This is a genomic window from Nocardia altamirensis NBRC 108246 (assembly GCF_001612685.1).
GTDB lineage: Bacteria > Actinomycetota > Actinomycetes > Mycobacteriales > Mycobacteriaceae > Nocardia > Nocardia altamirensis.
In genome coordinates this window covers 1-57,671 of the sequence record NZ_BDAY01000003.1, presented here as the reverse complement: position 1 = coordinate 57,671, position 57,671 = coordinate 1, and the positions used below count along the sequence as shown (strand labels likewise).

The 57,671-nt window shown below is 66.7% G+C and carries 44 protein-coding genes (1 of these 44 running past the window's edge); 6 read left to right on the top strand and 38 right to left on the bottom strand.

What is annotated here, in order from left to right:
- A protein-coding gene (locus NA11_RS00735) for an SPFH domain-containing protein (RefSeq protein ID WP_069159736.1) crosses the window boundary here: on the top strand, positions 1-11 show its 3' end. Its footprint begins 1,045 nt before the window's first position; the window shows 11 of its 1,056 coding nt (coding positions 1,046-1,056); its start codon lies beyond the left edge, outside the window; its stop codon occupies positions 9-11.
- A gap of 18 nt (positions 12-29) precedes the next feature.
- Here NA11_RS00735 and NA11_RS00730 read toward each other — a convergent pair whose 3' ends face one another.
- The 16 genes from NA11_RS00730 to eccA all read right to left on the bottom strand — a co-directional run bounded on the left by NA11_RS00730 (position 30) and on the right by eccA (position 23,842).
- Positions 30-4,904 carry an NAD-glutamate dehydrogenase gene (locus NA11_RS00730; RefSeq protein WP_069159735.1) on the bottom strand — a complete coding sequence of 1,625 codons (4,875 nt, stop codon included), beginning with the start codon at positions 4,902-4,904 and terminating at the stop codon, positions 30-32.
- Positions 4,905-4,987: 83 nt separating this feature from the next.
- Positions 4,988-5,671 carry a hypothetical protein gene (locus NA11_RS00725; RefSeq protein ID WP_069159734.1) on the bottom strand — a complete coding sequence of 228 codons (684 nt, stop codon included), beginning with the start codon at positions 5,669-5,671 and terminating at the stop codon, positions 4,988-4,990.
- A gap of 10 nt (positions 5,672-5,681) precedes the next feature.
- Entirely contained in the window at positions 5,682-6,707 is a 1,026-nt protein-coding gene (locus NA11_RS00720) for a hypothetical protein (protein WP_069159733.1), read from the bottom strand.
- A 66-nt stretch (positions 6,708-6,773) separates the two neighbouring features.
- Positions 6,774-7,148: a helix-turn-helix domain-containing protein gene (locus tag NA11_RS00715; RefSeq protein ID WP_084653852.1), complete on the bottom strand. Its 375-nt coding sequence runs from the start codon at positions 7,146-7,148 to the stop codon at positions 6,774-6,776.
- An 11-nt stretch (positions 7,149-7,159) separates the two neighbouring features.
- Positions 7,160-8,863: a type VII secretion protein EccE gene (gene eccE / locus NA11_RS00710; protein WP_069159731.1), complete on the bottom strand. Its 1,704-nt coding sequence runs from the start codon at positions 8,861-8,863 to the stop codon at positions 7,160-7,162.
- Positions 8,860-10,215 carry a type VII secretion-associated serine protease mycosin gene (mycP, locus tag NA11_RS00705; RefSeq protein ID WP_069159730.1) on the bottom strand — a complete coding sequence of 452 codons (1,356 nt, stop codon included), beginning with the start codon at positions 10,213-10,215 and terminating at the stop codon, positions 8,860-8,862. The genes eccE and mycP overlap by 4 nt, the downstream gene beginning before the upstream one ends.
- Entirely contained in the window at positions 10,215-11,726 is a 1,512-nt protein-coding gene (gene eccD / locus NA11_RS00700; protein WP_069159729.1) for a type VII secretion integral membrane protein EccD, read from the bottom strand. Before eccD ends, mycP begins: the two co-directional genes overlap by 1 nt.
- Positions 11,723-13,069 carry a MinD/ParA family ATP-binding protein gene (locus tag NA11_RS00695; RefSeq protein WP_084653850.1) on the bottom strand — a complete coding sequence of 449 codons (1,347 nt, stop codon included), beginning with the start codon at positions 13,067-13,069 and terminating at the stop codon, positions 11,723-11,725. The genes eccD and NA11_RS00695 overlap by 4 nt, the downstream gene beginning before the upstream one ends.
- Positions 13,070-13,116: 47 nt before the next feature.
- Positions 13,117-13,947 carry an ESX secretion-associated protein EspG gene (locus tag NA11_RS00690; RefSeq protein WP_069159728.1) on the bottom strand — a complete coding sequence of 277 codons (831 nt, stop codon included), beginning with the start codon at positions 13,945-13,947 and terminating at the stop codon, positions 13,117-13,119.
- 55 nt (positions 13,948-14,002) lie between these two features.
- Positions 14,003-14,296: a WXG100 family type VII secretion target gene (locus NA11_RS00685; protein ID WP_084653847.1), complete on the bottom strand. Its 294-nt coding sequence runs from the start codon at positions 14,294-14,296 to the stop codon at positions 14,003-14,005.
- A gap of 43 nt (positions 14,297-14,339) precedes the next feature.
- Complete coding sequence (locus NA11_RS00680; RefSeq protein ID WP_141717303.1) at positions 14,340-14,669, bottom strand: hypothetical protein; 330 nt, start codon at positions 14,667-14,669, stop codon at positions 14,340-14,342.
- A gap of 61 nt (positions 14,670-14,730) precedes the next feature.
- Positions 14,731-16,023, bottom strand: coding sequence for a PPE domain-containing protein (locus NA11_RS00675; protein WP_069159725.1), 1,293 nt, complete (start codon positions 16,021-16,023; stop codon positions 14,731-14,733).
- A gap of 27 nt (positions 16,024-16,050) precedes the next feature.
- Entirely contained in the window at positions 16,051-16,371 is a 321-nt protein-coding gene (locus tag NA11_RS00670; RefSeq protein ID WP_069159724.1) for a hypothetical protein, read from the bottom strand.
- A 122-nt stretch (positions 16,372-16,493) separates the two neighbouring features.
- Entirely contained in the window at positions 16,494-20,510 is a 4,017-nt protein-coding gene (gene eccCa / locus NA11_RS00665; RefSeq protein ID WP_084653845.1) for a type VII secretion protein EccCa, read from the bottom strand.
- Positions 20,507-22,063 (bottom strand): type VII secretion protein EccB, encoded by a 1,557-nt coding sequence (gene eccB, locus NA11_RS00660; RefSeq protein WP_069159722.1) that lies wholly within the window; start codon positions 22,061-22,063, stop codon positions 20,507-20,509. Before eccB ends, eccCa begins: the two co-directional genes overlap by 4 nt.
- A gap of 24 nt (positions 22,064-22,087) precedes the next feature.
- Positions 22,088-23,842 carry a type VII secretion AAA-ATPase EccA gene (gene eccA / locus NA11_RS00655; RefSeq protein WP_069159721.1) on the bottom strand — a complete coding sequence of 585 codons (1,755 nt, stop codon included), beginning with the start codon at positions 23,840-23,842 and terminating at the stop codon, positions 22,088-22,090.
- Between the two features lie 639 nt (positions 23,843-24,481).
- Between eccA and NA11_RS00650 the strand changes: the two genes are divergently transcribed.
- A complete protein-coding gene (locus NA11_RS00650; protein WP_141717302.1) occupies positions 24,482-25,720 on the top strand; it encodes a phthiocerol/phthiodiolone dimycocerosyl transferase family protein in 1,239 nt (412 codons plus the stop codon).
- A 43-nt stretch (positions 25,721-25,763) separates the two neighbouring features.
- Here NA11_RS00650 and NA11_RS00645 read toward each other — a convergent pair whose 3' ends face one another.
- Together NA11_RS00645 and NA11_RS00640 are read right to left on the bottom strand one after the other, a co-directional pair.
- On the bottom strand, positions 25,764-27,794 hold the full coding sequence (locus NA11_RS00645; protein WP_141717301.1) for a WXG100-like domain-containing protein: 2,031 nt from the start codon (positions 27,792-27,794) through the stop codon (positions 25,764-25,766).
- Between the two features lie 6 nt (positions 27,795-27,800).
- On the bottom strand, positions 27,801-28,742 hold the full coding sequence (locus NA11_RS00640) for a C40 family peptidase (protein ID WP_245745639.1): 942 nt from the start codon (positions 28,740-28,742) through the stop codon (positions 27,801-27,803).
- A gap of 250 nt (positions 28,743-28,992) precedes the next feature.
- Here NA11_RS00640 and NA11_RS00635 point away from each other — a divergent pair, with 250 nt between their 5' ends.
- A complete protein-coding gene (locus tag NA11_RS00635) occupies positions 28,993-29,943 on the top strand; it encodes a hypothetical protein (protein ID WP_069159717.1) in 951 nt (316 codons plus the stop codon).
- A gap of 322 nt (positions 29,944-30,265) precedes the next feature.
- Here the strand turns inward: NA11_RS00635 and NA11_RS00630 are convergent, their stop codons facing one another.
- From NA11_RS00630 to NA11_RS44535, 10 genes are all read right to left on the bottom strand, one after another.
- The gene (locus NA11_RS00630; protein ID WP_069159716.1) at positions 30,266-32,080 is read right to left on the bottom strand and encodes a hypothetical protein; all 1,815 of its coding nucleotides are present in this window, start codon (positions 32,078-32,080) and stop codon (positions 30,266-30,268) included.
- 359 nt (positions 32,081-32,439) lie between these two features.
- Positions 32,440-34,305 (bottom strand): type VII secretion target, encoded by a 1,866-nt coding sequence (locus NA11_RS44540; protein ID WP_069159715.1) that lies wholly within the window; start codon positions 34,303-34,305, stop codon positions 32,440-32,442.
- Positions 34,306-34,368: 63 nt separating this feature from the next.
- Positions 34,369-36,696, bottom strand: coding sequence for a hypothetical protein (locus NA11_RS00620; protein ID WP_141717300.1), 2,328 nt, complete (start codon positions 36,694-36,696; stop codon positions 34,369-34,371).
- 62 nt (positions 36,697-36,758) lie between these two features.
- On the bottom strand, positions 36,759-37,067 hold the full coding sequence (locus NA11_RS00615; RefSeq protein ID WP_069159713.1) for a hypothetical protein: 309 nt from the start codon (positions 37,065-37,067) through the stop codon (positions 36,759-36,761).
- Positions 37,068-37,098: 31 nt separating this feature from the next.
- On the bottom strand, positions 37,099-37,452 hold the full coding sequence (locus NA11_RS00610) for a hypothetical protein (protein WP_069159712.1): 354 nt from the start codon (positions 37,450-37,452) through the stop codon (positions 37,099-37,101).
- A complete protein-coding gene (locus tag NA11_RS00605; protein WP_069159711.1) occupies positions 37,449-38,183 on the bottom strand; it encodes a hypothetical protein in 735 nt (244 codons plus the stop codon). Before NA11_RS00605 ends, NA11_RS00610 begins: the two co-directional genes overlap by 4 nt.
- On the bottom strand, positions 38,180-38,521 hold the full coding sequence (locus tag NA11_RS00600; protein WP_069159710.1) for a YbaB/EbfC family nucleoid-associated protein: 342 nt from the start codon (positions 38,519-38,521) through the stop codon (positions 38,180-38,182). Before NA11_RS00600 ends, NA11_RS00605 begins: the two co-directional genes overlap by 4 nt.
- On the bottom strand, positions 38,518-40,011 hold the full coding sequence (locus NA11_RS00595; RefSeq protein WP_069159709.1) for a PPE domain-containing protein: 1,494 nt from the start codon (positions 40,009-40,011) through the stop codon (positions 38,518-38,520). Before NA11_RS00595 ends, NA11_RS00600 begins: the two co-directional genes overlap by 4 nt.
- Before the next feature lie 23 nt (positions 40,012-40,034).
- Positions 40,035-41,588: a hypothetical protein gene (locus NA11_RS00590; RefSeq protein ID WP_141717299.1), complete on the bottom strand. Its 1,554-nt coding sequence runs from the start codon at positions 41,586-41,588 to the stop codon at positions 40,035-40,037.
- A gap of 39 nt (positions 41,589-41,627) precedes the next feature.
- Positions 41,628-42,113 (bottom strand): hypothetical protein, encoded by a 486-nt coding sequence (locus NA11_RS44535; RefSeq protein WP_141717298.1) that lies wholly within the window; start codon positions 42,111-42,113, stop codon positions 41,628-41,630.
- 313 nt (positions 42,114-42,426) lie between these two features.
- Here NA11_RS44535 and NA11_RS00580 point away from each other — a divergent pair, with 313 nt between their 5' ends.
- Positions 42,427-43,860 carry a C40 family peptidase gene (locus tag NA11_RS00580; protein WP_084653843.1) on the top strand — a complete coding sequence of 478 codons (1,434 nt, stop codon included), beginning with the start codon at positions 42,427-42,429 and terminating at the stop codon, positions 43,858-43,860.
- A gap of 222 nt (positions 43,861-44,082) precedes the next feature.
- Here NA11_RS00580 and NA11_RS00575 read toward each other — a convergent pair whose 3' ends face one another.
- From NA11_RS00575 to NA11_RS00535, 9 genes are all read right to left on the bottom strand, one after another.
- On the bottom strand, positions 44,083-45,015 hold the full coding sequence (locus NA11_RS00575; RefSeq protein WP_069159705.1) for a hypothetical protein: 933 nt from the start codon (positions 45,013-45,015) through the stop codon (positions 44,083-44,085).
- Between the two features lie 35 nt (positions 45,016-45,050).
- Complete coding sequence (locus NA11_RS00570) at positions 45,051-47,438, bottom strand: hypothetical protein (RefSeq protein WP_141717297.1); 2,388 nt, start codon at positions 47,436-47,438, stop codon at positions 45,051-45,053.
- Between the two features lie 146 nt (positions 47,439-47,584).
- On the bottom strand, positions 47,585-50,116 hold the full coding sequence (locus tag NA11_RS00565) for an ATP-binding protein (RefSeq protein WP_069159703.1): 2,532 nt from the start codon (positions 50,114-50,116) through the stop codon (positions 47,585-47,587).
- Complete coding sequence (locus NA11_RS00560; protein WP_069159702.1) at positions 50,113-50,640, bottom strand: hypothetical protein; 528 nt, start codon at positions 50,638-50,640, stop codon at positions 50,113-50,115. Before NA11_RS00560 ends, NA11_RS00565 begins: the two co-directional genes overlap by 4 nt.
- On the bottom strand, positions 50,637-50,900 hold the full coding sequence (locus NA11_RS00555) for a hypothetical protein (RefSeq protein WP_069159701.1): 264 nt from the start codon (positions 50,898-50,900) through the stop codon (positions 50,637-50,639). The genes NA11_RS00560 and NA11_RS00555 overlap by 4 nt, the downstream gene beginning before the upstream one ends.
- Before the next feature lie 22 nt (positions 50,901-50,922).
- Complete coding sequence (locus NA11_RS00550; protein ID WP_245745637.1) at positions 50,923-51,930, bottom strand: conjugal transfer protein; 1,008 nt, start codon at positions 51,928-51,930, stop codon at positions 50,923-50,925.
- 66 nt (positions 51,931-51,996) lie between these two features.
- A complete protein-coding gene (locus NA11_RS00545; RefSeq protein ID WP_167837517.1) occupies positions 51,997-53,124 on the bottom strand; it encodes a GAF domain-containing protein in 1,128 nt (375 codons plus the stop codon).
- 114 nt (positions 53,125-53,238) lie between these two features.
- Positions 53,239-54,129 carry an ROK family protein gene (locus NA11_RS00540; RefSeq protein ID WP_069159699.1) on the bottom strand — a complete coding sequence of 297 codons (891 nt, stop codon included), beginning with the start codon at positions 54,127-54,129 and terminating at the stop codon, positions 53,239-53,241.
- A 57-nt stretch (positions 54,130-54,186) separates the two neighbouring features.
- Positions 54,187-54,666, bottom strand: coding sequence for a hypothetical protein (locus NA11_RS00535; RefSeq protein WP_069159698.1), 480 nt, complete (start codon positions 54,664-54,666; stop codon positions 54,187-54,189).
- Positions 54,667-54,933: 267 nt separating this feature from the next.
- On the opposite strand from NA11_RS00535, the gene NA11_RS00530 reads away from it, so the two are divergent.
- On the top strand, positions 54,934-55,641 hold the full coding sequence (locus NA11_RS00530; RefSeq protein WP_069159697.1) for a MerR family transcriptional regulator: 708 nt from the start codon (positions 54,934-54,936) through the stop codon (positions 55,639-55,641).
- A 60-nt stretch (positions 55,642-55,701) separates the two neighbouring features.
- On the opposite strand, the gene NA11_RS00525 is transcribed toward NA11_RS00530, so the two are convergent.
- Complete coding sequence (locus NA11_RS00525) at positions 55,702-56,679, bottom strand: bacteriocin fulvocin C-related protein (protein ID WP_069159696.1); 978 nt, start codon at positions 56,677-56,679, stop codon at positions 55,702-55,704.
- 338 nt (positions 56,680-57,017) lie between these two features.
- On the opposite strand from NA11_RS00525, the gene NA11_RS00520 reads away from it, so the two are divergent.
- The coding region (locus NA11_RS00520; RefSeq protein WP_141717296.1) for a Rieske 2Fe-2S domain-containing protein at positions 57,018-57,671 on the top strand (654 nt) is incomplete at its 3' end.

The following is a 57,671-nucleotide window of genomic DNA, read 5'->3' as shown; positions in this document are numbered from 1 at the left end:
CGGCAGGCTGACCCGCCGCCGTATCGGTCCTAGTCCACCATCGCGGCGGCCACCGTGGCTTCGCCACCGCTCGCCATGCCGCGCACCTGCCGTGCCGCGACCGAGAGCGTCGCGAGATCGTGCGTGCCCACCGAGACGATCTGCTCCAGTGACGCGCGGGCGCGCGCGAGCCTGGCCCGATTGGTCGACTCCCAGTACGCGATCTTCTCCGCCGCGCTCTCCTTCGCGTCCGACACCGCCAGCACGTCGAGCGTCAGCGCGCGCAACGAGCTGTACAGATCGTCCCGCAGGGCGAGCCTGGCCAGCGTCTGCCAGCGATCGACCCGCTCGAGATCGCTGACCGCGGTGAGCAACGGCTCGATCGCCAGATGCTCGTCGAGTGCGTAATAGAGGACCATCACCTCGCCTTGGTCGCGGTCGGCCAGGTCGGCGAGATCGAGCACGTCGAGCAGCGGGTACCGATAGATCAGCAGGAAGACCTCTTCGGCCAGCTCACGCGGCGCACCGCCCTCGACGACGCTGTGCGAGCGCCGGACCATGTCGAGCGCGATGGGCGCCGACCACGACGGCACCTTGCCCGACAGCTCGCGGACACCGGCCCGATAGCGCGCGATGTCCGCGCCGATCGCGATGGGCTGCGGCCGATTCGCCAGCAGCCAGCGCGAAGCGCGGTCGAGCGTGCGCTTGGCCTCCAGCTCGAGTTCGTCACGCACCGAGGTCGGCATGGGGCCCGTGCGAATGCGATGCCACAGCGAGTGCAGGTCGAAGATCTCGGACGCGGTCACGAAGGCGCGCACCGCGTCATCGGTGCTCGCCCCCACCTCTTCGGCGAGGCGGAAGGCGTAGGTGATGCCGCCGTTGTCGACCATGTCGTTGATCACCATGGTCGCGATGATCTCGCGGCGCAGCGGATGCTTGCCGATCGTGGCGCGGAAGCGTTGCCGCAGCGGCGTCGGGAAATACGAGAGCAGCCTGCCGGCGAAGGCCGGGCTGTCGAGCAGCTCGCCGGCCAGCAGGTCGGCCTTGAGGGTGAGTTTGACGTGCGCGAGCAGCGTCGACAGTTCCGGCGAGGTGAGCCCGTGACCGCGCGTCGCGCGCTGCGCCAATTCCACGTCCGAGGGCAGCGCCTCCAGCTCCCGGTCCAGGCCGCGGCGGGTCTCCAGCTCGGCGATCAGCCTGCCGTACACGCCGACCATGGGCGCGGCGTTGGCCCGCGCCACCCCGAGCACGATGTTCTGCGAGATGTTGTCGCGCAGCACGAGTTCGGCGACCTCCTCGGTCATCTCGCCGAGCAGCGCGTCCCGCTCTTCGGCGGCGAGCTCGCCGCACGAGACCGCGGCGTCGAGCACGACCTTGATGTTGACCTCGTGATCAGAGCAGTCGACGCCCGCCGAGTTGTCCACCGCGTCGGTGTTGCATTTCCCGCCCGACGCGCAGAACTCGATCCGGCCGAGCTCGGTGATCCCCAGGTTGCCGCCCTCGCCGATCGCCTTGACCCGCACCCGGTTCGCGTCGACCCGCACCGCGTCGTTGGACTTGTCTCCGACGTCGGCATGCGTTTCTGCGCCCGACTTGATGTAGGTGCCGATCCCGCCGTTCCAGAGCAGGTCGGCCGGTGCGAGGAGGATCGCCTTGATCATCTCGGGCGGGGCGAGCGAGGTCACCGCCGCACCGAGGCCGAGCGCGGCACGGACTTCAGGGGTGACCGGAATCGCCTTGGCGGACCGGTCGTACACGCCACCGCCCGCGCTGATCAGCGCGGTGTCGTAGTCGGCCCACGACGAACGGGGCAGCGCGAACATCCGGGTGCGTTCCAGGAATGACTGCGCCGCATCAGGATTCGGATCCAAGAAGATGTGCCGATGGTCGAAGGCGGCGAGCAGGCGAATGTGTTCGGACAACAGCATCCCGTTGCCGAAGACATCGCCGGACATGTCGCCGACACCGACGACGGTGAAATCCTGGGTCGCGACGTCGAGATCCTGTTCGGCGAAATGCCGCCGCACGCTCTCCCATGCTCCCTTGGCGGTGATGCCCATCGCCTTGTGGTCGTAGCCCACCGAACCGCCGGAGGCAAAGGCGTCGCCGAGCCAGAAACCATACTCCCCGGCGACTTCGTTGGCGATATCGGAGAAGCTGGCCGTGCCCTTGTCGGCGGCGACGACGAGATAGGTGTCGTCGCCGTCGTGGCGCACCACCCGGTCCGGCGCGAGCACCGCGCCCGTGCCGTACTCGATGTTGTCGGTGAGGTCGAGCAGACCGCGAATGAAGGTGCGGTAGCAGGCAATTCCCTCGGCCTGTGCGGCCTCCCGGTCCGCGGCCGGATCACCGGTCGGCGCCGGCGGCTGCTTGACCACGAAGCCGCCCTTCGCGCCGACCGGCACGATCACCGCGTTCTTGACCGCCTGCGCCTTGACCAGACCCAAGACCTCGGTGCGGAAGTCCTCCAACCGGTCCGACCAGCGCAGCCCGCCGCGCGCCACCGAACCGAAGCGCAGGTGCACGCCTGCCACCCGGGGCGAGCACACGAAGATCTCGAATCGTGGCCTCGGCTTGGGCAATTCGGCGATCGCGGCGGGGTCGAGCTTGAACGACAGGTACTCCAGCGGATTTCCGGCCGCGTCGCGGCGGTAGTAGTTGGTGCGCAAGGTTGCGGTGATCAGTCCGAGCAGCGCCCGCAGGATCCGGTCGGCGTCCAACCCGACCACCGCATCGATCTCGGCGCGCAGCCTGGCCGCGATCATCGCAGCCCGGTCGGCGGCGGCAGCCGTGTCACCGTCGGGATCGAAACGGGCATCGAACAATTCGGTGAACATCCGCGCCAGCCTCGGGTAGGCGAGCAGCACCCTGGTGATGTTGCCGAACGAGTAGGCGAAACCGGCTTGCTGCAAGTATTGCGCGTAGGCACGCAGCACCGCGATCGGCCGCCAGGCCAGGCCGGCCCGCAGCACCAGCTCGTTGAGACCGTCGATCTCGACCCAGTCCTGCCACATAGCGCCGACGGCCGCCGAAATGCGCTGGTGCACAATGCTGTCGGCGAGCTCGTCGGCACCGGCCTGATCGGCGGACGATGGTCTGTCCAGCGTGGTGCGCGCGGGTCCTTGCGGCACCCGCAGGCCGAAATCGTAGATCCACCGCGGTGTTCCGCCCCGCAGTGCGACGGCATAGGGTCGCTCATCGATCACCTCGACGCCGAGACTCTGCAGCATCGGCATCACCCGGCTCAGCGAGATCCCCGTGCCCGCGACATACAGGGCGAATCGCCACTCCCCTGCCGGTGCGTCGGGTTGCCGGTACAGATAGGTGTCGATGTCGTCGTCACCGAGCCGGTCGAGTCGGCGCAGATCGGCGAGTGCCCGCGCCGGATCGTGATCCTGTTGATAGGCAGCGGGATACGCGGCGGCGTAGTCCTGCAACACGGCGGGCTCGACGGTCGCGGCGGCCACCGCGACGAAGCGATCCACCCACGTTCTGGTCGCGGCGAAGATCAGCTCCTGGACCCGCTGCCGGTTCGCGTCGGAGATGTCGGCCCTCGGCCCCGCGACCATCCGATGTACCGTGAAATACGCGATCGCCAAATCGGATTCGGTGACCCGCGCCGAATAGACGACGCGCTGACCATCGAACTCCGCCTGCAGGATGTCCTGGATCCGCCGCCGCACCTCGCTCGAATAGCGGTCGCGCGGCAAGTAGACCAGGCAGTAGAGGGTAGTGCCACGCGCACCGGGCCGCAGAAACAGGCGAACCTGCCGACGGGCGCCGAGATTCGTTACCGCGGAGACGGTGTCGAAAAGGCGACGCGCATCGGCGGTGAACAATTCGGCGCGCGGGTAGGACTGCAGGATTTCCAACAGTGCCTGACCGGAAAAGGAATTCAGCTCATAACCCGCCCAGTCGATCACCTGGCGCACTCGCCGGGAAATGACCGGAATATCGAGCACGTTCTCGTGCAGCCCGGTCACCGTGAAGGTGCCGAGAAACACGTGCTCCCCCACGATCGGTCGCTCCGGCTCACCATCGGGGCCCGCCGCGGCGGGGCCGTAGTCGGCGACACCGATCAGATAGACCTCGCGCGATCCGGGAAGCGTGGAATCGACCGAACCGTTGGCGATCCGCACCGGTGGTCCGTCGAGCCGGAACATCGAGAGCTCGGCATCGTCGCCGCCGGGCTCGCGCAGGACACCAAGACCGGTGCCGTCCGCCGGCCGCACCTCGGGGATTACCACCGAAGCGCCTGCACGGAAACGGTATCCGTGATAGCCGAGAACAGTGAAGTTGCCGTCGGCCAACCAGGCGAGCAGGGCCGCGTACTCCGGGTCGAGCGGATCGGCCAGCGACCGCAGGGTGGCCATCATCGCCGGGGTGTCGTCGGTCACCTGCCGCAGCTCGGCGAGCACCCTGGGCAGTTCCCGTTCGATCCGTTCGACCAGCTGCTCGTCGTCGGCCGCGCCGAGCTGGACATGAATCCAGGACTCCGCGAACCACGGCTCAGCGCCCGCATCGTTGGTCGCCGCGCCGTCGGCACGCCGAGCAGCTATCGCCCGCAGCCGACCGCCGCCGTCGCGGGTGACATCGAAGATCGGATGCGCCACCTCGGTCACGGTCGCGCCGAGTTGCCGCAGCGCCTCGGTGACCGAATCGACCAGCAGTGGCATGTCGTCGTTCACGATCTGAACCGTCGGCCCGAGCCCGTCCTCGCCGTTCGCGCGATACACCCGGCTCAGCGCCGTGCCGCTGCGCCGGACCGAGCCGAGTTCCAGGTGGGTGCGGACGATGTGCTCGACCCGCTCGGTGATCGCCGACGCGGGCGGGTCGGAGGTGGTCCAGCGAAAGTACGCGGCTTCCAGATCGGTCGGATCGTCGTGGAATCGCCGGAACGGGCGCGTAGGCCGAGTGGTTGTCACTGTGTTTCCCTACCTTCGAGATTCGCCGCCCGGACCACACGCCGCTTGGACACTTACTTAATGTAACACTATTTAGCGGTACGTTATGGGCGTCCTGTGGTACCTAGTCCGGTGCGGGCGAGAAAAGTCTGTGCGGCCGCGCGGCCGGTAAATGCCTCGGTTTCCAAGCGGAACCCCGTGCGCTGATCGGCGAACCACACGGTCGAGGTCGGCCCGATCGCGGCGAAGACCGGGCCGTCCGCCACGGTGACGCCGCCTGCCGTCCGCCACTGACCGAGCGTCTGCATCAGCCGATCCGGTGGCAGCACAGCCATGGTGAAGGCCAACGGCCGCCCGCCCGCGATACCCCCGAGCAGCAACGGATCGTTAGCCCCGATGACGCACTTGGTTGTTCTGGTCGCCCCGTCCGGCTGCTCGCACTGCGCTGCGGTCCGCAGCGCGACGGGCAACGACCTGGACGGGTCGGCCGGGGCAAGCGACAACGTCGGCAGTGAGCACGCGCGAATACCGAAGAACCCCAGCACCGCGAGCACGGCGAAGCCGACGATCCCGAGCCGCCACGGAATATGTTTGGCGACAGTCTTTTCCACGCCCTTGACGACATTCGCCGCGCCTGCCACGGCGGCCTCGGCCGTGCCGGTCACCAGCGGTCCCGTCGCGGCGGCCAGCAGCTTCTCGGCCGCCTTCAGCGGTCCGCCGCAGTGCGTGCACCTGGACTCGGCACCGGTGTTGCGGTGCGAGCAGTACTGACAGACCAGGTGCGACATGGGCGGCCTGCTAACGTCCGGTGATCATGATCGAGGAGATGGCGACGGTGTTGACGGTCGGATCACCCTTCGAGGCGAGGACCGTCAGCACGATCTGCGACGCGCGCACCGGCGGGTCCAGCTTCGTGACGACCAGCGTGCGCTGATCGAGGGTCTGCTGGGTGTAGGTGGTGGTCTTCGGATCGGCGAACTGATACGAAACCCGGCTCACCGTACGGTATTTGGACCATTTGTCGACGCCGTCCGCGCTGACGCTGTCCCAGCCGGGCACGATGCCGATCGAATCGATCAGGTATTCCTTGTCCAGCTCGATCGTCAGCACCTGACCATCGATCTTGAACGCGCGCTCGCACGACCAGGCCTTCCCCTGCTGCCCGCCGAACGCGTCCATGCCCGGCGTGCTGCCTGCCGGACAGCGCGACACCGCGGACTTGACCTGGATGAGCGAACTCGCGGCGCCCGACGTCGGCGGCGCTGAGGTCACCGGCGCCGCCGACGGCGTGACGACCGGCAACTGCGCGGCGTCCTGTTTCTCCTTGCCGCCACTGGTCGCGAGCACGATGACGAGCAGCAGCGCGAGCACGCCGGCTACCGCCAGCATGACCTTCGGCTTCCGCAGCTGGGTGAGTAGCCGCTGCGCCGACGCCTGAGTCGAGCCGAGGCGGCTCGCCTCCTGCTGCTGCGGTTGCTGGGGCGGCTGCGGCTGCGGCGTGGTGGTCCGGCTCGCCGCGACGGGATCAGGATCCGAGGCGAAGTCCGGCTCGAACGGCGCGCCGGGAGGAGCACCGTTGAGCAGCGCGATGATCCGATCGCTTGCCCTCGGCTCGCCACCAGGCCGTTGCCGCATCGGCGGCGGTGGCGCCATCGGCTCGGTGCTCGGCCCCTCGGTCGGCACGGGATCCGGGGTACTCGCGGCCTCCGGTTCGGTGGGCGCGGACTCCGTCGGCGCCGGTGCCTCCGCGGGCTCGGTCAACAGAGCTTCGAGGACCGCGCCGCGATGACGGAGAAAGATGTCCCCCTGGTCCTGCTCTGACATACCCCGGATCGTACGAGGATCCGAACGCGCGGCGTTGCCGCCGATTCCCACCGACGGGAACAGCGGTCAGCGCGCCCAGCTGTCCGTGTTCCGCTCCGAGACTGTCACGAAATACTCTGGCGGAACATCGAATACGCGCGCCAACGCGATGATCAGATCGAGCCGGGGAATCGCCTCACCGTTGATGAGCCGATATAAGCCGGACTGCGACACCGGGACATCGGGATAGGCGAGCTCGAGGTGCTGCGCGAGCGAATACAGCGTCAGCGAGCGCGCGGAACCGTCCTCGGTCGACACGACCGACTCGGCGATCAGCTCGGCGAGGCGCTGGGAAAAGATCGCCGCGGCGGCTTGCCTCGGCGTCTGTTCTTCGTCGCCGCCCTGGTGTTCGGCGACGTCGCCTGCACCCGACTGGGGGTCCAATGACACAGTGGTAGACATTACCTATCCCTTCAGCTCGCGCGATGCCCGCCGGACGGCAATCCGGTCCGCGGTGGCCCTGCGCCGTTGGAGCCTTGCTGCTCTGCCGCGCCGTAATAGCGCGTCTCGCCCCAAGGCTCGATCAGATTCACCCGTACCGTCCGCATCGGGATACTGACATCGACGGTCGTCGCGTTGACCTGGTCGATCGCCAGATCCACCGAGCGCTGGCGCGGACCGCCCGGATCACTGATGGTGACGGTGGTCTGGGCGCCGGAGGCGTGCGGCGGCAGATTGTCGAACACCGTGATCGTCGCCGGCGTCGGTTCCTGCTCCGCGGCGCCGGTGCTCGGGTCGACGGCCATCCGCAGCGAATTCGGATCCCCGACCGCGGCGACCAGCTGCGACCAGCGTTGCGGCCGCGTCGAGTGCACCTCGACGTCCGCGCCGACGACCATGGCGCGCAAGACGAGTTGCTGCGCCACCGGCAGCATGGCGTGCACGTCGATGGTGCGCCGCCGCGGGTTGTAGCGCGCGGGATCGAACAGCGGCAAGGCCAGGGTGTGTCGTGGCTGTCCGCTGATGGCGCCGAGGATCTGGCCGTTGGGTCCGATCGCGACCGTGAGGTCGGCGCAGAGTTCGTCCCACGGCAGTTCCTTGCGTGGGCGGCGGAAGGGCAGCGCGTGTGCCGTTGCGCCCGAGGGCAGGGTGGCCAGCAGCGCGGTGGATTGCCGCCCGGTCAGCAGCCGTAGATAGTCGGGTGGTTCGGTGGTCACTTGCGGGCCGACGTAGCGGGCGATGGCGCGTGGCTCGGCGGTCGCACCGGTCAGGCTCACCACCAACGTGGTCCGGCCGCGATGCCAGGACCAGCACTCGTCGAGTCCGGCGCCGTCGAGCCGGGACCAATCGATCTGGAAGCTCGTCACGAAACGGCCCGGCGCCGAGGATTCCAGGCAGCTCCACTTCTCCCGCAGATCGGACAGTTCCACGCCGACGTGCAGCATCCGGCTCGCCTCGAGCAACGCGGCCGCGGGCAGTGCGTGTGCGGCGATGCCGCGCTCGCGCAGCCTGCCCGCGATGCGGTGCGCCGCAGTGGCCAGCGCCTTGGGCGCCATCTGCTCGACCGGTCCTCGGCGGCTCAACGCGGTGAGGTTGCGCTCCTGATCGAGCCGGACCACCAGCCAGGTCAGGCGGTGCCCGACCACCGGATGCGCACCGATCAGCTGGTCGTAGAGCATGCTGTAGCTGCCGGTCGGCCGGACCCGCTGGCCGGTCGTCACGACATCGATGTCGACGGCGAGGCCGTAGTGGTCGAGCATCGGCAGCAACGCCGCGATCGGGATCGTGTCCTCGGTGTACACGCTGGTCTCGGCGATCACCGTCGGCAGGTCGAGGTTGGGCGCGAGCTGGATCATCGCGACCAACGTGGTGCCAGCGGTCTTGATACCGCATGTCCCCGCCGCGACGTCGACGTCGCCGACCTGCGCCGCGTCCGTGCGCGCGGCGGCCCGTGCGGTGCGGCCGAATCGGTACTCGATCCAGTCGAGCAGCCAGCGGGCGCCGGTGCGGCTGTTGACCTGGACGATGACCACCGTCAACAACCCTCCGACCAGCACCGCGGCGACCCACCACGGCGTACGCGCCCACACTCCGGACAGCACGAGGCTGCCGCCCACCACGATCGCGGCGACGGGTCCCCGTTCGATCGCAGCGCTCTCGATCTTCGGCAGCTTCACCGGCGCCTCCGGAGGACCGCGCTGCCGTAGCTCGCGCCGAGACCGAGCAGCACGGCACTGCAGATGACCACCGTCGCGGTCAGCGGTGGCCGAATGTCTTTGGCGCGCGGCGGTTCCGGCATCGTCAGCACGCCGGCGCCGGCCAAGCCCGCCGGCGGCTGCGGCGGCGTGCGATAGCCGAGGGCGGCGACGGGATCGATCACCCCGGCGCCGACGACGTTGTCGATGCCGCGTGCAGGCGCGTGCGCGCTGCTCGTCAGGCGGGCACTGATCTCAGCCGCGGTTTCGCTGGGAAAACGCGAACGCAGCAGTGCCGCAACGCCGCTGACGTAGGCCGCGGCGAAGGACGCGCCGCCGACCGGCACCAGTTTGCCCGGCTCGCCGACGCCGTTGATCAGGCCGCCGCCACCGGGGCCGAGCGATTCGATGCCGGTACCGGGCGCGGCCACCGAAACCCATGGCCCAGTCAACGATTCCGGCATCGGGGTGCCGTTCGCGGTGGTGAAGCCGACGGTCAGCACCGCGGGGGCGAACCATCCAGGCGTGACAACGGTTTTGACGTCGCGCCAGTTGCGTGGGTCATCCGGCCGGGTCGGGTCGATCCCCGGATTCTGTTCGCACCCTTGGCCGCCGGTGTTCCCCGCGCCCGCGACGATCAGGGCGCCGCGCACATGCACGGCATAGCCGATCGCCGCGGACAGCATCGACTGATCGATGCCTGCGCCCGCGGGCACGCAGATCGGCAGCGAGGCCGTGATCACCCCGGCGCCGAGGTTGGCGGCGTGCGTGATGGCACGGGCCAGCGCCCGGATATCGAAGGCGAGCCGCTGGTTTTCGTCCGAGATCGGCTGTTCGAGAGAGAACGCACCCGAGCGGAAGCGGATCGACAGAATTCTGGCGTCCGGCGCGACGCCGGTGAAGCCGTCCGCGGGATCGGCACTCGCGCCGATGATGCCTGCGACGAGCGTCCCGTGCGCATCGCAATCGGACAGTCCATCGCCACCCGCAGTGACGTAGTCACCGCCGCCGACGAGATCGCGCAGTCGCGGATTCGCGCTCACCCCGGTATCGATCACTGCGACGGTGACCCCGCCGCCGCGGCTCAACGATCTGGCTTGGGCCAGATCGAGCGCCAGTTCGGGAGGTGGCGTGCGGGACAGGTCGCTGTCGGGCAGCACACCGGTCGCCACGCAGGCCTTGTCTTGTTTCGTCGGGGCCTCCGGTCCTGGCGCAGCGTCGGGCGGCGGCGCGCCGACCACTACCTCTGGCGGCACGACCGCCGCCGCGGGCGCGGCTCCTACCGCGAGCACCGTGCCCGCCAGTGCCGTCGCGACCGCGCGGCCAATGCTCATCAGATCGCCCGCATCGCGGTGTACACGCCCATGATCCACAGGGAGATGATCGGAACAACAAGGATGAAAAGGTATTCGATCAAATCGGTCACCCGCCGGGTGACCGGCGAGAGCCGCTTGCCGGGCAACGTCACCGCCGCGACGCAGCCCAGGCCTGCCACCAGCGCGACAACGAAGACGACGACCAGTCGGGCGAGCGGGCTCGTGTACACACCGACCAGCACAGCGGCCGTGCCGACCACGGTGAGCGCAGCGGCCGAGACCAACGCGATCGCCTGCACGCGATCCGGATGCCAGCGCGCCCGCATCGCGAGTAGACCGGTGACCGCGCTCGACAGCACGATCTCCCGGATACCGCCTGGCCCAGCGGCCGCGGCAGCGACGGTGGCGACCGAAAGCACGGTGGCGATCGCGGCGATCAGACCGCGCAGGCTCGTTACCGCAAGCCTGGCGCGGCTCTCGATGCTGCCGCCGACGCGCTCCTGCTCGCCGTCGTCGGGCCGCTCGGCGCCGGATTCGGCGTCGAAGATATCGGTGAGCGTGGTCGGTGCGACCTCGGTGCCTGGGTCGGGCAGATCCGGCGGGCGGATCCGCGCGATCACCACCGCGAGCCTGGCCGCGCTCGTCAGCAGCACCAGCGCGACGAGCACGGCGGCACCGGCCACCTGACGCACCGAAACATTCAGATAGGTCAAGGGAATCGCGGCGGCGGCCGCCAGCGCGCCGAGCACGGTGATCGCCATCAACGTGGCGATGCCGAGCCCGGTCACCCGCATCATGACGGCGGCGGCGATCGCGGCGACCACCGCGCCTGCCGCCAGGTTCGCCGCGGCGAACGGGCCTGGCACATCGTAGGCGGGCGGCACCAGCATCGCGCCGCCCGCGAAAAGCAGCGGAATCGAGGCCACCGTCAGGCCGAGACAGATCCGGCCCTCGGCCGCGCGGCGCCGCGCAACGACGGCCGCGACCAGGCAGACCATGCCGAAGGACAGCGCGGGCAGCGCACACCACAGCACCGAGCCGGTCATGGTCCACGACCAGGACAGCAGCACCGCGATCGCGACCGCGCCGACGGCCAACGCGGTCAACCCGGTGATCGCCGCGGTGGTGTCGTCGTACTCGGCGAATTCGCGTTCGTTGATCAGCGCGAGCGCATCGGTGATGTCCTCGACGACCGGCGTGAAAACCTCTGCGGAGGCCACGGTGGACAACATCAGCACAGTGCCGTCGGTGACGTCGTGATCGGCCAGGCTTCGCCACCGCGGCATCGGCGATTCGCCGGGTCGCGCCAGGCTCCACTGCCCGCTCGGCGGGGTGAAGTCGACGTCCTCGTCCTCGATGACCCGGGAAAGCACGGCCAGCAGATCATCGATGAAGGTCTCGATGGTGAATCGCGTCGGCACCACGACATCGACCTGATAGGTGGACACCATGACGGCGATCCGCGCCCGCGCCACCTCCGCCGATGCCTGGGGTGCCGGGGTCGGGGTCGGCGCGATGGCGGTGCTCATGCCCACCCTCCGCGGTCATTGCCCCCCGCAAGATAGGCGGGAAACCCGTCGGCCAAGCCCGCGGCGAGTTCTTCGAAGGCAAGCATGGTTTCCTTGTCCAGTAGCCGGAGGTCGACCTCGCCGCCCTCGGCCAGATGGGGGTCGTAGGGCAGCAGGAAGGTCGGGCGCTGCGCGGAGGCGAAAAGCTTCTCGATCGCCTCGACCTCGACGATCGGTTTGCTCCGCTGCGGCTGCACGATCGCGACCGCCGAATTGGCGACCAGATGGTGCATACCGTGCGAGTTCAGCCAATTGAGGGTGGCCACAGCACCTTTCACGCCGCCGACGGTGGCAGGCGTGACGACCACCATCGCCGAACTCGACAGCAGCGCGGCGCCGGTCGCGGAATCCATCAGGCCGGTGCCGCAGTCGACGAGCATCAAGTTGTAGTGCTTGCGCAGAATGTCGACGGCGCTGCGGTACTCCTGCCCGGTCAGCGTCTCGTTGGCCTCGGTGGTCCACGGCGACGCGAGGGTGGCGAGGTCGGCCGAATTGACCGAGGCGAAGAATTGGACCGCGGAAAAGGCGTCCAGGTTCGACGACTGCACGAGATCGCGCAAGGTCAGGCCGTACTGGTGCGGTGCGGTGCGGGTCGGCAGATCGCCGAAGTCCGGATTGGCGTCGATCGCGATCACGCGATCCGGGCGCAGCGCGGCAAAGGTCGAGGCGAGTGCTGCCGTGGTGGTGGTCCGGCCGACGCCGCCCTTCACGCTCACCACCGCGATCTGATACGACGCGGTGAGCTGGCGGCGGATACGGGCGCGCCGGTCTTCGGTGCGTTGTTCGGCCGGGGAAAGGCCGAGATTGAAGCCGACCTTGTTGAGCGCTCCGCGCACTCCGGCGCTGGACTTCAGCTTGGCTCGGTTCGCGGCCGTGATCTCGGCGAGCAGATCCATCGAAGTCAGCGTGGCGGGCAAGACTTCGACGCCCGATGCGAGTTCGATCTCCTGGCCTTGGGTCCATACCTGAGGGCCGGACCTGGCGACCTGCTGTCCGGTCGTCGAATCGGGGGTGCTCGCGGCCCGCCACTGCTCGAAGGCCTGGTGCGGCTGCGGGGCCGCTTGTCGCGCAGCCGCGTTCGTACTCGGCGGGGTCGGGTCTGCCGACTGCGCGGGCTGCACCTCTGGCGCAATGGCCGGATCGCCCTGTGGTGGTTGCCCGATCACGGGAGCGCCCGCGTCACGGGCGAATCCCGGCGTCGGCGCTTGGTTCTGGGAACTCTCGTCCGAGGAGAAGTAGGCGTCATAACCACTGCGCGACGGCGCGGATTCGACCGCATGCCCATTCGTGCCCTGTCGGCTCATTTGGTCGTCCTTTCCTGCTCCACGGACGTTTCCTGCTCCACGGACGTTCATCGAATTCTGCTGGCGCCGAACCAGCTTCGGCTCGGCAGCAGGTCGATCAACGCCGCGATACCCGACGCGAGCGCGGCGTCGTCGCCGGGCGCGTAGGTCGACCTGACCTCACCGTCCATGGCGACGCTCGGCGTCACCACGATCCGCCCGAAGGCGGTGTCCAACACGCTGAGGCACACCTCCGGTTCCACCGAGCCGCCGTCTTGATGTTCGACGAGTACTACTTCCGCGCGCCGATGTATCTCATCGAGCGCCCTGGTGAGCGCCGCCGCGGTCTGCGGCCGTGCGCCCAATTCGGCAAGAGCCGAGCGCCGTTCGTCCGGATCGGCGGGCACCTCGGTGAACTGTGCCAGCGTCGCGGTCATCGGCGTGAAACGCAGTGGCGGACAAGGCCCCAACGCCGTCGCCAAGGCGGCAGGCACCGGATCCGAGCCACCGTGCTCGTGGAACACGGATTGGATGACGATCTCGTCGTCGTGCCGCACCGCCAGCACGTGCTGGTCGCCACCACGCACCAGCGACAGCCGCAGCATGGTCTGCGCCTCGCCGCCGCGGCCGGTAGCTATGACCCGAGCAGACAGCTCTATGTCGGGCCGGTACAGACACCACAGCCAGCGCTCTACCTCCCTGTGCACGCGGCCGTCCGTGATGACGCCGATCTCGACGAGTTCGGCCGTAACGGCCGCGCGCACCCGGTCCCGGTCCTCGAACCGAAAGATGTTCGGCAACAAGGCAAGCACCGGAGGGTAAGAGTCGATGCCGACGATGTCTTTCAACAACAGAGCGGCATCGACGTTCAGGTCGATCGCGACGGGGTCGGACTTCACACCTGCACCAAAGTTGGAAACCGATTTCAGACGGCCATGTTCCGTTCCAGCACCCTTACCGGTGGAAAAGCTGGCCGACGCCGACATCGGTCCTGTGGAACTCGTCGGACGCAGCCTGGACCGCATTACGCAGTCTGACCAGCGACGCCTTGAACTCCGTCATATTCGCCGTCCAATCGCGCATCACGCCTTCGTATCCAGAGGCGCCGACACCGACGAAACCGGCCATGAGCTCGTTTTTATTCGTGTTTATATCCTCGTTCTTGGCTTCGATAAGGTTCGCCACGTTACCAAATTCTTCGAGCGCCGCGGCGATTCGAACATGATCAATTACAATTGGACCAGTCATTACATTTCCTTTCAGCTACATCGGGAACAATATCCGCGACGATCTAGAATTTGGTGTCCACTACGGAGCCCCCGGTGACAGCGTTGACCTGTTGGCCCGAATTGGCATCCTGATCATCCACCTTGGCCGCGCCGACACCGAGATTGGTGCCGATTTCGGACATGTTCCCCGTCATCTTGCGACCGATGCCATCGTTGTTCGTGAACGCATTCTGCGTCGCCACGCCGGTAATCGGAGATTTCAGTATCGGACGCAGCTGGTCCGCAATGCCGAGCATCCGGCCGAGCAATCCGTTCATCTCTTGGGTAAGCGCCTCGGTCTTCACACCGGTCGCCCTTACCTGAGCCGGGTCACCTTCGAATGAGTATGCCATTTTGATCTTCCTTCCAGATCGGTCTCAACTTCGGCCTCGGTGCACAATCACCGGGGACGTTCTATGGCCGAAACTCGGCATCATCGTCGGGCCCGAGGACACCGAGCAGCACTGACTCCGCTGCCACCGCTTCGATGGCGTCCTCGTCGTGGTATTCGAGGACGCCGAAGGCAGGCGCCTGTTCGAGCGTGGGCACCTCGTACTGCATGCCGGGCACGAACACTCGGCCTGGACCGCGCTCGGTGTCCTCGTGACGCCGGAGCAGTTGTCCGACAGGCGCCGTGGCGCCGGTCGGCGCCATCGGCGGCGCGAAGGGCGCGCCGGCCGGTGGGGGCGTTGCGGCGCCAAAAGCAGTGCCTGGGCCCGATGGCCAACTCGACGGCATCCGGAACCCGGTCGAGGCACCCGACATCGAGCCGAGCCCGCCACGGATCATGCCGAGGGCGGACATGCTGCCCACGCCGCCGTTCAAGCCGGCGAGGGTTGCGGAGTAGGGCGAGGTGCCGAGGAAGCCTTGCTGTGCCAATCCCCCGTCGACCCCGCTCGCGCCGGGATCGGCGAGTGTGTCGGCTGGCGACATAGTGGCCTGGTTCCCGTCCGGAATTGCCTGCTGGGCAAGTGACTCCGGTGATGTTGCCGGATCCGTGAGTGACTCGGCCGCCTTGGACACCGGGTCCGCGGCACCGTTGACCGCCTGATTGGCGACTTGCTCAGCCGCGGAGTTCGCGGCATTCGTCGCGTCGGTCAGGGTTTTGCCGAGTCCAGCCGGATCGCCGAGCCCATCCATGCCGAGGTGCGGCGCGCCCATACCGCCTGGCATGACAATATGCGGTGGCGGCGCAGGCGGCGGAATGGTCGCCATCGCGCCCATCACTTGGCTCGCATAGCCATTCATGACCGCAGTCGTTTGCAGCCACAACAGGTAATACACGGTCTCGTTCACCGCGATGGCCGGGGAATTCTGCCCCATCGTATTGGTCATCGTGAGGCTGGCGAAGGCTACCCGGTTCGTCATGATGATCGGAAGCGTCGCCGCGGCGTAGGTCCGTGCCGCCGAATAGGCTGCGGCTACTGTGGCGGCCGCAGCAGCCACCTGACCTGCGACCGAGGACTGCTGCCGTAACCAGTTCGCGTGTCGGTGAAACGCGGCCTGCGCCTTGTCCGACGTCTCGCTGCGCCACGAATCCCCCAGGCTTCTGGTGGAGCCGTCGGAACCGCCTGCGGCCGCGACGAGGGCGTCGGCCATGTTGGCGTAGGCGGCGGCGGTGGCGTTCATCGGCAGCTCGCCTGGACCGGACAGCAATCTGATACAGGCGATTTCCGGCAGCGTGGCACCGAGTTCGAACGGAAGCATGGCGGCTTGACCCTTAGCTCTCGTGCCCTAGGCCGGTAGCGTCGAGGCCGCGGCGGCGATGGCTGGGCCGCCGTTCAGGTCGGAGGCGGTGTACGAGGCGGCGACCGGAGTCAGCACCTGAGAACCGGTAGCCAAATGGGCGATGCCAGGGGTGGTCGTCATGCCGAAGAAGCCCGGCTGATAGCCCTGGAGAAATCCTGCGGCCCAGGCGCTCACGACGTCGGCAGCTGCGGGCACGGGCACAGCCGCGACCTGCATGGCACCCGTTGTTGCCGATAAGCTCGCCGCGTTCGCGGATTGCTGCGCACCGATGAGGGGGAGCTGCTCTGGATAGATTTCGAAAGACATGAGGATCGTCCTATCGACTCGCGCCAGCTCGTAATGAGCGATACAAAAGGAACGTTAAGCTATTCCCAGCAGTGGAGAGACTTTCCGATGGCCAGCGCATGGCAGCCCGTCCCGCCTGCTCGTCAACCGGTGACTGGTGACCACGCCGCCTGGACGAGATCGCGCCGGGAAAGCAGCGGCTCGACGAAGATGCCCCGGCCGACCGGCTGCTTGGTCGGCTTCACGTCGCCGATCAGCATGCCGTCGAACTTCGAGCCGTCCATGATCAGACCCGACGAATTGAGGTTCTTGACCTGACCGAGCACATTGTCGTACAGCGCCGAATCAGCCTGTGCGATGTTGCGCGCCGCGATGATGTGCAGACCCGTGTCCCTGCCGTCCACGATGATGTCCTTGATCGCGTCGAGCGGGTTGCCCATGCCACGCTGCACCACCATGTGGTAGTCATCGATGACCACGAAGATCTCCGGACCGCTCCACCAGGAGCGCTCTTTGAGCTGCTGCGAGGTCACCCCGTCGGGGGGGCGCCTGCTGCGCATCTTCGCCGCGAATGCGGGCAGGCCGTCCACCACATCACGCTCGCTGGTCAAGTAACCGATCAACAGTTCATCCGGGACCACGTCCAGATGGGTACGGCGGTAGTCGATGAGCAGGACCCTCGCCTGCGCAGGGGTGAACTGAGTTCGGATCGTTTCCAACAGCGCCGCGAGCACCGTCGATTTTCCGCAGCCGGACGAACCGAATACGACAAAGTGCGGCGAGACACCGAAATCGATGGCAGCGGCGCCGAGGTCGGACTCGCGCATACCGAACGGGACCACCAGTCGATCGGCCGCAGTCACCGGTTCGGGCAGTTGTGCACGAATCTCTGCCAAGCCGACTTGCGCGGGCAGCAATCGCACCTCAGGCGCGTGACGGCCACGGTAGGTCTGCCCGATCTGCTCGATCGCGGCCGACAAACCCGCAGCGGCAGAATCGGATTCACCGCTGCCGTCGATCCGCGGCAATGCGGTGAGCATGTGTAGCGCCTCGGTGGAGATACACCGTCCCGGACGATCCGCGGGAATCGCCGCGACGATGGTGCGGTGCTGCATGAAGACAGTGTCGGTGAGATCGCCGAGACGCATCTCCAGGCGCGTCTGCACCAGGTCCTTGATACCGGGTCGCACCGCCGCCCAGCGTGAACTGCTGAGCACGAGGTGGATACCGTAGTTGAGGCCCTGCACCGCAATGGATTCCAGGACCGGCATGTATTCGTCGTAGAACGGCCCGCTCACCGCGAAGCCGAGATCCCAGCCGTCGATGACGAGGAAGACATCGCCGAACAGATCGCCACGAGCGGAGAGTTCCGCGGATTCGCGAGCTGAGCTACGCCGACGCCGGAATTCGCGCATGGTGTCGACGCCGAGTTCGGCGAACAGCGACTGTCGGTGCGCCAGGAGATTCGTGATAAGGGCGAAGGTGCGCCGAATCCGGTCGACATCGCGTGACGAAGCGACCGATCCCACATGGGGGAGCTTGCGCAGACTCGAGAGACCACCGGAAAAATCGAGGCAGTAGAACTGCACCTGTTCGGGAGTGTGTGTCGAGGCAGCCGACACGACCAAAGTCTGCAGGGCCGTTGATTTCCCGGATTGCGGTCCACCGACGACCGCGACATGTCCACCCGCCCCGGACATGTCGACCGTCCACACATCCTGACGTTGCTGGCGCGGCTTGTCCACGATGGCCAGCGGCAGCTGCAGCATGCCCGCCGTCACCGTGGGCACCAGCGCGTCCAGCGTCGGCGGCACGACCAGCGGCGGCAGCCACATCTTGTGCGCGGGTCGGCCGTGTCCGGCAAATTGCTGCAGCGCCGTCTCCATCACGGTCAACGGATCGGCCCCCGGCACATCCGGCGTCACCTCCGGCTCCGGCTCCAGCTGTGGCGCGGGCCGCACGTCGATGACCTGCCCGGCAGTGAATGCCTGCGGCGGCTTGTACCCGCCGCCGACCCGGCGCGCGCGCTGCGCGCTGACCGCCGAGACCTGCACCGGCGGCGCATACGGTGCGCCGACATAGGCAGCCTGGAACCGCTGCAGCTCACCGGAGCCGACCCGCAGGTAACCCGCGCCGGGCTTCTTCGGCAGATGGTAGGCGTCTGCGGTGCCGATGGCATCGCGGGAATCGCTGGTTTGATTGGTGCGCAACGCAATTCGATAGGACAGGTGAGCTTCCAGCTCACCCATCCGATTGGCGGGCACCTTCTGCGAGGACAGCAGCAGATGGATCCGCAGCGAACGACCGAGCCTGCCGATGGCCACGAACAGCTTCGCGAAATTCGGGTACTGCTCCAGCAATTCGGCGAACTCGTCGAGGATGATCAACAGCGTCGGCAGCGGCGGCAGCTGAGCCCCTTGCTCGCGGGCCCGCTCGTAGTCGGCGACGCTGGCGAAGTTGCCCGCATCGCGCAGAATCCGTTGCCGTCGTGCCATTTCGCCGTTGATCACGTCCTCCATGCGGGTGACGAGATCAGCCTCCTCCTCCATGTTCGTCACCACGGCGGTCACGTGCGACAGCCGGTCGAAGCCGAGGAAGGTCGCGCCGCCCTTGAAGTCGACGAGCAGCAGGTTCAACACGTCCGGCGAATGCGTGGCGATGGCCGAAAGCACAAGCGTCCGCAGGAATTCCGACTTACCGGAACCGGTGGCGCCGATGCACATCCCGTGCGGGCCCATGCCCTCCTCGGCCGATTCCTTGATGTCGAGATAGACGACGCTGCCTGCCGGATCGTGCCCGAACGGGATGTTCAACCGCGACCGATCGGCGTCGCGCAGCCGCGGCCAGCGGCGCTCGACCAGGATGTGGCCGGGATCAGCTATGCCGACCATCTCCTCCCACGAGGTGCCACCTTTGGCCTGTTCCGCGGCAACGGCTTCCACCACGGTGGACAGCCGGTACGGCGACACGCTGCGGGCCACCGCGGTCACCGCGGGGATGGCCATGGTGTCGGCGACGCCGACCCGCCGCTTGCCCCGCGAGGTCACCTCGTGCAACGAACTGTCCTCGTCCACCACGAATTTCAGCGCACGCGGCAAGGTCTGCTCCGCGGGCCCGAGGCGCAACCAGGTGCAGCCGTCGATACCCGAGATATCGCGGTCGGTCCCGGCGCCGCCGACCTCGACGATCAGCAGAAAATGCTTGCGGTCGAGCGAGGGTTCGGAATTCGCCGAGAACGGACCACGATTGAGCCCGGCAAGCACCTTGGCCCGCAACTCCGCGACGGTGCGGTACACCATCCTGCTCGGTCCGATCGCATCGGTGTCGCTGGCGTGCTGGGTGTGCGGCAACCATTTCAGCCAGGACCATTGCGGCGCATCGGGATCCGTGAGCACCGCGGCCACCGCCACCTGGTCCGGCCCGTGCAACACCACCACCTCGGCAATCATCGCCCGCACCAGACCCGCCACCGCCTCGGCATCACCGTCGATCCCGACCTGCGGCGCCGACAGCAGATTGATGGCGACCGGCATCCCGCCGACGGTGGAGTACGCCTTCGCGAACTTCGTCAGCTCGACCACGCCGACCGGGTCGAGGTCCGAGGTCGGCGCCGCCTCCGGCACGATCACCCTGACTTGATTCGGGATCCGGCCGCGGCCGACCCGCACCCGCAGGAACTGCGGGCTGGCGACCTGCACCTCCCACATCCGCTTGCCGCCGATCAGCCTGGCCAGGCCTGCCGGGCCGGGATGGGTGTGCCGCAGGTACTCGTGCAGCTCGATCTCGGCTTCCCGCACCGTCTTCCGGTTGTCGGCGACACTGCGCAGGTAGTCTTTGCGTTCCTCGTTGAGGTCGGCGGCGCTACCGCCGGCACCGGCGCCGCCGAACATCGAGCCGCCCATCATGCCCGCCATCGAGACCATCATCATGATCGGGAAGAACAGCATCATCGGCGACATCGCCCCGCCGCCGCGGAACATCATCACCACCATGCCGACCATGGCCGCGACCATGACCACCGGCATGATCATCTTGATCCGCGACGCGGGCACCGGCTTCTGCAGTTCGGTCGGTGGCTCCAGCCGCAGCTCGGTGACGGCGGGCGCTTTCGGGCCGCGCTCCATGCGGGCGGGCCGGACGAATCGGCGCGTGCTCGTCACCGGGCCTCACCGCCGAGCCCAGCGACAAGCTTGTTGGACGGGATGCCGTCGTGCACCACTTTGGCATCACGCTGGGACAGCGTCGGCCCGACCGCGAACAGCGAGACGATGCTCCACGGCGCCGTAACGGGTGTGCGCAGCCCGAGTGCCGCGAGCGTCGGATCGGTGCCCGTCTGGCTCTGCCCGATATCGATCCCGTAGCGGACCCCGCTGTCGGAAATCCAGTACAGCGATTCGCGCCGCGACGAGGCCGGGTCGGCACCGGTCACCTGGACGAAGCGGCCCGTGTTCCGCGGCAGATATGCGGAATCGGCGGTGCCGCCCCGTGATATCGGCGCGGTCACCGAATCGACGACGCGACTCTGTTCCTCCGCCCGCAACGGCAGCTGCCGACCGACGAGCAGTTCGGTCACGGCGTTCTGTTCGGTCCCCGTGCGCGACCAGTGATAGCAGGTCACCCCGAAGCGGGCCGGATCGACGAGCTTGACCGGGTCGGCCGGAAAGGCCTCGGTCCCCGGCCAGGAACCGGGCCGAAGATTCGCCGCGATCACATCGGGGCCGACGATGCGGCTCGACGCCGAACCGTGCGAATCCGCGCTACGCAGCATCGCGGCCACCACCGAATTCACCTGCACCACACCGGATTGCGAGACAACATAATGAGAGGAACCCCGATCGGGGGTGGACACGGTCAGCACCGAACCGACGGGCACACTCGGCCCGGAACGCAGCGATGCCGTCTCGCCCGCACCCGGTATCACCGGCACACGGATCGGTGGCACCTCGGGGATCGCGCCGATCAGGCCCTTGGAGACCGCGACAATGGCCGCCGTCGGGTCGATGCCGAGGGCGAGCACGGCGGGCGAATCACGCAGATCGATCGACGCGCGCACCACTCCCTTTGCTGCGTCGGCGTACACCAGCCACGTCGTCGAGCTGTCCCGGAACAATCTGGCTTCACCGGGAGCAAGCCCACGGATGGCGTCGCCGTCCACGGTGAGCGGGCCGCCTATCGCGGTGGTGCGCACCGGCGACAGCGTGACGGTCGGGAGCCCGGTCGTCGGGCTCACCGGGGCGGCCGCACCGAGTTTCGCGGTGTCGCACACCGTCCACGACGATTTCCGGTCGCCCGAATCGACGATGCTGCCCGGCGCACCAGGAATGCCGACCCATGGCCCGCGCGGAAACTTCGCGAGTTCGGCGCGCGAGACCCGCACCGGATTCTCCGCCGATCCGACCACCAGTCGCGCCGAGGTCAGGTTCAGCGCCGGGAACATCCGGTCACCGACGCGAACGAACAAAGCGCCGGTATCGGATTCGGCAACGATCTTGGAGTTCGCGATCTTCTTGTCCGGCTTGAAGAATCCGAGCACCGCCGCGCCTGCGATGCCGACACAGGCGAGCGCAATCCCGATGGACAACGCGGTGGACCGGCCCCGCGCCGGGTCGTCCATCATGGAGGCGTCGCGGCGCACCAGCGCGTGCTCGATCCGACGCAGCAGGAACCGCCAACCAGAGACCTGGTATTTGGTCACTACTCGAAAGCGCGCCACCGGTTTTCGTTCCTTCCGCCAGACCTACGTGGTCCGCGCCAGCCCTTCTAGCGCGGTGGTGATGTCGAAGGCGTCGATGGTCATCAGCTCCTGATCCGACATCGACCCGATATCCAGGTTGTCCCTGGTGAAGCGGTAGTCGCGCTCGGCCTCGGCGGCCTCGACGACGTTGCGCACGAAACGACCGTTGCCTGCGAGGTCGATCAAGCGGCGACCGTTCTTGCGCCGCTCAGCCAAGTCGGCGCACCTGGCCCGCAGCACCTCGCGCGCATCCTCGGAGAGAATCGAATCCTTCTTCTGCGCAATGTGATCGGCGATCTGGACGAGCTCGTCGGGGTCGTAGCTGGCGAACCGGATCCGCTTGGTGAATCGAGACGCGAGTCCCTCGTTGGAGCCGAGGAACCGATCGATCTCGTCGTCGTACCCGGCGATGACCACCACCAGCTTGTCGCGGTCGTTCTCCATGCGCGCCAGCAAGGTGTCGACCGCCTCCTTACCGAAGGCGTCACCGCCGGAAAGACCCTCTTGGATCAGGGTGTAGGCCTCGTCGACGAACAGCACCCCGCCCAGCGCCGAATCGATCAGCGCGTTGGTCTTGGGCGCGGTATGGCCGAGATGGGTGCCGACCATGTCGTTGCGCGACACCTCGACCACGTCCGCATTGTCGACGACACCGAGACCGGCGAAGATCTTGGCGATCACCCGCGCGATGGTGGTCTTACCGGTGCCGGGCGGGCCCGAGAAGATCAGGTGCTGCGACTTGGAGTCGACGGCGAGTCCGCGCTTGACCCGCACCTGATCCATCAGCACGCCGGACTTCAGCCGATCGACCTGCTCCTTGACCGAATCCATGCCGATCTGCGCGCGCAGCAGGTCGGACGCCTCGGCCAGCAGGGTTTCCCGCTCGGCGCGCGCGGCCGTGGCCGCCACCTCGGCCGGATCGTCCCCGGACTTGGGGTCCCACTTGTCGGTGCGCGAGGAGATGACCTCGGCCGGAGTGACCTCGAGCTGATAGGTCTTGTCCCGGACCGCGCGCTGCCATTGCGGGCGTTCCTGCCACAGTCCCGACCCTTGCAGGCCCTTGAGGACCTTCTCGGCGACCTCGTGATCCCCGTTGTGCCGCAACAACATTCCCAGCAAGAAATGCGCGTCCGCCCAGATATAGGACAGGTTGCCCGACGAGGCCTCCTCCACGATCCGTTGCGCGCGCGGCAGCGCTTCGCCGGATCGACCGAGATGGGCCAGTGACTGGGCCGACATCAGCTCGGCCGCGATATCGAGCAGCCCGTCCTCCAGCACCGGCTTGGCAGTGCGCGCGGCAAGCACTTCGGTCCACTGGCCGGTGCGGAAGAACAGTGACATGCGCACGAATTCGGCGACGTCGTCGCGCGGCACATCCTCGATGATCGCGGCGGCCTCGCGCCACTCGCCCGCCGACGCATAGGAGCAGGCCTGGGCGATGGCGATCTGATCGCGATCCGCCATCGCGGCGCGCAGGCCGTACATGCCGATCTCGACCTGGCACCACAGTGCGCGATCGACGAGTCCCGCACGCTGTTGATCGCGGTACAGATTGTGCACTGATCGGTAGGCGCCGTAGATCACCTCGGCGGTGACTTCGCCGGACATCGCGCGCCCGAGCCAGGCATCGCACATGTCGGGATCAAGGTTGGTGGCCGCCAGGAAAGCGGCGGCCGCGTGCTCATCGTTGCGCACCCCACCGGCGACCAATCCCAGACTTTGCACACCCGTGTAGAACGCGTCCTCAGCCGCTGTCAACTCGGACTTCCCTTCAGACGATCTCGAGCTTGACCATAGCTGTCCGGCAAGGGCGAACAGACCAGGCCATTCCCAGCAGAGGGAAGGATTACGGAGCGGTCCGCGCGGGCAAATCCGACAGCTAATGTGACGTTATTTACCGGGCCGTTATTTATATTGCCGCCATCTAGGGGTATAGTGGATCTTGTCGGCGGTTCCCTGAAGGCTCTGGCCGCCGACCTTCCCTAGTGCGGCGACTGACCATATGCCTCGGTCAGTCGCCGCACTTTCGTGGTTGGATCGACCCCGCCGAGCGACCCAAGTTCCCATTGTGCGACCAGGTTGCGCGCAGCTTCTCCCCAACAGTGGGGACACGGGTCCGGCCATCGGCAGTCGAATTCCCGCGCGGACGTGACGATCCCACCCTTCCTGGGCGTCCGATCTATTCACCGTTATTTACCAGGACGCTATTGATCGTGCCGTTGTTTATGGTTAAAGTTGGCCTCGGGAGGCGGTATCCTCATCCCGCCTCCCCCTCAGTGACGACCAACGTGGAGCGGACTGGTCGTCACGTGCCCGGGCAGAGGATCGTCGTCAACCCACCCCCTCGACGGTCCTCTGCCTGTGGCGATCGACCATCTTGTCGCGACAGAGGAACGTATGCCCGAGCCACGTGCTGTCCGCCCGCTCACCTCCAGCGAACGGATGTTCGTCCGCCTCGGCACGGTGGTCGGCTACTCGGCGCTGGTGCGCGGCGACCTCGATCCATGGCTGCTCGCTCAGGCGTACGAGGTCCTCACCCACACTTACCCGGCGCTCACCGCCCGCCTGCAGTCGGTCGGCCACGACGTGATGCTCGTCGAAACCCCAGGCCCGCACCACGGTGTCACCGTCCGCGCCGGCGACACCGACGACCCACTGGCCGGTGCTCGCATTGATCCGCAGTACGCGTTGTCCGGGCTGCACATCGTGAAGAACGCCGAACGCACCGCGGTGACACTGCTCGTCCATCACGCCATCGCGGACGGAAGACACGCACTGGCCATAGTGGCCGACTTCTGGTCCTGCTACACCGATCTCGTCGCGGGCAGCGCGGTCACCAACGGGCCGTACGCGTTTCCGACATCATTCGAGGCGCTTTCGGAGGCACGCGGCATCGCACCGATTCCTACCGAATCACCTAACGCGACAAGGCTTGCCGTCGTGCGTCCGGTGCAGGCCGTTCCGAAACCGCGTGCCGTGTGCTCAGCGCGAATTCGACTCGACCGCGAGGACACCTCGGCACTGATCGCGTTCGGCCACCGCAACGGGCTCACCGTCAACGCCTTGCTCTCGGCCGCGATCCTGCGCACCGAGGCGGCCATCCAGCGAGTGCCGATAACCGCGCTGACCTATTTCTATCCCGTGGACATGCGCACTCGCCTGCTACCCATCGTCGAAAAGACCACGGCGACCAACGTACTCGGCTACGCGATCTACGAGCCGGCGCGTGCGCGCCAGGCCATCGTCGGCCTGGCGCGGACGGTGCACCATCGATTGCGCGCCGGGCTGCTCGACGGCAGCGTGCATCGGGCAGGCCTGCGTTTTCCGGCCGCCCTCGAAGCCGGGATCGTCGGGACGGGACCGAGCCGGGTGCTCTCCTCGACCAACTGGGGCGTGATGTCCGCGCCGCGCCACCCGCCGGGGCTCGAGATCGTCGACTTCCGTGGGATATTCGGGAAAGCGGCGTCGCAACACCCGCCGGTGGCCGCAGCGGAGCGTGAAGTCCCGAACTACGTCATCCTCACCTTCTGCGGCCGGCTCAGCGTCGAGGTGACCGTGGTCGGGGCCGTTGACGACAAGTCGGCGGCACAGCGCGTGGCGACCATGGAAGACGAGCTCGCGTACCTCACCGGATAATCGGCGGGCACGCGAGCCGCGGATTACCCGGGGTCGACGCGGATCATCGGCGCAGACCCTCCGGAGCCATCACCGTAGGACGGGCGGCCGCAGCAGTCGATTCATTTCCGCCGGTGCGGTTTTCGGGCCCCTCCGACCTCGCCAGTCCATCAGACGTCGCGGGTCCCTCAGACCTCGCCGATCCCCCAGACCTCGCCGTGCCGTCGGACTTCGCCGTGCCGTCGGACTTCGCCGTGGTGTCGGACTGGGAGGGCCCCTCAGACCTCGTGGGTCCCTCGGCCTTCTCCGGTTCCCCAGACTTCGTCGCAGCCTCAGACTTCGCGGGCCCCTCAGATCTCGCCTGCCCCTCGGACGTCGCCTGCCCCTCGGACGTCGCCGGCCCCTCGGACGTCGCGACGCCCTCGGGCGTCGCCGGCTCCCTGGACCTCATCGGGGCGTCGGAATTCGCCGGCTCCCGAGACCTCGCCGGTGCATCTGACTTTGCCGGAGCGCTGATCTTTGTTGGTCCATCGATGTTTTCAGGTGCGTCGGACTCAGCAGGCTTACGACCGCCTGGCGCGAATACCTTCGCCGCGTCGGGGGCGCGATCGGGCTTCGACCACGGGGTGCGGCCCGATCCGGCATCGGCAGGCGCGGTGACCGGTGGCGGGGTCGGTGCCTTCGCGGCCTTGTCCTTCACCGATTTCAGCCCGGCCGCGCGGGCCCACGGCGTAGCAGGGCCGGACGTACCGCGACCACCCGGCGATCCCTGTTGCGGCGAGCCCTGTTGTGGTGCACCTTGTTGCGGCGCGGCATGGGCACTGCCGTCACCGACGCCCGGCAGTCGACCAGCCGCATCAACGGGCGGAATGAGCGGTCCGCCAAAGGTATTCGATGACATCGGCGGCGTGGGACCGGTGGGGGGTAGCAGTGGTCCGATGGCACGCTCGTCCGGCGGAAGGGGCCCTGGAGCATCCGGTCCGGACGACGCACCGAGCGGCACGCCGTCGCCCGGTACGCGATCCGGTCCAGGCGTATGCTCGTCGGCGCCCTGTGCGAATGCCGCGGGCAATCCGCCGGCTGGCGGCTCTGGCGGGAACGACGAACCACCCAGCACAGCAGCCGATTCCACATCCGATCCCGGCCCGGCTTTCGCAGCGGATGGCGCGAGAAGCGCGGACAGTCCGTCCGATTTTGCGTCAAGGCCCGACACCGTGGCGCCGGGCATCCACCCGCCGGTCGGCGGCAAGTCCGGGTCGGCGTCGGCCGAGGCGAGCAGCGACTTGGGGCCGTCGGGAACGCTGAGCAACGGCAGATCGAGCGGCAAGCGTAGCGGGGGACCGGACCCAGCGTCGGTCGCGACGACTGGGGCGTCGGGACCGCCGTACATCGAGAAGTCCAGAGTCGCCACCGAATCGGCGAAGGTGGCGGCATGCTGCAGGATGTCGTCGGCATGGGAGTCGAGGATGCCTGCGTAGCGAAGGACCTCATTGGGATCGATATACAAGGTCTGCTTGGACGAGCTGTCCGGCACGTCCAAGACGTCGCTGGCCGCGTTGTACGCCAGTCCCTTGATCATGTCGTCGATCGCCTTCTCGAACGGCTCCAGTGCCTTGGCGACGACCTCGGCGAGGACGTACGCCACGATGGACTGTTCCACCTGAGTAGCGATTTTGCGCGCCGCCATCGAGAGCAAAGGAGCTAGCGGGCCTCCCCCTGGAGTGGCGAGCACAACCAGGAAAGTGCCGACCAGTGCGGTGATTTCGGCGATCGCCACCACTTTGATCAGGCTGATGGCATTGGCCGCCATGTCCAGCGCCGTGGCGACCGTTCGACACGCCTGATCGAGGTCGGCCATATGGGTGCTGCTCATCCGGCCCCAACTGGCCAGCAACGCCGAATAGGAGTGTCCGGAATAGACGGTGCCCATGTCGGTGATGGTGCTTGTCGCCGAATCGTGGGTGTTCGCGACGTTCTGGGCGAAGGTGCGGACGTCCTGCGCGAGATTGTGGACGTCGTCTTCGTCCACGTCCGGCCACGGCACGCCCATGAAGTTGAGGACGACCGCCACTTCGTGGGGAAGTTCGATGGACACCCCCGGCTACACCTGTCTTCCGTTGCGGGACCCCAACACTCGAATGACCACGGCATCGTCGGGCATCTGCGACCATTTGACCGGAACACCGAAAGTCGGCGCCTCGATGACCATGCCGCCGCCCGCGGCAAGTTGGACGTGCTCGGGCCCCTTCCAGCTCCACGAGCTGGCCGGAAACACGAGATCACCGGGTTGCACATCCTGCGGATGCACCCGAACTCCGCTGTGTACCTGGTCGTAGGTGGTGCGCGGCAGGATCAACTCGCCGTTGGTGGCTTGGGCGATCGCGTACTGGGTCAAACCGGAACAATCGAAACCGCCGCCGGTGGGGCCGCCCGCGCCGCCACCACCCCAGACATATTTCGCGCCGAGGAAACCACTCGCGGCGCTGACGGCCGCTCCCCCCGCAGTGCCGTCCGAAGGGATCGGAGGACGGCGACGAGGCCGCTGCGGCGATCCGAGCCGCGGTCGATGCCTGCTCCTTGCCTTGCTCCTGGTGACGGCCTGGCGAGGCGCAGGTATCACTGTCTTCGGCACGGTCGGCGGCATGATCTGCGCCGCTTGCCGCTGCGCCGCAGCCATATCGGCGCTCACCTGCTTGGTGGCGTTGCCGATCGTGCTCTGCGCCGCGGCGAGCAATGCGGGCCCGGTGAAACGGGAGTCACCGATCGAGGCGATGGCCTGAACCCTGGAGTCGAAATCGGCGATCTGATGGGCCAGCTTGCCGCGGCCGGTGACGGTGCCGTCGCTGGTCGAACCGACCGCGGTGTGGACGACACCGTCCCGGTCCGCTTGCGACGCGGCGACGGCATTCTGCATGTCCAGCCGACCGGCATAGTCTTTGACGTTGAGACCCGCCAGCGACGTAAGGTCGGCGGTGCGTGACTCGGACTGGCTTGCCGACACGTCGGCAAGGGCCGGCTGCCCGGACCCGTAGAGCCCGAGCATCGTTCGCAGAAGAGCCTGCAGATCGCCAGTCACGTCCGGCGACATTCGGCCGTCTCGCTCGTGCGCATCACGATCGCCTCCAGATTCCGGTCTACACATTGTGAGACCAGTGAAAACTCTCCGCTTCCCAATTCTGGGGACCAAACAGAAACCGAACGGCATCCATGCGCCGCACACCCGGATTCCGCTTCCCATTATCGGGAAGCGGAGACAATCGAATGAGGAAAATTCTGGGAGGTGGATATCGGCAATGGTGACTAATACGACCACCGCTGCCGATCCTGCCGGTGCGCAGACGGTGTTCGCTGGGAATGCCGCGTCGCGCGCTGTCGCTGTGTACACACCGAAAGGCGCATCACCAAGGCTGGTGCAGTTCATAGAAAGTTGCTCGGCCGCCATTCAACGTGCGGTCGCACTGTGGGGCCGTGCTGAACCGAGCCCACCGCCGCGCGCCGCGCAACTGCCTCCGGCGAGGCCGCACCAGAATCCCGGCGACGGCGAGGCGACCATCGAATATCTCGACGCGCTCGCGAATACGGGCGCCCGCCGCTCCGAGCTGCTGACCATGGACCAGCAGGTCGCCACCACCTCGATCGTCGTCGCCGGAGGCGGAAACCAGGCTCTGCGCGACATTCAGAAATATGTGGACGACCTCAATGCCGTACTACTGGCCGCCGAACCCGGGCTGGTTGCGGCCGGCACCGCTCAGGCCCGCGCCACACTCGAGGCGCCGCTCATGACGGAGATCGCCGCAACGGTGAAGAAGGTGTTCCAACGGGTTTCGTCGACCTACGGAATGAACACCCAGATCGCGGGGGAATCGAACGCGAAGAATAGCAGTCCGAGCTTGCTCGACACCGCGGCGGGAACCGGCGGCGCTGGCGGCGGTCCCGACATCCTGTCGTCGCTACTGCCGTTGCTCGCGATGATCCCGATGGCCGCGACGCCGCTGCTGTCGTTGGTGCCCGAATTGCTGAAGCAACACGAGAACGCCCAAGCCGAGGCCGACAAGAAGGGTGCGCAACCCAAACCCGGAGATCCGGCCGCACCGAACACCCCGAAGTCGGCCGATCCCGCTGCGCCGCATGCGAATTCCGCACCACCGCCCGCGCCTGGCACCGACAGGCCCGGCGCTCCGGCAGTACCTGGCGATCAGCCACGCCGAGCGGATCAACCCGCCACACCTGACGTGCGCGCCTGAAGCATCCGGCTTCGGAACCCACGAGCAGGCTCGACCGGTCTGCCGATACGGCATGCGTGATTCACCGTCGGATCGTGCGCGCCGATCCAGAGTTGGCGTGCCGATATGTGGAATCTGGCTTACTGGTGTGGGATTCGCGTGCAGCGCATGAGATCGCGCCTACTGATCCGCGATTCGTACTCCGATACGTGAAATGGTATCCGCCGATCCGGGATTCGTACCCGGCACGTGAGGCAGAGCCTGCCGATCCGGGATTCGCATGCCGATGTGTGGATCGAGTCTGCCGATGCGCTGGGATCTGGTGCACTCCTGCGCGATTCGGTCACTTGCGCGGCGGCGGGGTCGGCGTAGCAGGTGCCGACGGTGGGGCCGGCGTCAGCGGTGCGACTGCGTTGATGTTCGGCGGAGTGGTCGGCTTCTTCGCCGGTTCCTCATCGCCGTCGACACCCGACGGGTGGAGGAAATGGACGAATTCGTAAGGCCCACTGCCTGCCGCAGGCGGGTTCTGCAAGTCGAGCGGGACGAGTTTGTCGTGCGTGACCAACTGAATGGTGTCACCGTTCACCACCACGATGCCCGAAAGCTTTTCCCCGGTAGTGACATTCCTCCACTCCACAATGTCGCCGGTTGCGGGAGTCCCGTCGACCTTCTTCCACGGCTTGTCTTCGGTCTCCTGCCCCGAGGTGTTCGAGTACGCGTCGCGCGCGTCAATCCCGTTCGGGTCGTTGAATTCTTTGTTCACCGCGCGTGCCACCGCTTCGGGAACCTTCTGTTGCACGTTCTCCACCTTCATATCCACCCAGGGCTTCCGTCCTGCGGGCGGTGGCGGCGGTGGCGTGGCAGGCGCAGCGGTGACCGGTGCGCCCGGAGCGGTGTCGCTCACGGGCGCGCCGGGCGGCACCTCGCCCGGATTTCCGGGGTTCGGTTGGTTCGGATCGTTCGGGTTGGGATTGCGCTCTTGCTCGGGATTCCGCGGACGCATTTGGCTCAACACCTGCTGCGCAATCACCGGCAGCATCGGCAGCATTCCCATCAACGCGGTGAGCGGATTAGGCCCGCCACCGGTAGGCGCGCCACCGCTCCCGTTCGTCGAAGGGGCCGAGGAAGCGCCGAGCTCTTTGAGCAGTGCATCGAGGCCCGAGCCGCCCGTAGTCGGCTTCTTCGTCGGGTCCCCACCGGGGAGCAGGTCCTCGAACAGGGGCTTCATGTCCTGAAGTGGCGCAGTGGAACTGAGGAAATCGGTCACGGGAGGCAGGCTGTTTCTTGGCCCCGGGTCGGTGCCCGTGCTGCCGGGCGGCACATTGTCGGATACTTCCCGCTGCTTCTCGGCGATGAAAGCGTTGGCTGCGTCCAGCTCCTTCTTGACACGGCCGACCGCCTGATAGAGCAAGTCGACCGCCGTGGCAGCCGCGGCGGGCTTCATCTCCTTGCCGGTGATCACCGCCTCGGGATCGAGATGACTCAGCTTGTCGTTCAGCTCGTCGACGATCCCGTCGAGCTTGCCCCGAGTCTGACCGATCTTCTGCGGTATCTGGTCCAAGGAAAGCACCTGAATCTGTGCATTACCCTGTTGCAGCTGATTCTTCACACCGACGATGTAATCGCCCTTCTTCGAATACTGTTCGACCAGTTTTCCGGTATTTTTCTCCTTGCGTGGATCAAGCAAGCCTTGACCGGTCATCATCTTGAACAACTCGTCGGTGTCGCCCTGCTTGAGTGCGCCGATCGTGTCGTAGCACTTCCGGAGCCAGGTGTTGATCGCATCGATCAAGGACCTCAACCACTGCGGCGAGCCGGTCGGGACGTGGACGCTGGGGGCGCCGTAGTGCCTCTTGCCATCCGCTGCCGCGATGACGTGAATCTCTTTGCCCGCTTTGTCGAGAATGACAAGCTTGCCTTTGTCGGTCAGCTGCAAGCTGCCGACGTTCTGCAGCTTCAGACCGTTCTGCCAGATCGAGTAGCCACCGTACGGACCACTGACACTGATATCGAAGGATCCGTCCGACCGGAAGAACAGCGAGCCACCCTTGCCGTTGGTGGCCGAGTCCCAGATGCGGCCATCGGGACCCGCTAGCACCAGGTTCCCGTCCACCATCTTCAGGCTGTAATCGCCGTTCTTCAGCCCGTCGGCGGGCAAGGCGTTGCCTGCGGTTAGTTTTGACGAGTCACTCGGACCTGGCGGCGGGGGCGGGGGCGGCGTTGCCGGGGGCGGCGGGGGCGGTTGCGGTGTCGGTCCCGGCGTTGTCGTAGGTGTCTGTGTCGTTGTCGTCGCGGGCGGTGGCGGTGCTGTCCCGGTCGTCGTCACGGACGGAGGCGTTGAAGTAGTCGTCGCAGGCGGGGGTGAAGCCGAAGTGGTCGTCACCGGCGGGGGTGGAGCCGAAGTGGTCGTCACCGGCGGGGGTGGAGCCGAAGTGGTCGTCACCGGCGGGGGTGGAGCCGAAGTAGTCGTCACCGGCGGGGGTGGCGGATTGGTGGTTCCCGTCTCCGTCATTCAGCTCAGCTTCCGTTCGGCGGCGTCACCACAGGTGCTGTGATCACGCCCGCTGGCGGCCCGGTGGTGACGCCGGGCGCGGTGACCGCGCCTGCGTCGACCGCAACGCCGGTCTCCCGCGTGGTCTCGGCCGCGGCCACTGCGGCGGGCAGCTCGACGAACTTCGAGTGTCCGACGATCTGCTCATGCGCATACACGGCATCACGCAGGGTTTGCCGGGTCGCCTCGGCGCCGAGCATGAGCACCAACTCATTGCAGCGACGCTCGAATACCAACGCGCGCAACGCCGAAACCTCGTCGTCGATCCGCAAGGCGCCGACATCGACCCGGCCGACATCCACCCGCAACGACAGCATCGAGGCCATCAACAAACCGTCCGCGTCGCGCAGGTCCTCCCACAACTGGTGCGGCACCGGCTGTTCGGCTTGCGCCAACGCCAGGATCTGCTCACGAAGCCGCCGCGCCTCGACCGCCTCGACCGCGGGCGCACCGTTACGCCCGACTCTGGTGTGCGCGTCGAGGGCGAGTTCGGTGCGCCGCGCCCGCAGCGCCGAATCTGCCACGGAGGCTGCGCTTTTCAGCGAGTCCATGGTTCCGGCAATGCCGAGCCGGTCGGACATGTCCACACCCGGTTGGCGCAGGTCCGCGATGTCGGCGGGGCCGACCATGCCCGCGACGGCGACCTCGGGGAGTTGAGCGCGCAAACCCGGATCGATCGGGCCGGACGAGACCAGCGCCGACAGTGTGGCATTGGCCTTTGGTCCCCACACCATGCCGAATTCCACCAGTACTCGCGCCGGATCGGCAATGCCTTCCCACGGCGATCCGCTTGTCTCGCCAAGCATCTCGTCCCACAACCACGGGGTGGACACCTCGCGGGGCAGATACAAGCCCGCGGGCAGCCACCCTCGGCCTTCGTTGGAGGTGATGAAGACGCCGATGCCTTCCGACCCGCGCATCACCGAGACCGCGAACCCCATGCCGACCTCGGCATCCACGGCGGCCAGCACACTCTGCAGCAGTGTTCGGGCAACGATCAGATCGTCGTTGGTCCCGTTGCCGAGCACGTAGTCCGGCTCGGCGTCCTTGTCCCTGGCCCGCGCCACCGCGGCGGCGAACGGTGTCGGCACCGGCATCGGCGGCACCATTGGCGGCTGCCCGTTTGCCGTTGCGGCCGTTGATGATCGGTCGTCCCCAAGCATGCCACCGAAACCACCGACGCCGGGCCCGGAGGTGACCGGCGGGGGCAGCACGGTGCCTGACGCGGCACTGACCGGCGTCGTGGGTGCGGCGGGTGCGGCGGAGGACACGGGCGCCGAGGTGCCGTTGGTCGAGCTCGCGGCGACGCGGGAATCCGGTGTTCCGGAATCCGGCAGCCCACTCGGCCGACCGTTCGCCGGCCCCGTACCCGTCGGTGCACCGTTCGAGCTGCCAGGTGCACCCGTTGTCGCCGGTGCGTCGCCCGGTCGGCTACCGGGGGCAGGCGCCGCGTTCGGCGCTACGGGCCCACCGCCGTTGAGCGGAAGCGGGCCGACGTGCGGGGACCCATTGCTGTCTGGCCCGTCTCCCGCGCGCTTGATGTTCGAGCCGAGATCTCGGTCGGCATTCTCGAAGGTGTCGGCGGAGTAGCGCAACGTCTCCGCGATGCGCGTGTGCTCCGCCGCAAGCTGGAGACCGGCACGCTCACGTGCGCCGTAGTAGTTGAGCAGCGCCTTGTGGACCGGATCGGCGATCGTGCCGTAGTTTTGCGGAAAGGCCTTGAGCCACTCCTCGGGTTGTTTCGCCCATTCTTTGGTGTCGGCCGCGACCTGGTCGTGCTGGCTAGCCAGCTGACGCAGCACTGCGGGGTCGATGTCGATGTTTTCCGGCATGTCCCATCAGATCCTTTCCCACCGCCGACGCACTCATTGTCTGCTCTTCCCACTGGTGGGCGGTCAGCGTTCCCGCCGGGTGCTGATCACCCGGCGCGGCCGTCGGCCATTCGCCTCGGACGCCGATTCCGCGGTGTCCACAAACAATGGGTGCCCGAGAATTTGGGCGTGCGCGTATACGGCGTCACGCATGTGCTGCCGATTCGCCGCATTCGCCGAAAGCAGCACCAGTTCATTGCAGCGCCGTTCGAATATCAGGTCGCGCGGGGCCGATGTCCCTGATTCGGAAAGACCGGCCCGCTCGGACCGCAACTCCCCCAACAACACTCCGGTCACATCGACCTGGCCTGCGAGCACGGATGCGGCGAGCAGATCGTCGACATCGCGGAGCTCGGCCCACCATTCTTCCGGTACCGAAACACCTTTCTGGATGGTGCGCAGAATGCGTGCGCGCAGTGCCGGGGCCCCCAGCGATTCCGTCTGATCGGCCGCGGCCCTGCCGACCCGGATGTGCGCATCCTTGGCCAAGGTGAACACGCGCGCGCCGATCAGCTCCGGCGGTACCGCGGCAGCGCGATCCTGCAACTGCCGCGAGCCGACCACACCGAGCCGGTCGCGCAGGTCCGATCCCGGCTCGGCCAGCGTGCTCACGGTCGCCGCAGGCACCGGACTCACCACGGATACACCGGGCAGCTGTTCGAGCAGGCGCTCCTCGACCGGCGCGGAGGATGCCAATGCCGTGAGCCGACCGCCGAACTTGCGGCGCCACGCCAGGCCGAACTCGGCCAGTATTCGCGCGGGATCCGCCACCGCCTCCCAGGCGGAATCGTCGGCCAGCGCCCACACCCAGGGGGTCGACACCGCATTCGGCAGGAAGATGCCCGCCGGGATCCAGCCTCTGCCCTCGTTCGATGTCACGCAGGCGCTGACGCCGCCGGAGTGCCGCAGCACCGCGACCGCCCAGCGCAACCACGGCGCGATGGGCTCGCTCACCGCGAGCACGTCCGCGAGCAAAGTCCTAGCCAATTGCAGGTCCCCGTCGACACGTTCGCCGACCATGAACGTGGGAGCCGCCGCAGCGGCCATCGCGGCGGCCACCGCGTCGCGCATCGTATCGCTGCCATCGGCTGCCCCCGGCGGCAGTGGATCCCGTTGTGTTGGTGGAACTTTGGACTGTGGCCCGCGGGCACCCGAACCGGGGGTGTTCGCGTCCGCCGTCACGTTCGCGCCTAGCGCCCTCGGATCCACCGAGGGTGCTCGCTGATCGGCGAGCGGGGCGGGCAGGCGACCGGGTCGGTCGGCTGGACCGACGGACACCGAAGCCGCAGTAGCGCTTCCAGGGGAAGCGGGCGAACCTGACTGCGGCAGCAACGGGAGGACCGCCGCTATCGGGACCGCACCGGCGGCGATTCCGGCCGCGGGAGCTGGACCAACAGTGGGCTGAACCGAGGTGGTGTCGTCCTGATCGCCCGGTCCCGGTGTCTCCGTATTGCGCTCGGCAGCACGAGATTCCGGGACGCCGCCGGTCGAACGCGACGTTGCCGCCGCCTCGGGGTCGCCTGCGACAGGATGATCGACCGGCGCGGCGCCGCGGTCGACGCTCGCTTCGGCCCGAGCCGCACCGACCTCCGGAACACCGGCGGGTCCGGTCGACTGCACCGGTACCGCGGGGGGCGCGCCGACCGGCGTGCGCTCGGACGGTTGACCATCGACCATCCATGGCCCGAACACCGCGGGCGCGGTAATCCGATCGCGCGCTTCGCCGTTCGACGACGTGAGCGACGGGCCGGACTCGATCGATCCGCGCGGGTCACTCTGTTGCGACACTTCATCGTTCGGGCTGACTGCGCTGGGCGGCCGGTCAGCAGCCTGAGTCCCCGGACCGAACAACGACTTTCGATCGTCCCATGGCCCCGGCTGCCCCAGCGTGTCGGAGACGAGGTCGAGGGTGGGCAGCCCCACCGGACCGATCGCGCTCAGCGCACCGCGCACCACATCGCGGACCTCGGCCCGCGCGGCGGCCACGATGCCCGCGGTCGCCGCGGCAGGCTCGGCGGCGTCGCCTGCCCCTCGCTCGTCGTCGGCGGCCGCGCTCGCCTCGGCAATCCGGCCGGTGGCGGCGGCGGCGATGTCGAGGATCCGATTACGGGTTCGCGCAACGAGATCCGCGAAGTCCTCGAACGCGACCGCGGTCGCGACCAGCGCATCGGCGAATGACTGCGGATCGGGCTGCAACAACCGCATCTGATCCTTGACCGACTGCAACCCCGCACTCGCACGAACGTGCTGATCGAAGGCATTCCTGGCTTGTTCGGCGGCGCCGACGTCCAGCGTCGCGGCGGCCGACCGCGCGGCAGCGGCCATGCCGCGCCATTCGGCGGGAGCGATCATTGGCCAGTTGTCACCCACGATCTCGGTCCAGTAGGGACTCTGGCGCTCGGGTTCCATAAGCCTCAGTTCGATTCGGATCCAGCGATGCGCACGCCACCCACCGCGTCCGCATCCTCGAGGGCGCGCACGGTGACCAGCGCGCGACGGTAAACGGCCGCCGCGCGGGCGCCGCTCACGGCGAGCGCCCTTTCGAAGGTGGCCCTGACCCACGCGGCGCGGTCGACGAGGGCGTCGTCGATGGCAGAACCGGGATGCTCACGCGGCGTCAACGCCTGCGCGACTCGGGCGACCTGCCCGTTGGCCGCGCCGATCGCGCCGGTGAAGCGGCTCGCCGCCGCGAGCACCTCGGACGGGTCATCCATATCCAGCATGGTTGGTCCTGCCTGCCTGGGATTGCCTCGCTCAAGGTGAATTCGCGCCGAACTCGGCCTGTTCCATCGCCCGGTACGACGCTTCGGTCGGCAGATCGAACGCGTCGATGGTGGACGGCAGCGTGCCCTTGTACGCCATCTCGGCGCGCAACCCGACGCGCGATTTCGCGTGGGCGAGCCGAGCCAGCCGCAGCAGTTCGGCGGCCAGCCAGGCATCGCCGTTGTCCCTGCCCTCGTCGGTGATGTGCAGCCCGACTATTTCGCCGTCACGATTGCAGGCAACACCGGCGGTGTGGTCGGGATTGAATACCTCGTAGACCATGGCGCGCCAGTCCGGCTCGTCGGCGCCGGGGGTATCCGGATCGAGGGGATCGATATCACTCATGTCGTACTCTCCGAAAGCTTTTCGTCGGGCGCGGATACGCGGTCGGGCTTTGGCGGACTGCTCGACGCCTCCTCCTGCGGCGCCTGCAGCCTGGCGGCCAATGCCGTCCACGCGTCGTCGGTGATGCGCATGATCTGGCGCAACTGCCAGAACCGCGCGCCGAGGTACAGCTCGCCGCCGTTCTCGGTGAGGTCGAGATGGTCGATTTCGTCCGTGGCCGGGTTCAAGCACACGGTGGTGACCGGCGGGTGCTTGTCGTCGACGTTGAGGACGGTCGAGCCGCTGCCTGGGATGAATGTTTGCTTGCAGCGCGGACTTCCGGCGATCACCAGGTCGGCGCTGTTGGTGGTCAGCGAGATGTCGGGGTTGAGCAGCAGTTGCATGGCCCAAGCGCGCGCTGCCATCTCGGGGCGATCGCCGTGAATGGCGATGCGGCGCAACTCGCTGAGATCGACGACCAGAACCGATTCGGTCGTGGTCACGCCGACGATAGTCAGGCGTTTGGGGGTTCCGACCGGGAAGGGCAGGTCGTCGGCGGCCAGCGTCGCCACGTCCGCGCCGACCTCGCCGCCGGTATCCGGATGCGCGGACACGGTGCCGGTTGCCACGTCGATGGTGTAGGCGACCAGGGGATTCAACGCCCGCGCGCCGATCCCCGCCAACCGGACCAGGCCTTCCTCGTGCAGCCACCGCACCGTATCGGCGACGGTGACGCCGCCGGATTCGGTCATGGCTGCTGCCCGGATGTGGCAGTGGAGAATTCGGCCGGATCGGTCGGGACGGTGTCCATGATCACCTGGTATTGGCGGGCGGCGTCGGCGGTGCTCTCCCTGATCGCCGCCATGATCTCGGTGACCAGCTCGTCGCTGGTGTGGCGATCGACCGTGCCCGGCGCCAGATACAGATTGAGCAGCCTGCCCATGGCATCCACCTCGGGAATGATCGAGCCGTCCAGCGCAGGCCTGCGGGCCCGGATACCGTCGATCCGCTCCCGTAGCTCGGCGATTCGGTGCCGCAGGTCCCTGGCGGCGTCGAGGGCCGCTTGCACGTCGGGGTGAATATCACTCATGCCTGACCTCCGGATTGCGAGGGATTCTGTGCGGGTGCCGGGGTCGCCGGGGTGACGGTCGGCGCGATCTTCGGCCGCTCCCCGATCACCGGCTCGGTATGTGGTGTGTCGTCGACGTACATCAGTCGGTCGGGATGCCAGGCCACCACCCGGTTGCGTTCGTTGCCGCCACCGGCTTGCCCCATCCCAGGAGCCATCGGCATGTACGGCATCATCGGCGAGGACATCGCGGGATTCGCGCCGCGGACCGGGGATCCGGCCAGCGGCTCGATCGCCGGCGCGCGCGGCATCGGGTTCGAGTTCGCGCTCTGGGTGCCGGTGGAGGCGACCGTCGGCATCGACGCGACGTTGAACTGATCGCTGGTCGAGCTCGGGTCGGGGAAGCCTGCACTGGTGTCCATCGGTACGCCCGAATCGGAAATGCCGGGCATGCCCGCGTTCGAATAGTCCGGCAGACCATAGTCGGAGTAGTCGGAGGGGTAGTCGGACGCGTATTCGGATTGCGGATTCGCCAGCTGACTCAACGGGGCAGCCCCCGACAGCGCGCTCATCACTGTCGGCAGCAGCGAATTGAGCATGCTCATGTCGCCAGCGCCACCATTGCCGTTGGCCGCCGCCACGTTCGACGCGGCGGCGGTTCTGGCCGTCGACTCGGGTGCATCGGCCTCGACCGTGGCCGAATAGCCGGTAACGGTCTCGGCCGAGCGCAGTTTCTGTTCCTGGAATTCGGCGAGCGCCTTCTGGATGCGCACCTCGTCCTTGGACCGCATTGCGGCGACAAGTTCCTTGCGCGTGGCTTTGATCTCTTGCGGCGTAGGGTGTTTGGCTTTCGCGGTACCGAATGCCCTGCCGTAGTTGTCGACGTCGTCGGCGAGCGACCCGAGCCCGGCCGTCAGCTGAGCCAGCTGGCTGCGATACTTTTCCAGCACCGCGGCCGCCTTGGTGCCGGTCGGAGTCCAATTGTGCATCGCGCCCGCGGCGCCGCTGACTTGAGTGCCGATGCCGAGTTCCAGCGCGGCTGCGAAAGTCCGTAGCGCATCGGCGTATCCGGCCGCAGGGCCGGGACCGGGACCCGCGCGCAATTGCTCGGCGAAGATCAGCGGGTCGACTGAGACGCTCCCGGTCGGCGGTGTCGCGCCGGGCGGGCGCCGCGGTGCGAGCGGCGTGATCGCGCCGACCGGATTGGTGACCAGCGACCCGCCACGACCACCGATGGCCCTGCCTTGATCGTCGTCGACCCGCGTGTATTCCTGGGCCGAAACGCCGATATCGCTGGCAGTGCGCTGGATTCGGTCGAGCAATGTGAGCACACCGTTGTACAGCGCGGCGGCCTGGGCATTGAGCCGCGGCACCGTCGCCTGGGAGATCGGGTCGGCGCCCGCGGGCGGCACCCAACCGTTCGGCAGCACCCCGCCCGCCGCCCGCGCCGCCTCTGCCAATTGCGAAGCGGCCGTGACAAGTTCACCGGGATCGACGTTCAGACCTGCCATGGCAGCCTCCTCTCACACTTCGCTCACGCGGTGGTCACCGCAGGCATCGCGTTGGCGGGGTCGACCATCGCCGCATTCGAGTCCTTGCCGCCCGCTGCGGCCAGCTCGATGCCCGCCGGATGCGCGTACCCGAGAAACTCGCCGAACTCGGTGGTGTCCTTGGCCAACAGGTCGGCGAGCGGCTTCTTCTCGCCGTTGACGATGGCCTCCACCGTGCCACCCTGGTCAGGCGGGAACACCACGAGCAGCGCGGTGCGCTTGTCCCACCTGACGACATCGCCGGTCATCAACTCGTTGGGATCGACACGCTTCCCGATCTGCTTGTCGTCGGTCCACTTGGCCTTCGTCTTCTCGTAGGCGTGCATCGCGCCACCACCGCTCTTGTCGACGAACGCCACCCCGAGCGCCTCATAGACCATCTGCGACACCTCCTGCGAGCGTCCGTCGGGCGCGGGATAGGTGAACACCCATTTGCCGTCGGCGTTGGGACCCTTCGCTGGCGTCGTGCCGGGTTGCCCATTGGACGTGTTCGGCGTCGAGGACGCGTTCGAGATCTGTTGAGCAGTCGGCGTTCCGGGTTTGGCCGTTTGCTGCGGGGCCGGTGGTGCGGCAGCCTGCTGTTGCTTGGGGGGCGCGGGCGGGGGCTGGTCGTAGCGTCGCGGATCGGGTGGCCGCTGGTTCATGAAGGGATCAGCCATCTGCCGCTGGTTCATGGCGTTCATCAGCGGCCCGAGCATGCCCATCCCGCCCATGCCCATGTCGGAGCCGAACGGTGACTGCGGGGGGCTGACTTGGGACGACGGCGCATTGCGGGCCTGATTCTGAAGGCTGTCGAGCGCTCGGTTGACTTTGTCCAACGCCTCAGAATTGCTGGGCGGCTTGGTGGTCGGGTCGTTCAGCCCCGGAATACGCGGGGGCTGTTGAGAGCTCGGCTGTTGCGCCGTCGGAATCTGCGGCTGTGGCTGTGGCTGCGGCTGTGGCGGCGGAGCTGGTTGCTGCAGCGTGATCACCTGCGGTGGTTGCTGCGGCGCGCTGGGGGTGGTGTTGGGGTTACCGTTCGGGTTGACCTGCGGAAACCTGACGGCCAGATCGTTGATGTTCTTAATCGCCACGTCCATCGCCTTTGCCCCCACATCGAGAGCGACAGCGACGTAGCCGAGGATGTGGTCATCCTCTTTCAGTGGCGCAGGCGGCGTCTTCGCGCTTGTGTTCATGCTCCGGATCAGCGCCTCGATACTTTTTACGCCATCGAGGTTTACTTTTCCCACGCTGTCCAGCAAGGGATCCAATGCATCACCGCTCCTCTTGAGATCATGGAACGCGGTTTTCAGCTCCCCGGACTTCTCCTCATACTTATCAAAATTGGAATGGGGGCCAGCCACTTGAGGAGGATCCTGCTGGGTGGGCCGAGGGGCCTGGGAACCGGGGCTGAATGCGTCGTACCATGCACGAACGATAGGTACCATCTTCTTGAGAAAGTCCAGGGTATTATCACCATAAACAAGCTCAGGATTATCTGGGTACTGATTTTTTATCGCCTCCCGGTCGGGACCGAGAATCTCAGGCATTTCCGCCACGCCACTACCTCCTTCCGAGTCGCTACGCAGCACTGGCGACTACACGAGGTCTGGGATGGCCTTCACAGGAATAGATAGCGCTACAGGTTTGTCTTCCCCAAGAAATCCGTCTAACGCCAGATTTCCAGCACCGGCGCCGAGAGCCGTGCCCAGCGCACGCGGATTCACGAGAGTCTGCCCAGCACGGATCGCCAGTTCCAATTGCCAATGGTCAGGGGTCTTCATTTTCATACCAAAGCCGAGCGAATCAGTGGTCGCTCCACGGAGAGCGGGAATGGCCTTCCCGACGAGCTTGCCAGCCGCACCACCGAGCATTCCACCAAACAACGCCGCGCCCGCGCCCATACCCGCCGCTTCCGCGAAGTCTCCGAAACTGTCGATGTCACCGTCCAACGCCTCATCGATCACATTTCCCAAAGCTCCACCGAGGAGACGACCACCAGGACCGAACAGGGTGCCAACGGTTGGCAACGCGACTTCGAGCACGTCACCGGCGATATCCGCGAAGCCTTCCCAAAAGCCCATCAGAACTCCTCTCCGTGCACCCGAGGCACCACCACCATCGGGCCACCCTCCGGGCGGCCACATCGACTACGGCGGTGTGCCTGCCACGGGCTCGTCATGCCCAATATTGTCGAGGATTCCCAACGATGGGAACGGATGTGCGAGCGCCACCGGTCAGGATGATCGGTATCAGAAAGTACGTCTGTCGAACGGCCTGTGACCACCGAGTTCGGTCGAACGATCCGGGCAGGAGCAGGAGGAGGCACCCGATGAGCTCGCACCGCTCCGCACGGCGAACAATCGGCGCCACCACCACAACACCGGCGGCACGAGAATGACCTCCCCCGAGCAGCTCTGGCTGGTAGATCCCGAACCACCGGCCACCGAAGAAGGTCATGGCGACGGGGACGCCGAAGGCAACAAGGAAGCGAAGAAGTCAGGGACCACCGAACGACCGCGCGTCGCCGGACCTGGCCAAGGCGCGCCCAACGGAACCAGTCCGGGACAACAAGGCCCAGGCACGAATCCGCCCGCCACCACAGCACCGGGTGCGACGCCCGCACCGCCAGGTAGCGCGCCTGGCCCCGCCGCGCCTCTTGTCGCGCCAACCGCACCCGGCGCAAAGGATTCCGCGCCGGCCGGACCTGCGATCGCCGCGGCGCCGGGCGGCGCCCCGCCACCGCCTGAGGCTCCCCCACCGTCTGCGGCCGCGCCCCCACCCATGCCCGCGATCCCGCTGCCGGATGCGGAGACGATCGCGCAGTGGGCGCCGACCGCGCTAGGGGTAGGCACCATGGCGATGGCCGCGCTGCCGATGATCGGTCAGGCGCTCGCCGGGCTGGCGGGCGGCGGTGCCGGGAACGGCAATTCCACTGGCGCGGCCGGTCAGATCAGCAATTCCGGTCTGACTCCTGAGGCGCAGCGGGCAATGCAGGTCTTGAAGCTGTTGGCCGCGGCCTACGGCGACGGCCCCACCGACGATCCCCGAATCGCCGAGCTACGCAAGGAACTCGGTATCAGCGAGACGGGCGGCGGCAAGACGGCCGACGCGATCAAGGCGGACGAACTCTGGAAAAACAATGCCGCCAACGCTTTCAACACTCTCGACAACCAACTGGTGAACTACATCACCCGCCTCGCCGGCAACAACCAGGTCGACAAGGAGGCGATGAACAAGTTGATCCGCGAGGTCAACGTGGCACTCGCCGAGGTCGGCACCCAGGCGTACACCAAGGCCGGACATGAGCGCGTCCACCAAATCCTCACCGCCGCACTGCAAAAGGCGCACACGATCGTCTCAGCAACGAACGGCAACGCCAGCGAGACCGCAGCGGCCATCAACCAGCTCAGCAACCAGTATCTGCACAACATCGCGGGCCAGCAGGCCCAGCAGGGCGCCGCTGGGGCGACGCCCGCCGCAGACCGAGCGGTTGCGGTCGCGAAGTCGAAGATCGGCAGGCCGTACGTGTGGGCCGCGGAGGGCCCCGACGAGTTCGACTGTTCCGGCCTCATGCAATATTCAGCGGGCCAGGCAGGGGTGAAGATTCCGCGCACCGCCTCGCAACAATACAACCAGCTGCCCAAGGTGGCACCCCAGGACCTCCGCCCAGGCGACTTGATCTTCCCTGCCTCGCGGTTCAACAACGGCGATCCGCAACACGTTGTCATGTACATCGGCAATGGACGGTGCATCGAGGCCCCCCAACCAGGGCAGAAGGTCCACGAGATCGCACTGCCCGCAAGTTATTACGCCAGCCGCTGGACGTAATCCCGCGTACCCAGCCGGCCGCAGCCTAGTGCCGCGTCTGGATACGTCGACTATGAGCCCCGACCGAAGGCGCCCTTCAGTCGGTCTGAGCCGCTGAAGGGCGCCTTCAGCCAGTTGGCAGCTTCAGCATCTATCGCGACCGAGGGTGGCCTTTGGTTGGGTGGACGCGATGAAGGGCGCCTTGGGCCGGAATCGCGCCGACCATTCTGGACGCGGCACTAGTCAGCTACGACGACCGCCGAGCACCCGCTTTACCCGGACATCGTCCGCGGTCGGCATCGCCTGCCGGACATAGCGTCCCGACTCCTCGGTGAGGATTTCGGTCGCGTCCAACGCGAGGCCGACCCTGGTCGGCGCGAAGTCGCCGGAGTCACGGTAATCCCAGAAGACCAGGTCACCGGCCGATGTCGCCGATGGCTCGACGCGTTGTCCGCAAGCGCCTTGGCTGGCAAGGTCGTTCGGCAACTGCACGACGACCGGTGCGGCGTTCGGATCGAGCGGTTGACCGCACCAGCTCGGGGCGGTTTCGGTGGGCGTGACCACACCAACGGACCCCGACTTGGCGCAGTATCCGGTCACCGCCGCAGTCGAGGCGCGGTAAATGATGTCTTGCGTCATGGCTTGGGCACTTACGGAACCTCCTGTGGTTCCAGATGACTCGGCTGAACCCAGGTAGCCGAGGGCAACCTCCCGCGCGCAATCGACTGCCTGCCCCGCGTTACTCGTTTGCCGCGACGAATCCTGCGGCGGCGCAATCCGCATAGCCGAGAAGCACGCGCGATACCACGGCGGCGTCTTGGTGTCGTCGTCCGCAACGGTCGCTCCGGCAAGCGGATTCACGGTGGGCCACTCAGAGGTGGCACCGGCGGCAGTCTGCTGGGGCGTCTGGCTGGACCGGGCGGTAGTGCTGGTCGGCGTGACTGTCGACGTGCCTGCGGGCTCGTCCCGCAGCACGCTTTCACACTGGTCGTGCACATACTCTTTGGCGTTGGAATTCTGCGTGGCCAGAGCTGTCAACAAAGTCAACGGAATCGATAAGCCGCAGAAGACCAACGTGAGAACGAAGATAATCAGGCCGGTCTGACCAGATTTGGCCGATGACGAGTGCGCTCGGTGTCGCAGCACAACCCGCTGCAACACCGAGCGCGCCAGCATCTGGGTGACTATCGAGCGAAAGAGCAACAAGAAACCTACCGCCGTTCCCGCAGCAGATCCTGGACCACGTCCATCCCCGGCCCGTACGACCTGGCACCCGGATTGTTCACGAAGTCTGGCCTGGTTGGGGTGTTGTGCGCAGTCGTGGGGATATCGTGCTGCCAGTGGCTCGTGCTGACGGCGGCCCAGATCTTTTCCCTCGCTACACGCAGCAGATGGGGATCCGTCGGAGTCCACACTGCCGCGTCTACCGTATCCCGCACCGCGTTGGCCTCACTTTCCGAAATCGCGTGCATCATCCGCAATGCCGAAATCGAGCTGAGGCTATGAAGCTCAGGGGCCACGCCGCCGCTGTTCGGGGCGCTGTGCATAGCAATCGGATCCTCGCCATCTGCGATGCGCTGTAGGTGCCGCATGGTACGTCGCGAACGGATGGGATCGTCCGGATCTATAAACCTGTTCACGAGGTCCTGTTCACTCTGGCTGAGCCGAGTCATCGAACGATTTTCGCGATACGGTCGGTGCATTTCATACGACATTTGCTGCAATGCAGAGTAGTCGGCAGCGACTTTTTTCACCGGCTGGACGGCAGGGCCATAATCTCTCAATTCGGCCGCCGAATCCTGAGCGAGTGCGAGTGCGGCTACCACTTTCGCCATGTGTGGATTGGCCCCTGGATTCGGATCGGCGTCGTCCGTGACACGTCCCGCTGCCTTCTGCGCATACATCATCGTCTCCATGTCTTTCCACTCCTCGAGGCTGTGGAATGCGCCACCGACATGGTCCCTGGGCAACCCGGCGTCATTGAGAGCCGTCAGAATCGCCGCCGCGCCACGAGCAGTGTTCGGACCGCCTGGTGCATTCTCCATGGCTTGGCGAGCGACAACCGTGTGCATGGAACGGTCCGCTGAGGCCTGGGCCGACCAGCCGTGGGCACCGCCCAAACCATCCACGGTCTCCCGTTCCATCGCGCTGAGATCCGCTCGTCGCTGCAGACCCGCGTAGGGAAGCAACGGGTTTCGCCGCCCGCCTAGCATCCATGCCGTGAGCGGTGAACTGCCGATGACCGACACTGCCCCGAGCGCACTGAGGAGCGTATGCCCGGGAGAAGAATGCATCGAATTCCCAAGCCCGACCAAACCCATACCACCACCTCCACCGCCGCCACCCCCTCCCGGCGCGGCGAAGATACCGCCGGACGCGATCGACTGCCCGATCCGATTCGCCACCGCGTCGCTGGTGGCGTTGAACCGATCGTTCATCCGTTTCGACTGCACGATGCCGACGATCATGACGATCACTACCAGCATGACTATCAGCAGCACATCGTCGTCCGACTCCTCCAGCAAGCTGCCGCAGACGGCGGTATAGACGGCGAGTATGAAGATATTCGCAACCATCCGCACAAAGGCCATGAAGATGTTGACGATTCGACGGATCAGGGCAAGCTGAGTGTCCCCGTAGATGAACCCGCCCATGGGGAGATCCCAGAACACCAACACCATTCCGTTGTATATCCCGTCCGCCCAGGCCATGAACACCCCGAACGAGAACTTGATTCCGAACCACGCCATCGGGAGACTGACGATGAAAAGGACGAATCCGACCCCGATCTGGCCGGCGTTCGGATTGTCGGCAGCGTGCCGTGCAGTGGTGTCACCGCAGTTCGTCAGTCCCTCTTTGATCTGCTTTTCACTCTGGTTGAGCGTGCCATTCGTAAATGCGATCTTGCACAGCGGCTGCTTGTCGACGACGTGACCGTAATTCCACTTCTGTAGCAGTTTTCGGGTGCGGTCGGCCGACCCACTCTGCAAGGCCTTGGTCATGGCCGCCGGATCCGGATCGTTGTTGCCGAGTGCTGCGGCGCCGAGCGCCACCCCGAGATCGCGGCCCTGCCCGAAGGGACCGTCCCCGGCGACCGCTTCATGCAGTGGAAAGGCCATCACCAGCACTCCGCCGAGCCCTACTCCGAACATGAAGACTGTCTGCATCGCCGCCTTGGCGGGCTTGCCGGTCACCACGAATATGCCGACAAAAAGAGAACCGATCGTGGTGCCTGCCAGGAACATCGCCCAGAGCGGCAGTTGCCCGAGCATATTTTCGGTGACCCCTACGAAGATGGCTCCCACGCGATCCGCCCACGAAAGGCTGACAGCGGTGCCGGATATCCAGTCACCGAAACCGATGATCTCGCGCCAGCCAGCGAACTGGAGGCTGAGCACCATGGCCATCGCCGTATTCCAGGGGCTCAGGATGCCGCCGGTATCGGTGACGAACATGTAGTACGACACCGGAACTCCCGAGGAATCCCGGGCGTCACCCCAGCCGAACGCAGTGTATCCGGAACCGCCGAGGCTGCTGCCCGACTGTGCGGTGACTACCGCGCCTAAGATTCCGGGAAAGACGAACAGGGCGAACAGCATTGCGAGCACCCAGGCGGTCCGGTGTCGTGCGCGCGTGGCGGTCAACCAGCTCCCACACCGCCGCCGCACCATGCTCGGTTGCCAGTGCGCCGGATCCCATGAGGCCAGGACAGCGATCGTCCGGGAAACCGCGTCCCTGCGGAGCATCAGGTGACCGCCTCGCGCTGCTTGGCGAGGGCATTCCCGTCGCTCGTCGCCACCGGGGTACTGGTGATCGCCTCCGCGCGGTCGGGGCGGGCGGGTCCGAGGACCTTGCCGCGACCGATCCGGTTCAACGCATCTCGCATGAACATCTCGCCGCGGCGCTGTATCGGCACCTGACGACCTGGCCCGGTCGGCGGCGAGGTCTCCTCCCGCAGAATCTGCAGCAGGAACGGCGCCGCGTCCAGGTCGACGCCGAGCCACTCCAGACTGTTGCGCGCCAACGTCTCGTCGCGCTGGCGAAACACGAACCGATTGGGAATCAGATTGTGTGCCGCGCCTTGGAAATCCGCGCCCGGGTCATGGGAGGCCAACCCGATGGCGGCGAGGTGCTTGCGGCCGTCCCTGCTGAAGTCCGAGGTCACCGCCGCGCCGACTTGGGTCTGGGTGAAGTGGTGCGCTTCGTCTCCGACCAGCAGCCCGAACCGGCCGTTGTCGGAGAGAAAGGCCTCGCGGGCCGCGACACCGACCAACTCGTAGAGCGCCGTGCCCAGCCGCTTGGTCAACGGCAACCGGTTGTACAGGTGTGGCGATGTCAGTTCCTCGGCGGTCGGCAATGCCAGTTTGTGCGTGCGCACGACGGTCGCGGACGCGGTGAGGCGCAGCGGCGGCAGCGTCGCGTCGAACAGCACCGGCACCCGCTCGACCACCGTGCCGAGCCGAGCGGCGAGATCGGCGTAATCCTGGTCGTGCACCGCCGTGTCGCGCAGTCGGCAGACCACATCGTAGAAGTCTCGCAGGCTCCGAATGCCATGCTCAACAATGCTTTTGGCGGTGAGCAGATTGCTTGCTGCGGCACCGGGACCTGAGGTCGGCGACAGATCGAGCAGCGGGAGAATCGAATCGAGCGTCCGTTCGCCCGCAATCCTCGGCTCGAACAGGCGTAGCGGATCCAGCGACACCTTCGGCTCGGCCAAGTCGATCACCACCGCGTTGTCGATGGACGCGGCGAAGTGCGCCCACTCCCCCACCTGACTGCGATCGATGGCCAGGAATTGCCCGCCCATGTCATGCACGAGCACCGCCATGAGCTTCAAAAAATAGGATTTGCCTGAGCCGAGTTCGCCGGTGACCGCGAACGAGGCGGACAGGTCGTGCAACGCCGCTTCCATGATGCCGAAATGGATCGGCTCGAAGTTGCCCGACAACAGGTTCACGCCGATGATCGGTCCGCTGTCGTCGCCGACCTCCGCGGTGGTGAACGGGACGAAACCGGCCCACATGTCCGAGGGCACGATGTGGGCGAAATCGTCGAACGCCCGGCGCGGCGGGCACCCGGGCAGCAGCATCGACCACAGATCCACCTGGGCGCCGATCGGGGAGGTCAGGTCGATCTGGAAGCGCTTGTAGCGGCGTTTGAGGGTGTTGACCGCCTCGAGGGTGGCGTCACGCGAAATGCCGCCCACCGCAATGACAGTGGTGAAGGAGACCTCCGACTCGCCGCCGTTCACCTCGAAATGCTGGTTGTACTCGCCGAGCATCTTCGCCTTGCCCATCAACGTGTTCTGCGCGAAGGACACTTCCTGGTCGCGCTGGTCCATCTGCTCGCCGAGCCTGCGCAGGTTCTGCTCGTTCGACTTGAGCACCTGCTCGGCAGGCCTGGTCGAAACCCGGATACCCCAGTCGACGGTGGCGTTGTCCAGCCCTTCCAGCACGCTGAGGAACTCGCTGCCCCCGGGAAAAGTCATGCCCCCGTACGGAAATGAGTTGGGTGTGAGCATCGACTGATAGGAAACGCCATACGTGTAGTCCGGCTGCACCACCTTGACCACCGGGACGAAGGACGGCCGGATCCGCCGCGAACTGTCGGTCTGTGCGCCCTCGTCGAGTGCCGCCGAGCGGAATACCGCCGCGGTGGCTTCATCGAGCACGCCCGCGGTGGTCGGTGCGACGGGATCGGCGACCGAACCACGGGAAAGGTAGTGCTCCCACAGCCATTGGAACAATGCGGCGGGCACCGGAACCGGATCGAAGTCGCCGCCGATCCGCGACAGCGTCTCGTTCGCCTTCTCCAGGTACTCGTCCAGATCGGCGCGCGACAGGGCGGCGGCATCGATCGTCGAGGTACTGCCGCGCCACATCCGCGACAGCGCCGAGATCCCGGAGTTGCTGGCGCCCACCGGAATCGAGAGCAGATAGAGCCGCGTCAACGGCCTGATGTCGCGAATCCGCTCGAAGGAGCCAACCACCTCGATCGCGTAGTCCTCGCAATCGTCCAGGTCCACTCCTTCGACCATTTTGGTCAGCACGTCAATCGTGTTGAGCCCTGCCTGGATCCCGAGCAGCAGCGCGCCACCTGGCAGATTGTTGATCAGCGCATGGTGGGCCTGCTTCACCTCCATTTTGTCGCTCGACCTGCGCAACCCGTAGCCGAGGGGGTTGATGAAGTAGGTTGCTGTCACCAAGCCGGAGTGGGTGAACTGCAGATTCCCACGGATCGCCGCGGTGGGTTGAATATCGCGCCCGAACAAAGTCATTCACGTCCTTCCGCACCACTGCCGTTTCCGTTGCTCGCGATCCGCGTCTGCAGCTCGGCTCCGCTGCCCGTACCGAGGAGCGCGAGCAGCGGTTCGGACTGCACGGCTTTCGTTGCGCGGGCAGTGTCGGTGTCCGGGAGTAGCAGCACGACGGACTCCTCGATGAACAGCGTCTGGCGCGCCGACTGCGCATCGATCGGCACGCCGGACGCGGAAACCGGTGTGCGCACGAAGGTCACGCGCAACAGCCACAGCATCCGCGAGACCATCCTGACCCCGGTGTAGGGCACCAGGCCGAGTAGGAAGACGGTGCCGATGGTCGCGACGAGGCCGATCACGAACGTGACGGCCGGGTTGACCGGCAGGTTCATCGCGAGAATCGCGGTGAGCAGCAACAACCCCGCCAATGCGCCCATCTGCGGCAAGGTATACGGCCCGAACGGCAGCTTCTGCCCGTTCTGCGCCTTGCCGACCATCGTGGGAACACGTTTGATCGGCGTGAATACCTTGATGACCTGGCTCACTGGCCATAACCACCGATGGGGTACTCCGGAACGATCGTGCCGAAGTCGTAGCGTGCGTAGTTGATCAGCGACGGCAGCACCCAGATCGCCACGCCGGCGAAAACAGCCCCTGCGAGGACCATGGCGGTCCGCCCGAGTGACAGTTTATCTCGAGCACCAGAGCTCACCAGCACGCCGATCGCGATCAGCACGATCATGAACAGTCCGCCGACCCTGGCAAAGTTCGTCAAGGAGGATAAAAAGCTGATTGTGTAATTCATTGGGGACCAACCCCTCTCATCTCTACTTCTGAGTTGCCGGTGGAACCTGGACCGTCGTAGTAGTCGTGGTGGTCGTCGCGGGGCCCGCGGGGCCGCGAGCATCCCCCTGACCGACCTCGGCGAGCGGATTCGCCAGCGCCGGAATCGGTTCCATCGTGCGCACCTGCCATTGCCCGCCGCTGCGCGCCAGCGTCAGCGGATAGGCCATGGCGGGCAGCGCGGCTGTCGCGTCGCCCTTCGGCGTGACGGTCGCGAGCACCCGTGCCACGTCACCGCTCGCGCCGCAGTCCCTGCTGTCCGAAAGCACTGCCACCGCCTCGATTCCAGTGAGCGGCGCAGGCTGCAGCGCGACGATGCCCGAATTCGGCACGGTGTATCGGCTCACGTCACCGGAACCGGCGAGCAACGCACCGAGGAAACCCGAAGAGACTTGCGCCAGCGGCGATTCCGGGCCGCACGAGCCGCTGTAAGCGAGCGAGAGATCGATGCCCTTGCTCGGCCCGGCCACCGCGGCAGGCAACGCGAGCGCCCGAGGCCGCCCGCCCGCCAAGGACACCGCGACCCGGAAGTATTGCCTGACATCGCTTGCCGTGACGATGCCCGCCTTGCCGATCCGCACCGACACCGTCACCGACCAGACGTCGATATTCCGGTTCGTCATGGCGCGCGACACGTAAACGACCATGGGGTCGGCGACCTGTCGAGACACCGTCGGCAAGCTGACATGCTGTGCGGTGCCGACATATTCGCCGAGCCGCTCCTGTTGCCCGTTGTTCGCGGTCAGGTAGGTCACGACGAATTGCTGGGCGAACGCCCCAGCCAGCTGGGCGCGCCCCACCGCGCTGACGGCGGCCGTATCCGTGGGTGGCGGCTGCGGCGGGGTGAAGAAGTCGAGGACGGCGTGGCCGCCGCCGAGCACCGCGAGCACGGCCAAGACCGCCATCACGATATTGTCGCGACGCCGCCGCACGGCCATTCGGCGAAGGAGTGCTTCGCTCGAATTCGCCGGTTCGGCCGCCTTTGTCTTCACTCTCGAAATGGTAGAGAGCAGCGGGACTTCCAGTTTGTCAGCAGTTCCCACGCCTGGGAGGACGGATCAATAGGCGGCAATTCTTTTCCGGCGGCCCGCGAGCCGATGCCGGAGCTGATCGTCATAGCCGATCGGTGTCGACCTCGGCACCGACTCTTCGGGCGACTCCGGTAAGGAAACCTCGTCACGAAGATGGACAGCCTGCCCGATCGCCAATTGTGTGCTCGCGTAGCCAGGGTAGGGGTAGAGCAGCAGCGACGTCATCGTGTATCCGCCGCTGTAGTTGAGGGTCCGCACGGTCACCCCCACCGTGTCGCCTGCGTGCAGCCTGCCGCCGAGTTGCATGATCCGCTCGCGGTCATCGGGATGGAAGACATCGATGGGCCGGAACAGGTAGTCCCACCGGATCCACGGCGCCGGATCGGTCAGCCAATGCGAGATGCTGGCATGCTCGAGCTGGAGCACCGCCAGGTGCGTGCCCGCCCTGCGGTGCGCCTCACGCAGCCCGGTCCGTTCCAGGGTCGGCCACTCCGCGGCCACGTTGTCGGAGGTGATGTCCTCGACCAACAGCCAAGCGCCCCTTGTCCGTTGGTCGTCGCGAGCGCGCATGGTGATCCGCCACTGCGCCGCGCGGCCCTGCTCCGGCGTGATGGTCACGTCGAACTGCAGCTTGTCGCCGGGCTTGGGGTCGTAGAGCAGATCGAGGACCTCGGTGTGCCGGTCGAAGGCCGACATCCGATGGAACAGTTCGGCAATCGAGGTCCGCGGCGCGTATTCCTCCGCCGAAAGACCGCTCAACTGCGTGATGCCGCTCGGCTGCTGCATCGTCTGGGTTTCGAGGTCCCAGATGACGCCGACAGCGGGTCGCGGCGGCGGGACCGGCGTGCTGGCCGACGCGAGCCACATGCGCACCGCGTGCACATCACCCGCCGGACCGAGGATCGGCCGAATCAGCAGCCGATGCGGGCCGGAACCGGTCGCGATGGTGAGGTCGACGGCCTTGGCCTGATCCCGCGCCTCGACGAGCGCCTCGATGAGCCGCGCGGTACTGAGGCCGTCATAGAGGGCAGGAGACTTGGCGAGCAGCCGCTGGATCGTCCGGTGCAGCCCGGCGAAGTCGCGCGGTGCGTCACCCACCGATGCCATCGACATGCTGTCCGGCGCCAAAACCTCGATCGTCGCCCACTCTGTCACTGCGCCACACTTCGCACTTGCCGTACCAGCCGTTCCGTTCTATTCGGCACTCAATCTTGTTCCGAAGAACAATGTACCGTTAGATAGCGGCGCACTCAATGGGATGTTTACCCGCTAGCGGCGCGGCGTCAACGCAAGCAGTCCGGCACCGGCCAACCCGCCGAGCTCACCGAGCGTCGACGGCACGACCCGCAGGCCAGGCAGATAACTGAGCTGGGCATGGGCCGCGACTGCGGCACTGAGCGGCTCCCACAGCGCGGGCCCCGCCGCCGCCATCGTGCCGCCGACCACGGCGAGATCGAGATCGAGCAGCGCGGCCGTCGAGACAATCGCCAGACCGAGTGCGGTGCCTGCCCTGCCGAGCGCAGCGGCGGCGATCTCGTCCTTCACTCGTGCGGCGGCGACCAGCTCGTCGACCGACGCACCGCCCCACCCTCGGTCCTGCGCCCAGCGCACCGCGGCGGCACCACCGGCGACCGCCTCCAGGCAGCCACGGCTGCCGCAGGCACACGGCTCGTCGTAACCAGGCACCAGCACGTGACCGATGTTGCCCGCGTTGCCGGTCCGGCCGACAACCACAAAGCCGCCGACCGTGATGCCGCCGCGGATCCGGTCCGAGACCGTCAGCGCCAGCGCATCCATCGCCTCCTTGGCCGCCCCGATGTTCCGCTCGGCAAGCGCCAAGCAGACACCGTCGACCGCCAAATACACCGAGGCACCGGGAAAGGCCGCCTCAGCTGCCGCGACGATCGCGAAACCCGTTCGCCACTCGGCGATTTCGGCGGGTGCGACCACCCCGGCCGCCATGTCGATCGGGCCGGCACAGGCGATACCGAGGGCGGTGATCTCCCTGCCCTCGGCGACCTCCTTCAGCAGCGCCAGACACCGATCCCACGCACCGTCGGCGGGTATCGGCACCTGACGCACGTCGTCGGCCTCGACGTCCTGGGCCACCCTGGACGCCGCGAAACGGGTCGGACCGATCTCCAAGGCCAGCGCTGTCATGGTTGTTCCACCAGAATTCCGTTCGATGCCAAGAGGTTTCGATGCCGGGGTGCCGGCTCAGAGATCGCCGGTTCCCGTCGGCTCCAGCGGGCGGCCGAGGATCAGATGGCGATGCGGCGCGACGGGCGCCGGTTCGCTGCGGATCGGCCGTGCGCCGTTGCGGATGATCCGCAGCGGCCGGTTCCGATCAATCGGCAGCGGCCGGTACCGGTCCAGGTCGTCGACGACCCTGCCGGAGTTGTCGTATCCCACGCCTGCCCAGATCAGCGCCCGCGGGGCGTCGCCGCGCGCGATCAGCGTCTGCGCGAACTCCTGACACTGGGACAACAGCGGGCAGCTGTGACAGATTCGGACCGCGACCTTCCAGCGGATCGGGGTGCCGACGTCGAGGTCCCAGTCGTCGGACATGCCTTCACACGCCGGTCGAGCGGCGGTCTTGGGGGGAAGTGTCTCGGCCGAGATGGTCGAGACGGTCGCCAGGGTCGTGACGCTGGCGGACGCGCCGCTGAAAGGCGCGGGAATGGGGGTAGTGCTCATGGCCGTCTCCGAGGAATGCCGCGGGCACGCCAACTTTCGATGCGCGTACCCAGTGGTCGGGCGGGCATCAGGGCTGCTCAACAGTCCCCGGAAACCGGCAGTCAATACCGGTACTGGGAGAGTAATCGACCGGTGCGGCCACGGCAAGGATCATTCCGCTAAACGACGGCACGTTATCCAAGACGTTACCTGGTCGTTACGCTGTATAGCGTCTCATTATCCCACGTGACATTTTCCTACGGGTCGAACTTGTGGTTTCCTTATCTCATGGCTGTAGATGTCGAGTACACCATCGACGAACTGGCACGGGCAGCCGACACCACCGTCCGCAGCGTCCGCGTCTATCACGAGCGTGGGCTGCTGCCGTCACCAGAAGTGCGCGGACGGGTCGGCTACTACGACACCGATCACCTCAATCGGCTGGAAACCATCAGCAGGCTGCTGAGTCGAGGGATGAAGCTCAACGGGATCAAAGAGTTGCTCGCGGCCTGGGACCGCGGCGACGGACTGGCCGAGGTCCTCGGCGTCCCCGAGCAACCCGCCGCGGCGACGGCCGCACCCGCGCAGGAGTATCCCGACCCCGAACTCCCCGAGTACGCCAAGCAGGCGCTGGCATCCAACGGCGATCCCGTGGACACCTACCGGCTGACCAACCCCCGATGCGGCGATCTCGCCGCCCGCCTCGTCGAGGCAGGACTCGCGCCTAGCGACGCCTTTCACCTGGTGGAACGCCTTCGCGCGGACTGCGACCGGATCGCCGATCGCTATGCGGACCAGGTGTACGGGCCGCTGGCCGTCGAGGCATACCTGCAATCCGGCGGCGAGGCCAAAGACCGCACCAAGCTGGACATGGACCTGGCCATCGCGCGGCTGATCGCGGAACGCGCCGCCAGTGAGCTGATCGATCAAGCCTTCTGCAGGCGCGCCGAGCAGATCACCGCGAACCCGCCGGACGGATCCACGCCACCATCCTGACCAGGGCGGCGATCATCACCTCTGCGGGCAGACCGCCGATAGGGGGCTACCGGATGAGGGTTATCGGCACAGTCCGGCGCACGGCTCGTTCCAGAACCAACCACAGCCGTCGCTGAGATAGTTGCAGTTGTCGCGCCCCGGCTGGTTGTGGCAGGTGTACCGACCGCAATAGTCGTGCTGAAAGGCGCATTCGCAGTCGCGGTAGCGGGCGACCTGCGTGGTCGCCGCCTCGATCGGGCCGAGCATCCCGAAGGCCTGATACACCTCGTGCGCGCCGAGCTCGGCCACCGCCGACCGGTGCACGTCTTCGGCCTGCCGCAGCTGCGCGACACCCTGGGCGGTGAACACCGATTCGCGTGCGGCAAGTGCTGCGGCGCGGTTGAGGACGTCAAGTTGCTCGGTCGTCAAATGCGGACGGGCGCTACGGTATTCGCGCAGATGCGCGGACCACAGCGCACTGCGGACCGCGGGCGGGGATGCCTGATAGATCGCCCGCCGGTAGGCGAGCGGATAGGCGATCACCTCGGCGTAGCCGCGCGGTAAGTTCGCGCGGTTGGCCAACACCCACGCCTGCGCGGATTGCTCACCTTTCGTCGCGAAGGCGGGCGTATTGCCCGTGAAAACCAGGCCTGCCGCGACACCGGCGCCTGCGGCGAGCCGAAAGAAGCGCGCCCTGCTGACGACATCAGGTGCGGCACCGGGCAATTCGCCTGCCTTGCCTGCCGCTTGCCGCTGCAGCCGCCCGAGCGCGGACATCACCCGCAGCGTCGCGGCGGGCCCGAGCACGCGCGCGAGTCGCCACCCGAGCACCGGACCGGTCCACGCGCGCACCCGCGGCCCGGTCACTCGTAATAACGTTGGCGCCCAGTCTATTTCCCGTCCGAGGGCCTGGTCGCGCCAGCGCCGAACATCGGCGTTGGCCAGCGGAAGCACCTCGAGTCTTCCGTCACACGCATGCGCGACCGCGTCGGAGATCTCCCGGCAGGTACCACAGGACGCGTCGAAGGCAAGCACCCACCGTTCCGAATCTTTGTTCACAGCTTTCTCCTCTTTATCTCCGGATTCGGCCGTACCGGCCCCACCGTCGGCCTACAGTCGCCGAATAGGTAGACCAGGTACATCCGTAGTAGCGAAACGGGAAACCTGAATCGGCGCTTTCTTGTTTCGCCGGACCGAAAGCGCATTCCGGAAAACTGCAGCTGCCACCATTTATCGGACAACACTTAAGCAGTTCTCCGAATAAGGTGATCCCCGTAGGGATATCACCTATTCCAAGTACCGATTGAACGGTCCGCTGACCCCGAGGTACGTTTCGGCACGCCGGTAGCCCGGCCGCGGCGGCGAATCCCGAAGAGCCGCGGCGCGATCGATGATCGATGGAAGTCGAATCCATGCTGCGTATCGAATTACCCGACAAGCGACGACGGTCCCTCGGCGCGCCACTGGCGGCACGAGAACCGGCCGACGCGCCGCCCCCGTATCCGTATGGCTGGTTCGCGGTGGCGTTTTCCGGTGAGCTGCGCCCGGGTCGACTGGTGACGAGGACGTTCATGGACCGCGAGATCGTCCTGTTCCGCACCGCGGCGGGGACGGCACGGGCGGCCGAGGCGTACTGCCCGCATCTCGGCGCCCATCTGGGGCACGGCGGCACCGTGGTCGGCGAGGAACTGCGCTGTCCATTTCACGGATTCCGCTATTCGGTGTCCGGGCGCTGCTCGTATTCGCCGTACGGCGCGCCACCACCGGCGGCTCGGCTCGGCCTGCTCGAATTACGCGAGCTCAGCGGCGTGCTCATGGTGTGGCACGGTCCTGCGGGCGAGGAACCATGGGAGATCGAACCACCCGAAGATCAGTCAGGGTGGCGGCCGCTGCGCACCAAACGCATGCGGCTGCACAGTCATCCGCAAGAGGTGACCGAAAACAGCGTCGACTTCGGTCATTTCAGCGTGTTGCACGGGTTCCGTGACGCGCGCATCGTCGAGCCGCTTACGGTCGACGGCCCGCGTTTGCGCACCAGCTACGCGTTCACC

Bases quoted from the DNA above. Each gene is read 5' to 3' on its own strand.
- NA11_RS00540 (WP_069159699.1), bottom strand. From the start codon at position 54,129: ATGACAGCGCTGGCCTTGGAGATCGGTCCGACCCGTTTCGCGGCGTCC.
- NA11_RS00675 (WP_069159725.1), bottom strand. From the start codon at position 16,023: ATGCTTCCGTTCGAACTCGGTGCCACGCTGCCGGAAATCGCCTGTATC.
- NA11_RS00530 (WP_069159697.1), top strand. From the start codon at position 54,934: ATGGCTGTAGATGTCGAGTACACCATCGACGAACTGGCACGGGCAGCC.
- NA11_RS00650 (WP_141717302.1), top strand. From the start codon at position 24,482: ATGCCCGAGCCACGTGCTGTCCGCCCGCTCACCTCCAGCGAACGGATG.
- NA11_RS00580 (WP_084653843.1), top strand. From the start codon at position 42,427: ATGACCTCCCCCGAGCAGCTCTGGCTGGTAGATCCCGAACCACCGGCC.
- NA11_RS00695 (WP_084653850.1), bottom strand. From the start codon at position 13,069: ATGAGCCGACAGGGCACGAATGGGCATGCGGTCGAATCCGCGCCGTCG.
- eccD (WP_069159729.1), bottom strand. From the start codon at position 11,726: ATGAGCACCGCCATCGCGCCGACCCCGACCCCGGCACCCCAGGCATCG.
- NA11_RS00720 (WP_069159733.1), bottom strand. From the start codon at position 6,707: ATGTCAGAGCAGGACCAGGGGGACATCTTTCTCCGTCATCGCGGCGCG.
- NA11_RS00535 (WP_069159698.1), bottom strand. From the start codon at position 54,666: ATGAGCACTACCCCCATTCCCGCGCCTTTCAGCGGCGCGTCCGCCAGC.
- NA11_RS00725 (WP_069159734.1), bottom strand. From the start codon at position 5,671: ATGTCGCACCTGGTCTGTCAGTACTGCTCGCACCGCAACACCGGTGCC.
- NA11_RS00715 (WP_084653852.1), bottom strand. From the start codon at position 7,148: ATGTCTACCACTGTGTCATTGGACCCCCAGTCGGGTGCAGGCGACGTC.
- NA11_RS00600 (WP_069159710.1), bottom strand. From the start codon at position 38,521: ATGAGTGATATTCACCCCGACGTGCAAGCGGCCCTCGACGCCGCCAGG.
- NA11_RS00595 (WP_069159709.1), bottom strand. From the start codon at position 40,011: ATGGCAGGTCTGAACGTCGATCCCGGTGAACTTGTCACGGCCGCTTCG.
- NA11_RS44540 (WP_069159715.1), bottom strand. From the start codon at position 34,305: ATGCCGGAAAACATCGACATCGACCCCGCAGTGCTGCGTCAGCTGGCT.
- NA11_RS00620 (WP_141717300.1), bottom strand. From the start codon at position 36,696: ATGATCGCTCCCGCCGAATGGCGCGGCATGGCCGCTGCCGCGCGGTCG.
- NA11_RS44535 (WP_141717298.1), bottom strand. From the start codon at position 42,113: ATGGGCTTTTGGGAAGGCTTCGCGGATATCGCCGGTGACGTGCTCGAA.
- NA11_RS00605 (WP_069159711.1), bottom strand. From the start codon at position 38,183: ATGACCGAATCCGGCGGCGTCACCGTCGCCGATACGGTGCGGTGGCTG.
- NA11_RS00685 (WP_084653847.1), bottom strand. From the start codon at position 14,296: ATGACTGGTCCAATTGTAATTGATCATGTTCGAATCGCCGCGGCGCTC.
- NA11_RS00555 (WP_069159701.1), bottom strand. From the start codon at position 50,900: ATGAATTACACAATCAGCTTTTTATCCTCCTTGACGAACTTTGCCAGG.
- NA11_RS00565 (WP_069159703.1), bottom strand. From the start codon at position 50,116: ATGACTTTGTTCGGGCGCGATATTCAACCCACCGCGGCGATCCGTGGG.
- NA11_RS00670 (WP_069159724.1), bottom strand. From the start codon at position 16,371: ATGTCTTTCGAAATCTATCCAGAGCAGCTCCCCCTCATCGGTGCGCAG.
- NA11_RS00610 (WP_069159712.1), bottom strand. From the start codon at position 37,452: ATGAGTGATATCGATCCCCTCGATCCGGATACCCCCGGCGCCGACGAG.
- NA11_RS00615 (WP_069159713.1), bottom strand. From the start codon at position 37,067: ATGCTGGATATGGATGACCCGTCCGAGGTGCTCGCGGCGGCGAGCCGC.
- NA11_RS00640 (WP_245745639.1), bottom strand. From the start codon at position 28,742: ATGCTCGGGCTCTACGGGTCCGGGCAGCCGGCCCTTGCCGACGTGTCG.
- mycP (WP_069159730.1), bottom strand. From the start codon at position 10,215: ATGAGCATTGGCCGCGCGGTCGCGACGGCACTGGCGGGCACGGTGCTC.
- NA11_RS00680 (WP_141717303.1), bottom strand. From the start codon at position 14,669: ATGGCATACTCATTCGAAGGTGACCCGGCTCAGGTAAGGGCGACCGGT.
- NA11_RS00635 (WP_069159717.1), top strand. From the start codon at position 28,993: ATGGTGACTAATACGACCACCGCTGCCGATCCTGCCGGTGCGCAGACG.
- NA11_RS00570 (WP_141717297.1), bottom strand. From the start codon at position 47,438: ATGCTGTTCGCCCTGTTCGTCTTTCCCGGAATCTTAGGCGCGGTAGTC.
- NA11_RS00575 (WP_069159705.1), bottom strand. From the start codon at position 45,015: ATGCTGGCGCGCTCGGTGTTGCAGCGGGTTGTGCTGCGACACCGAGCG.